A 57671-nucleotide genomic window follows, 5' to 3' on the forward strand; every position below is an offset into this window, starting at 1 on the left:
GGTCTGAAGTGTCATCCGGTATTAGCTCCGGTTTCCCGGAGTTATCCCCGACTTACAGGCAGGTTGCCCACGTGTTACTCACCCGTCCGCCGCTCGTTCCACAGTCTTCACCCCGAAGGGATCAGCCTGCTTCCCGCGCTCGACTTGCATGTATTAGGCACGCCGCCAGCGTTCGTCCTGAGCCAGGATCAAACTCTCCAATAAAAGTTTTCCTGTTGCTCATTCATCAATGCTATCAAAATAGCGAATTGACGTACTGGTTGTTTTGTTCAGTTTTCAAGGTTCGAAGTCCGTCACTCTCAAAGCGACTTAAATATTATATCAAGTTACCAACCGGATGTCAATAACATTTTATATTGTTTTACGCTCTATTTAAAGCGACAATTAATAATCTAACATGCTTGCCGATTGATTTCAACAATTAATTTAACGCAAAAATCAAAAATGTGTTTTTTGCTTAGCAAGCAACAATTAATAATTTACCATGAATCGCCCCAACTTTTCAACAACAAATTATTTCCAATTCTTACAATCTTTTTTAGTGACAAATACATCAGAACATTCATTTTCAATAATTAGATGAATATCATTTATTAGTTAACTGGTTTGCTAGTCATGTTGTTACGAAGACTGCAAATAATATACCATTTCAAATTGAGTAAAACAATACTAAGTTTACCTGTAAATTTTTCCATAGTACCTGTTTATTAAAATGTTGCTTTGCTTAAAGTAAGGTGAGCTAAAGAGAGGAGTATACTCGCTTTCTGCTTTCTGCAGACAACTTGTATTAATCTCCTCATTTATATACTGTAGGAGTCTATACTTCTTCCTTATGCAAATCTCATATAAGTTCTTTATCTGAAGAACAACATCTTTAGATTATACCTCCATAATTAGATGCCTATACCTTTCCTTCTTCTGTATATTATGTATAAGCCTCTAGAATGATGCATCCCCTTTTAAATAAGGAGTCATTCTAACCAAATCACAATTAGCGATTGGATATATACTTGAACCAGAATATAAAACACAATAGCGAAGAAGAGGTTAAACTGGATTCCATTTTTAAATCCACTCATTCCATTTTGCCCACTTAATATAATGATGGGCATTAACAATGGAGAAAGAAGAATGGAAATTACACTCCCTGAAGTTATGGCCATTACAATGAGTTCAGGCGGATATGGAAGGTCTATGTTTTGCAGAATTCCCGCTACTAAAACCATAACGGTTAAAGGTCCTAAACCTAGAAAACCTAATATAATCACGATAAACGGGAGAAAATACAGGAAATTCAGTGAAGGCAATCCTTCCTGTATAATATCCACACCGGAAATAATGACATTAGCAAAACCGGTCTGGTTCAAACTGAAAATCATCATACCAGCACCCAGCATAACACTAAATTGGTACGATTGATTAACCATACCCTTGCGAAAATAGGTTTTCATCTCCTGAACAAGTTTTCCAGTACGCTTTTTCACAATAAAATAGACGAACGTCCAAACCACAACCACTAATGGAACAATAACCATAAGATCAATTGGCCAGAATTCATGAAGAACAAAAATTGTGCCAAAAAGAGTAATAAATAAGAAAAGAAATTCTCCCGCTTTATTCCCTTGCTCAAAATCTGAAGAATCACTTAGAACTTTTTTCATTTCCTGATTAATAATTTGGGTTAAATCCACACCGTACTTCTTCTCTTCAAAATGTGAAAATAAAACTGCGATTACCAATCCACAAACGGAAATGAAAAGGCCTTGTAAAATAGATAACCATAATGAAGCGTCCAATGCTTCAACCGCAAAAATAAAGCTTGGAATCGTTACAACCCAAATCGTAGAAAGAGCAAAAGATCGAACCAGTGCTGTCCCTTTAAAACGTTCCAGCGGTTCTCCGTGCTGATTACCAACCATTTTATTGACAAACTGATACATCATCGGAATTGATCCAAATAACAGAAAGTACGCAATGACTTGCGTAAAAGAAGCGATTCCGATATACATTTTTCTGCTAGTGTTAATAAACCGGTAACTTGAGTACATGATACTCTCAATATAGGGCTCAGTGTTCAGCACCCAGCTAATCATCGGTATAATGACTAAAAGACCAATAATATCCCGCATTAAAATAAGACCATTACGAAATCCCTCAATAATGGATGTGTCAGATAATACGAAAATCAAAATGCCTAAACTTACAAGAAATAATGGTAATTTAAATTTGTTTAAAGAAAGCAAAAAAGCGGCAAATAATAATAAAAAGAATCCACTTAATGCTTCAACATGTAGTAAAAATTCACTTTCATAGAAATATGTAATGAAATGTAATAGTGCATATAAGGATATGGAAATGCTTAATCCCCATTTCATATAGGTAAACATGGTTTAACTCCTAACTTCTATTAAAATAACCTATCCTGCTTCCTTTATAAAATCCTTTTCCACGTACTCCTATTTTGTAAAAGATAAATTTATAAAAATAAATGAACAACACCACTTCCATTACTCCAACTGCATCAAAAGATATTACTATTTTCAACCAATTCCTTATGCTGGTCAACCCACTCTAATCAACGTAGTGGTTTGTACCAGAAACAAAAAATACTCTCGTTTTCCATATTATACAAAATAATTTGCACAATACATGTCGATATATCCGATGTTCCTCTGACGCTATCTAATCCTTATTTTATTTCATATCTATAATGTGATTCTAACATTATAATTTTTTGTAAAAAGGAATTTTGCAGAAAGTAAAGAACAATTAATTAGAGAATATTCGAAAGGAGGCAATCAAACTGACTTCACCAAAGCTGCCTTTACAACCGTATGAAAGAAAATGTCTGAGAAAAGCCCGAATCAAGATCTGTGACATTAAGATTTTTAGTCAACATGAGTTAGCTCCGATTTTAGAGACAACCCAAGAAAGAGCGAAAAAATTAATAGCAATGGCTGTCTTTCAAGAAGCCCCTTCCATAGGACCAAGCCTGGCTGAAAAAATTGTAAATGACCTTGAGATCTACGATTTAAATACAATGAAGAATAAAAAGGGCGGAGAATTATTTGATCAGCTGGAAAAACAATTGGGTGTTTGGACAGATCCATGTGTAGAGGACCAAATTCGCTGCTTAATTTATTATGCGAACAACCCTCAAAGCAGAAAAAGGTGGTTTGACTTTACTCAAGAACGTAAAGCCTATCGAATCAAGTATGGCTACCCTGATTCCAGACCTGCAAAAGCATGGTATGAAATCAATGAAAGTTAGAAGATTTATACATATCATATATTTTCAGTAGCTCGGAATGTCCAAAAGATTACAGAACAAAAACGGAAAGTGCCTGTTTAGCGATATACAGATTGAACTAAGGCTGGAGGAGATTTAGGAAACACAATGTACGGAGGATTCAATGCTGACTTAAAGGAAATCACGCTAGTTATGGCCATTTTATACCACAAAAAAATCCCGTACCCCTTTTTATAAGAGATACGGGATTTCTACTTATGACGAAAAGTCTCATTCCCTGCTTAAATGCTCAAATTCATCTCTTAACGAGCGCTTTAGCACCTTTCCACTAGGATTCTTTGGCAGTTCTTCCTTAAAGGCTACATACTTGGGCACTTTGAAAGTTGACAAATGATCCTTACAAAAATCTACCACCGCCTCTTTTGTAATCTCAGCCCCATATTTAAGTACAATAATTGCCGTTACCGCTTCAATCCAGTAGGCATCTGGAATGCCAATAACAGCTACCTCAGATATACCGTCCATTTGATAAATGGCTTCTTCTACTTCACGACTTGATACATTCACACCGCCTGTTTTAATCATATCTTTTTTGCGATCCACAATGGTTATGTATCCGTCCTCATCCATAATGCCTAAATCACCACTATGGAACCAGCCATTTTTGAAGGCTTCTGACGTCTTTTCCGGATCATAAAGATATCCCTTCATGGCATGCGGGGTTCTGTGTACAATTTCGCCCATTTCTCCCCGCGGGACTTCTTCATCATTCTCATCCACGATTTTAGTTTGCATATTTAAGGATGGTGTTCCAGCCGAGCCTAACTTACGAAGCTGATCCTCTGGGTGTAGAGCTGTGGCAAGAGGTGCTACCTCTGTTTGTCCGTAAAAATTCCAAAAACGGGCATTAGGCAATCGTTCTGAAAGCTCTTTTAAAACTTCCCGAGGCATAATAGCAGCACCATAATAGCATTTTTCTAACGAAGATAAATCACGGTTATCAAAATCCGGATGGCGAAGAAGGGCAATCCAGACAGTTGGCGGACAAAATAATTGTGTAGCCCCCTCTTTTTCCACCGTTTCGAGCACGACTTCCGGATTGGCTCCATCTAATATAATACCACTTGCCCCAAGGTAAATACTTGGGCCTAAAAAACAATGAAGCTGGGCGCTATGATATAGAGGTAAGGCGTGGACAAACACATCTTGTTCTTTCATGTCCCCGTCAACAATACAACTCACATATTCACTTATTATACTTTTATGTGTAAGCATGACACCTTTTGGTCTGGATTCCGTACCACTTGTATAAAGTACATGAGCTAGGTCATCATCTTCAATGTCTATATCTGCAAATTCCGTTGGTTGTTCTTTTCGAGCAATGGATAACGGAGTCCATTCCGAAAGCTCAGGAGAAATTTCACTTAATTCAGGCACATCCATTAGGTAACGGAACTTAATTTCCAAGTACCCTGCCGATTGATCTAAAACGGGAGCATATTCCTCTGAGGCGATAAAACCGCACACACCAGCATGATCCAAAATATATTTTACGTCATTCGTTGTCAGCATATAATTAATCGGAATCATAACAGCCCCAATACGTGCCAATGCAAAATTAGCAATAGCAAAATCCAGACTGTTTCGGGACATGACCGTAATCATATCGCCTTTTTTCATGCCATCTTTTAAAAAACCATGGGCTGTCTGGTTAACTAAATCATCTAGTTCCCGATAATTCAATCGTTGATCCCGATAAGCAAGAGCAAATTTATCCGGCATTCTGTCTCTCGTACGCGCAAGCAAATCTCCTAACGTGTTTCTTCTTGCTCTTTCCAGCACCTTACTTAATCCTTCATTTACATTCGTATTCAACCGCACGCATCTTACACTCCTTCAAAAATTGTTTTGAAGATGTCACTTGCTGAATATTCTGTATTTTTAGTTTATTTTAGTTAAAACGTATAATCAAGTACTAAAATCCGTGATATTTGTCGAAAAGGAAAACCCATTCCTTTAAAGGTTTTGAGAACAGGCTTTCTGGGATAAATGATTTTGTCGAACACTTTTCCAGTTATAGTAAAAAAGCGCAAAAAGCTAGCCTAGCTCCTCGCGCCCTTTTATAAGATCAATTAAAATGTACTAAACCAGTATCCAATAGCAGAGCCAATATAATTTCCAATAATATAACCAAGAGTTCCTACAATTAAAATTGGTGCTACAAGCTTGCTCCACCCTTTTGATATAGCCATTGCAGCAGCTGTTGTCGGGCCGCCAATGTTTGCATTACTAGCCACAATGACATCCTCCAGGTTAAATCGAAACAGCTTTCCAAATGTAAAGGAAAATACCATGTTTAATCCTACCATAATGAACACGAGAACAAACAACAATGGTGCATTTTGCAGGATTAGTGGTAATGATGCAGGAACGCCAATGACAACAAAGAAAATATAAATGAAATAAGTACCGATCTCCTGTGCACCGTTAATATTTTCAAAAAAGCCCGAAAAAAGGGTTACGGCTAGAACGGTAATCGTTGTTAGCATTAAGTAATGATCCCCAAACAAGCCATTAAACATATTTAAGAAAAAGTTGACATTTTCACCTGACGGAATCAGATTTGCAAACATATCGGCCAAAGTAAAGGAAATGGCCACAAGTATAAAAGACGAACCAACGGCTAACCCGATATCCTGCAGGGAGATTTCCTTGCCCTTCCAATAAGAAGCAGCTAAATTTTTCTTTCCATTTGGGTCCTTTTGTTCCACTTCATCAATATGGGGCGTCTTAAAATGCTTTCGAAAAAATGGGAGTGCCGAAATAGATATTAGAATGAGAAAATATAAGGCCATCATCATGTTATCCGCGACAACAACGGATGATACCATCTCTGAAGGGGTTTCAAATCGTGCAGATAAAGCAGCTAAATTCACACTTCCACCAATATACGAGCCTGTCATCATTCCTGTAATCTCATCCAGACCTGGAATAAAATCCTTTAGCAGGTAAAAGCCAACGACAGCACCCGCAACCGTTCCAATGGCACTTAGTAAAAACATCAATAAAAGTCTTCTACTTTCCTTCCAAATTTTTAACAAATTCGATTGAAATAGTAAAAGCGGGATTGCTAATGGAACAACATAATCCCAAACCGTATCATAAACAGGTGATTCTAAAGGTATGACATTTAAATTAGCTAAAAGCATGGCACCAACAAGAGCAATAATAGCCCCGGAAACCTTTGAAGCCCATTCATATTTTTGTTCCAGGTAAATACTAACAGCAGCCCATCCTGCTAAAAACGCCCAAAGAATCCATATGTCATCTGTTTGAATGATTGAATAAGACAATGACTACACCTACTTAATGAAAATTCTATCGCTACTATACCATAATTTGTAGTGTAGTTGGAAAGCTTAGCTGTTAAAAAGCAGTCACCTGCTCCAGGATGACTGCTTACTATCCATATGATATTATGCTGATTGCGCCTCTTGTTCTTCTACTATAGGAGATGACTTTTTAGAAGGAAGCATAAAAAATATGATATTCAAAACAATGGCCGTGACACTACCTGCTACGATTCCATTGCTTGTTAAAATTTGTACACTTTCAGGCAGCCTGGAAAATAGCTCGGGAACAACCGTAACTCCAAGACCCATTCCAACTGAACAAGCAACAATCATTGAATTTTCCGGGGAATCTGTAATTACACGACTTAGCATTTTTATTCCCTGGGAAATCACCATACCGAACATCGCAACCATTGCACCGCCCAATACAGCTGTTGGAATAATGGTTGTAAAGGCTGCAATTTTAGGTATAAAACCGAGAGTAATTAACATGATTCCAGTTACCATAATGACTTTACGGGACTTCACGCCTGTCATTTGTATCAATCCTACATTCTGCGAAAAGGCTGTGTAAGGAAAAGCATTAAAAATACCTCCAAGTAAGATAGCTAAACCTTCTGCTCGATAACCTCTTGATAGATCCTTTTCTTTTAATTTTTGGTTAGTCATATCTCCAAGAGCAAAATAAACCCCAGTTGATTCTACTAAAGAAACCATGGCAACTAATATCATGGTTAATATGGCGGACCATTCAAAGGTCGGTGTGCCAAAATAAAAGGGTTCAACCATGTGAAAAACCGATGCTTCTGTTACAGCCGAAAAATCGACTTTCCCCATTATAGCTCCAGCAATTGTCCCTGAAATTAAACCAATTAAAATAGAAATGGAACGGATAAATCCTTTGGTAAAACGATACATCAAAACAATAAAGAGAAGCGTTCCAAAAGCAAGGGTAATATTAGAAATGGATCCAAAATCGTCAGCACCTTCTCCTCCACCCATATTATAAATAGCTGTAGGAATGAGAGTAATACCAATAATGGTTACCACTGTTCCTGTCACAACTGGTGGGAAAAACCGGACTAACTTTCCAAAATACTTGCTGATGATAATAACAAATAAACCGGAAATTAAAATAGCTCCATAAATGGCAGAAACACCATACTGCCCACCGATTGCGATCATTGGTCCAACCGCCGTAAATGTACAACCAAGAACGACTGGCAGACCTATTCCAAGAAAACGCGTATTTACCACTTGAAGAATGGTTGCCACTCCACACATAAGGATATCAATGGCTACTAAATACGTAAGCTGCTCTGATGTTAATCCTATAGCTTCACCGACAATGAGTGGAACTAAAATCGCCCCAGAATACATGGCTAATAAATGCTGAATGCCCAATGCTGCTGTTTTCATACGGTTACATCCTCCTTTTGAAAGGTTACCTTTTTATTGGTTAAGGATTTTATAATGGCTAATGATTCTAGCTTAATCCCTTGATTTCTAAGCTGCTTTCCACCTTCTTGAAAGCCTTTTTCAATCACGACTCCAGCTCCAACACAAGCAGCTTTCGCCTGTCTAATGACATCCATTAATCCTAACACTGCCTGCCCATTAGCTAAGAAGTCATCAATTAGAAGTACCCTATCATTTTTAGCAAGATAATCCTTCGCCACAGAGATCTGGTTCGTATCTTTCTTTGTGTATGAATAAACTTCTGCAGTATATAAATCATCTGCGAGGGTTAATGACTTTTTCTTCCTTGCGAATACCACCGGAACCCCTAATTCTAACGCTGTCATTGTCGCAGGAGCGATTCCAGAAGACTCCAGGGTTAATACTTTCGTTACTCCATTTCCTAAAAAACGATCCGCAAATTCTTTCCCTATTTCCTGCATTAGGACAGGATCGACTTGATGATTTAAAAATGAATCGACCTTTAAAACTGTGTCGGATAGAATTTTGCCTTCTTGCAAAATCTTTTTCTGTAAATGTTCCATGTGCTGTCTCCTCTCTACTTCTGGAAAATCAGTTAAGTAAAAAATAAAAAGCTCGAAATAATTGCTTTACCATAAACCATGAGAAAGCACATTTCGAGCTTTTCCTACCCAAATGAGACGTCATAGGTACTGAATATCTTTTCAGATTCCCTCGACGGTTTTGCTTTTTCATAGTCAATCTATTTACGGTAGATCGGTAGAAACTGGCGGGCCATATTCCCGCGATTATATGAAAATGCAACAACTATTCAGTTGTAAATTCAGGATAAAAAACTGCCCGGAAACTCCTGCTTTCATCGACATGAAAACAAGGATTCCCCGGACAGTTTCTGTAAATAAAAATCTAACACACCCAACAATCAAATTGGGCGCCTGTTATCGTTCCTTGCTTTCCATAGTCGATTTATTTACGGTAAATCGGTAGAAACTTGCAAGCCATATTCCTGCATTTATATGAAAAGTCTATAATATTGTTAGGTACAGTATAGCACGTTCATTAGCAAAAACAACCCTTCGTATAAATTTCTGATTTTTAAGAACAATATATTAATTATGGGGACAGTCCCTTCTGTACAAAATAATATATGGCTTTGATGGATCGGGCAAGCAGAATAATGAACAGCTGGCTAAAATCATAAGGAAAAACAAAAAATTCCAATTATACAAATTCTTTTATTTTCGATATAATAATAGCAATCTGATACATAGTACTCATCTTGATTTCTCTAGATTATACCCTTCTGACTCCATGCATACATGAAGCTATTCAGAATTCCAGAATGCTAAAGCTACCTTTTTAATAGTTATATTATAAAAGAAGATTGAAAGGGGTACACCTTGATGGACACAATAGAAAGTATTTTAAGCAGTATAGTTGATTTTGGAAACACGATTTTTTGGGATTATATTCTTGTTTATTTATTAATTGGTGCGGGTATCTATTTCACCTTCCGTAGTCGATTTGTTCAATTTCGTTTATTTAAAAATATGTTCGGGGTGCTTGGAGAAGAAGCGGTTGAACAAAGTGGGAAAAAGGGTATTAATGCTTTTCAGGCTTTTAGTATTAGTATTGCATCCCGTGTTGGAACCGGAAACTTAGCAGGTGTAGCATTAGCTGTAGCTATTGGCGGACCTGGAGCAGTTTTCTGGATGTGGGTAGTTGCCTTAATTGGCATGGCTACCGCTTTTATCGAAAGTACACTCGCACAAGTGTATAAAGTTCCTGATAAAGAAGGATTTCACGGAGGTCCAGCCTATTACATTGAGCGGGCATTGGGACAAAAATGGATGGCAGTGCTATTTTCTATTTTAATCACCATCACATTTGGTTTAATCTTTAATGCCGTTCAGGCTAATACCATTTCTATGGCCGTTGAGCAGGCCTTTAACATTGACCGGACCTGGACAGGAATTATTTTAGTTATATTAGCCGGTTTAATTATATTTGGAGGACTTAAAAGAATTGCAATTGTATCAGGTACCATCGTCCCCATTATGGCGATTATTTATATTGCCGTATCCATTATCGTCGTTTTTATGAATTTGTCTGAAATTCCAAGAATTTTTGCGATGATATTCCAGCATGCATTTGGTATTGAACAAGTTTTTGGTGGTGGAATGGGTGTTGCTCTTATGCAAGGAATCAAACGAGGACTATTTTCCAATGAAGCTGGTATGGGAAGTGCGCCAAACGCCGCAGCAACCGCTGGTGTAAGCCACCCGGCAAAACAAGGGCTTGTTCAATCCTTAGCAGTCTTTTTTGATACCATTGTCATTTGCAGCTTTACAGCGTTTATTATTATGCTTTATGAAGATTTTGCAAGTGTAACAGAGGATGGCATTCAATTAACTCAAGTTGCCTTCAGTGCACAGATCGGAAACTGGGCTACAATCTTCATTGCTCTTACCATCTTCTTATTTGCCTTTAGCTCTGTTATTGGAAATTATTATTATGGAGAAACAAATATTGACTTCATGAAAAACGGAGGACCCTTTAGAAATATTTATCGAATCGCTGTATTAGCGATGGTATTCTTAGGCTCTAAAGCCTCCATCGACATTGTATGGAATATGGCTGACTTATTTATGGCAATGATGGCTGTTGTAAACTTGATTGCTATCATACTATTAGGGAAAATTGCCTTTGCTGTATTAAAGGATTACATTAAACAGAAAAAAGCTGGTAAAGATCCTCAGTTCCATATGTCTAACATTCCAGGACTTAAAAATGTAGCATGGTGGGGCGCTCAGGATCAGGAAAATAAAAATTCATAATAAAAAGGGCAAGTGCAAGGTGTTCACCTGCACTTGCTTTTTTTTATTTATCCAAGCCAAATTGAAATACTGTTCGTTTCTCATAATTCTGATGGGGATGCAAAAGCACACTTGGTAATCCAGTTTCGTGTAAGGACGCTGGTGAAGCCTGGGTTTCAAAGCATACGCCCAAATGCTTTTTTGATGTTCCTTCAGCAAGTTGAAGACCCTCAGCTAAATTATTGGATGTATACATCACCATTCCCGGTTGGTCTGTTTGAATGGAAAGCACTCTGCCACTCTGTTCATCTTTTACTTTCACTTTTTGCGCAAGTCCTTTATCATAAATATAATAATGATCATATCCATTTCCGGCTATATCATTTTGAGGGTGTGTACTACTCATGCCATCCTTCAATTTTCGACCACTTCTAAAGTCAAAAGGTGTATTCTCAACATCCAAAATTGTACCGGTCGGAATTAAATCTTCATCAAGCTCCAGAAAGTGATGACTGTCCATTCTCACTTGGTGATTTTCAATCGTTTCCTTCAAATTCCCACTTAAGTTAAAATAGGAGTGATTGGTTAAGGTGAGTGGAGTTGTGTGATTTGTATTTGCCCGGTAGTCGATGATGAACTCATTATTATTGGTTAAGGTGTAGAATAATTCTATTTGAACCTCACCTGGATATCCACCTTCTCCATCCTTACTCATATGATGCAGTTTAACTCCTGCCCCCCCCTCTTCTTCAAACAGTTCAGAATCCCATACCACCTGGTTTAGACCGTAAGAACCCCCATGTAAATGATGAGGTCCGTCATTTGCTTCTAAATCATAAGATTGACCATTTAATTCAAAGCCTGCATGCTTGATTCTTCCAGCAACCCTTCCGATTACAGCACCAAGGAAATTAGTATCTTTTTCGTAATCCTTCACATTTTTATAGCCTAGTACTACATTTTCTAGGTTTCCTTCTCTATCAGGTACCAAAATCTTTGTAATGATTCCTCCATAATTAAGTACATGGACTTCCATGCCAAAATCATTTTTCAGAATATAGCTAGTCCAATTTTCTGCAACCCGATTTGTATAAATCTCCATAAGAAAATCACTACCTCTATAAATAATTTTTACACCACTTGGACCTTTAATGAGTAATCAGAAGGTTGCCCCAGCGTGACAACCTCACGTGATTTACTCTTTTTCTCTGTAAATAAAATAATCAAACTCAGCAGGACAATCCCTTCCAGAAGTATCCTGACATTGCATTCCAACAAATGCTCCTGTAAAGAATCCCCCACCTCGAATGTAATCATCTGATAACTTATACGAATAGAAATCGATTGGAATTAATGTCCAATTTTCGCCATCAAAGGAATAAGAGTAACGATAGATGTTTGTTTCAACCTCAACTCGGAGATAAACATACTTAACAGAATCAGGAATATTGATTTCCTTCCCCTTTAACGGCTGGTCAAACGTAAAGTTATCGCATGTCGTCAGGTTTAGAATTCTTCCCTTTTCTTCATCCCAGGTAATTTGAAGCGCAGTCCAATTTTCCGTATTGTAATAATTTACCAGACCCGCCGCTTGCTGGAACGACTCTGGCTGAAATGACACTTTTGTTTCAGCCATAAAGTTAAAATGCTGCCAGCGTCTTGCTACAAAGGCCTGCTTAAATTTTGAAGTTAATGAATCTTTTCCATATAGGCGAAGATGCCCGGGGTTATCTGTTAAAGATAACGTGTCGTCTTCCAGCGGGATGCGCAAGGTTTGGAAATGAGAATTTAACACCTTTTGATTGAAATCATCTTTTTCCGGGTAATCTCTCTCCCATTTGACTTCTTCAATATTGGGGCCATCTATTTGTTGAGCAGGCTGATTACCACCGACAACATAAGGCCAGCCCTCTTTCCATTCTAATCTTTGAATCGCGGTTTCACGGCCAAGAGGACAATATCCCCGTGGATCAAGTAATGGCTGTCCTTCTTGAGGCAATGGCCGCCCCGTTAAATGAACTAAAAACCATTCATCAGTATGTGTTTTTACAATTGAAGCATGTCCTGCCTTTTGTAATGGGTTTCGCGGATAAGGCCAGGATGTTATTAATGGGTTGTCCGGATGAACCTCATAAGGGCCTTTTAGATGTCTGGACCTTGCTATGGTAGCCGCATGTTCAAATCGAGTTCCTCCTTCTGCTGTTAATAAATAGTAATAGCCATCTATTTTATAGAGATGTGGGGCTTCTGTTAGTTTAATATCTGTACCTTTAAAAATAACTTCAGGTTTTCCTATCAATCTTCCTTGATTATGATTGTATTCCTGTAGGACAATTCCATAAAAATTATGGTTACCTACTCGGGGATCCCAAAGCATATTTACTAAATACTTCCTTCCATCATCATCATGGAACAAAGACGGATCGAAACCGGAACTATTTAAATAAATCGGTTCAGACCATTCTCCGTCGATTTGATCGCATGTTACTAAATAGTTATGGGCATCCTTCCATTGTCCTTCTGTTACTTTTACATCGGTATAAATTAACCAAAATCGTCCATCATGATAGGATAATTGTGGAGCCCAAATTCCACCTGAATCAGGATTACCGCTCATGTTTAATTGACTTAAACGATTTAAAGGTCTTGCAATAAGACGCCAATTTTTTAAATCTTTTGAGTGATAAATCCCCACGCCAGGAAACCATTCAAATGTGGATACAGCTATATAATAATCATCCCCTGCACGACAAATACTTGGATCAGGATTAAAACCCGTTAAAATTGGATTTGTTATTGTTGTCATATCAATCAACCTCCTTACAATTTTGCATACTTTACCCCAATTCTCATAAATCTCATTTTGCAAAATTATCCTTCTATCAATTATTTTAACAAACTCTTAGAACGATCATCACCAATTCTCCCGAGCTGAATTTCATCTTTTATTTGAGGAAGGTACTTTTCATATTTTAATAGGGCCATTGTGATTAACATGAGAATTACCATAGCAAGTGGAAAATAAATCAACATGGTTTTCATAGCAAATATGGCACCACCTGATTGAGAAGATGCGCTAGCCATATATCCGCCAAATTGTAACGACCAGCCAACTAGAGCAGAAGTAATCCCTTGTCCAATTTTCATCCCTGCACTAGTTAAACTAAATACAGAACCTTGAACTGGAACTCCTGTTTTCCAATATACTAAGTCCCCAACATCAGCAACAATAGCACTAAGAGCAGCCTGCAATGGAACTAAACCGATTGCATTAACGACCAAACCAATGATTAATAAAGTCAGGTTTTCAGAAAAAATCGTCATAATCGCATAGGCAACAATCGATATAGCCAAACCTGTATTAACACTCTTTTTTACTCCAAATTTTGCAGCCAATTTTGGAGCTAAGAATAACCCAATTACCATTGGTAACAAGGCTGCCATACTTAACAAGCCCATCACGTCTTCATTTCCAAAAATATATGTAGCATAATAAACACGTATACCGTTTTCTGTCTGTCTTAAGTACCATAGAAGGTATAATACCAACGCTAAAATAAAATACTTATCGGTAAATAGTACTTTCAAAATCGGACCAAAAGACGTTTTTTGTCCCTCGTACTTCTTTTTCGCAATATTTCTTTCCTTAACATACCAGCCTGTAATCATTAATGGAACAGCACATAATAAAGCATAGATAGCAGAAGTAGCTGTCCAGCCTTTTTGGCCACCACCAAAGGCATCTACTATATAAGTTGTAAATGTAGTAATTGATAACACGGCAACGTTAGCAAAAATAAAGCGAATACTACCTAATGAAACACGATCTTTTTTAACATTTGTCATAAATGAAGTGAGCGAGGAATAAGCTACATTATTTGCCGTGTAAAATATAGATGAAATAAGAAAATAAACGAGAAAAATATAGATGATTTTCCCTGTTTGACCTAACGAACTTGGGACATTAAATAGAGCAAACGTTAAAAAACCTAAAATAGGGGCTGTCCAAAAAACCCACGGTCTTGCTTTCCCCATCTTGGAATTGGTATTATCAATAACTGTCCCCATAAATAAATCTGTGAATCCATCTGAGATACGAGCAATTAAAATAATGGTTCCAATAATCCCCGCTGCTATCCCGACTGTATCCGTCATATAAATGGTTATAAAAGATGCAATAAACGTCCAGGAATAGTTCGCACCAAAATCCCCTAAACCAAACGTAAGCTTCTCGCTCATATGTAGTTTTTGATTGGGTATAGTTCTCGTATTATTTACTTCCTGTTGGGCTGTTTCCAACCTCCCCACCTCCTTATTTATCTCACCATCAAGATGAAGCCAATCATATTTATTTATTTTTAACAAAGGATGTAACCCCTTACAATCAAATGAAAAGTTAGCCATTTGTCATTGACTTCCAAATCATAAGTCGAGTCACTCCATTTAAAGCTCGCCTGCTTTATTCTTCCTGAAACATAAGAGAGGATAATAGTATCCTCTCTTCTTTCAGTCAATAATTACTTTACATATTAGAAATATATTGAGTGTCCGAATTTTTGTGATCCTCTTTTTTCCACAAACTCTCTAATTGTTCTAGTGATTTTCCTTTTGTTTCAGGAACCATCTTCCATACAAAGAGTACAGAAATAACACTCATTAAGCCATAAAATCCATAAGTTAATCCCCCACTAATATCAATCATTGCAGGATATGTCGATGAGATAAAAAAGTTTGCTGCCCATTGCGCCGCAACTGCTATGGCCATAGCTTGTCCTCGTATTTTATTTGGGAAGATTTCAGATAGTAATACCCAGCATACGGGACCCCAGGACATCATAAAAGAAGCTGTGTAAAGTACAATGAAAATCAATGTCCATATTCCAAAAATTTCATTCTGAGCTAATATTGCAACACCAAACATTCCAATGGCCATTCCAATTGAACCAATTATTAAAAGTGGTTTACGTCCCCATTTGTCAACTTTCTGAATCGCAATTATGGTAAATCCGACATTTACAACACCCATAATAACCGTTTGAAGCATTGAGGCATTAGCGCCTGCACCCATACTTTCAAAAATGCGTGGTGCATAATATAAGGCTACATTAATACCAACGAATTGTTGGAATACAGATAATAACACACCCACTATAACTACAGTTTTTCCGAAAGCAAATAGTTTTCCACTCGTTTTTTGGGCATTTAATGATGCGGTAATATCAGATAAAACCTCTTTTGCTTTTTCCTTGGATCCATTAATTTTTGCCAGGATATTAAAGGCTTGATCTTTTTTGTTTTTCAATACTAAATATCTTGGTGTTTCAGGAACATAAAATAATAATATAAAAAATAACAATGCTGGTATAGCTTCTGAAGCAAACATAAATCTCCAGCCAAATTGATTAATCCATGTAGGTGGTTGGCCATTTGCTATACCCCAATTCACAAAATAAACGACTAATTGTCCAAAAATGACAGCAAATTGGTACCATGATACTAACTTTCCACGTGTTTCCTGAGGTGAAATTTCACCAATATAAGTTGGTGAAATGGCAGAAGCTATACCGACGCCTACTCCACCTAATATTCTATAAAAGTTAAACATAATCAATAGACCCATTGTTGGTTCATTAAAGTCAAAAAATAGAAATTCTGGATAAGCAGATCCTAAAGCTGAAAGTAAAAATAATAATGCAGCTAATATCAGGGAATTCTTTCGTCCTATGTTGTTTGAAAAGAATCCAGAAATTAAACCTCCTATAATACAGCCTATTAAAGCACTAGAAACTGTTAATCCATGAATAAATGAGCCTAAGCCCAGACTTTCTATTAAGTAAACTTCTACTGATTGCTCGGCACCAGAAATAACAGCTGTATCATAACCAAATAACAATCCTCCTAAAGTTGCAATTAACGCTATAGCAAAGACGTATAAATGATTCTTTTTAGTGTTCATATATTTGGTAAGAGCCTGTCATATTACTTAATAAGCTCCTACTCCCTCCTCCCTTCTGATGAAACGGATACACATTAAAACGCTTTCTTTTTAACAAAAATAAAATCATTATTAATAGGGGTTGTACGAACAGGCATACTGAATGTTACCTGTTCATACTTAAATATAAATTTTAAACCCTGAAATTCATTAAGCTCTTATTTATTGTTGCAGTTGTGTCATAGATTTGTTTATACAACGTAAATAATACTTGATATTTCTTAACATTCTCTTTGATAGGTTCATATATTTTTTCTTTTTGTAAAAAGGCTTCCGTACATTTCTCAAGCGATTCAAACCACCCACAACCATATGCAGCTATCATTGCAGCCCCCATACCAGGACCTTGCTCATTTGATAATTTAATGATTTTAGCATTGAAAATATCAGCTTGCATTTGAAGCCAGGTGTCATTTTTTGCTCCTCCGCCAATCGATATGATACTCTCAATTTGTTTTCCTTGATTACGGAAGATTTCGACAGATTCATTTAATGAAAATGTAATCCCTTCCAAAACAGCACGTACTAAATGCCTTTGTTCGTGGGAACTATCCAATCCGATAAAACTGCCTCGAATCGATGAATCAAAATGCGGAGTTCGCTCCCCTGCAATATAAGGAGTAAATAACAATCCATTTGCTCCTGGTGGAACCGAATCGACCTCTTTTACGAATTGATCAAAAGATTGATCCTTTGCTAAAACATCTTTAAGCCAATTTAGACTGAAACCCGCTCCCAGTGTGACCCCCATCGTATAATAGGCGTTAGGGGCACCATGATTAAAATAATGAACTTTTCCTTGAAACTCTTTATCCCCTCGATTTTCGTAGGCTAGCACAACCCCAGATGTTCCAATACTCGCTAGTGTATGTCCATCTTTTAAAATGCCTGATCCTATCGCGCCACAGGCGTTATCCGCTCCACCCGCAAATACACGGGTGGAAGCAGACAATCCAGTTTCTCTTGCAACTTCAGAAGATAGTGTTCCTACTTCATCATGTGAGGCAACAAGTGGCGGACAGATATCCTCATTAATATCCAGTAAACGACAAATCTCTTTACTCCACTTTTTTTGTGTGACATCCAGCAGGAGTGTTCCAGCGGCATCTGAGTATTCCATATTTAACGATTCCGTTAGCTTTAGGCGAACATAATCTTTCGGTAATAGAAATGTATCTACTTTCTGATAGATATCAGGTTCATGTTTTTTGACCCACAAAAGCTTCGGTAAAGTAAACCCTTCCAAAGCAAGATTTTTCGTAATCTCCAGTAATCGATCTTTTCCGACTTCATCATAAATTTGTTGACACTCTTCTGTTGTTCGTGTGTCATTCCATAAAATAGCGTTACGGAGAACCTTTTGATGTTCATCGAGCAAGACTAAGCTGTGCATTTGACCGGAAAAACTAATTCCTTCTATGTCTTCTGGATCCCCTTCAAATCCATTCATAACGTCTGTTAGCCCTGCTATCGTCTGATGAACCCAGTCTTCTGGATTTTGTTCACTAAAGCCGGTTTTTTCCTGAATTAATGAATATTCTTTTGAAACCTCCTGCGTTACTTGACCTTGTTGATTGATTAACAGGACTTTGACCGCACTTGTTCCTAAATCGACACCGATTACATATTTCATGTGAATTCCTCTCCTAAACTGAAATCTACTTATTTTGAGCATAGGCTGTTAACAAATATTGATTAATCGTAGCTTTAATTTTTTCTAACTGACCTGACTTATGGTGAATTTCTGTTAACCCTAGTGCATGTTCTTCCAGCTTATGAAAGTCTGTCTTTCCTTCCATAATATCCAGACCAATTCCTTCTGTATAGCTGTCATAACGATCTTGAACAACATTTTCCAACACTTGATCATCAAGTAGGTTTTGAGCGACTTTTAAGCCAACAGCAAAACTATCCATTCCGGCTATATGTGCGTGAAATAAGTCCTCTGGCTTAAAGGAGCCTCTTCTTACTTTAGCGTCAAAGTTTAGACCACCTTTTCCAAGTCCGCCATTTTTAACGATTTCATACATAGCGAGAGTAGTCGAATAGAGGTCTGTCGGAAATTCATCCGTATCCCATCCAAGTAACGGATGTCCCTGATTAGCGTCTACTGAACCCAGCATATTTACAGCACGTGCATAATGTAGTTCGTGCTCAAACGTGTGACCTGCTAACGTGGCATGGTTTGCTTCTATATTAAATTTAATATAGTCTTGTAAATCATAATGTTGTAAGAATGCATAACCACTTGCCACATCAAAATCATATTGGTGGCTTGTTGGCTCTTTTGGCTTAGGTTCAATTAAAAACTGACCATCAAAGCCGATTTCTTTGGCATACTCGACCGCCATATGATAGAAGCGACCCAAGTTATCTAATTCCAGTTTCATATCTGTATTAAGAAGGGTTTCATATCCTTCACGTCCACCCCAGAATACGTAATTTTGTCCACCTAACTCTTTACCAATTTCTAACCCTTTTTTTACTTTAGCTGCCGCATTAGCGTAAACATCCGCATTATTGGCCGAAGCTGCGCCATGAAGAAAACGCGGATTGGTAAAGTTATTTGCCGTATTCCAAAGGAGTTTTGTTTTGGAATCTTTCATATAATCTTTGATCATTGCAACAATCGTATCTAAATTTTGATTGGTTTCTCTTAAACTATTTCCTTCAGGTGCAATATCTACATCATGGAAGCAGAAAAACGGTACATTTAGTTTTTCAAAAAATTCAAAAGCTGCCTCAACACGTGCTTTTGCTAAATCCATTCCTTCATATTTATCCCAAGGGCGTTCTGCTGTTCCTGTTCCAAATGGATCGGATAAATCCTCCGTAAAAGTATGCCAATAGGCTACGGCGAAACGTAAATAGTCTTCCATTGTTTTGCCACCAATTTTTTCCTCAGGATTATAAAACTTAAATGCATATGGATTGGTTGACCCAGGTCTTTCATATTTAATGCTTTGAATGTTTGGAAAGAAACTCATCGTTCATATCTCCTCTCTATTTATGAAACTAATAGATCAATCTTTGTTTATCTTTTAAACTAAGTTTAACCGTAACTGAAAACGTTGTCAATCATTCATAGTTAAAAAATTATAAAATTTCCTCATTTCTATCGTTTGTTGACACGTTTTCTGACCTGAAGAACTATATATATAGCTCTATTAATTTATTTATTAAACAAAGTTTTGCTATTTTAGTACAATACAATCAATTTTTTGTGGTAAAATGAAGGAAATACCTACGATTGAGGAGATAAGGCATGCAAAAATTAAAAACCGGTGATCAAAATCTTGTAAAGCAGATGAATAAGTCGATTGTTTTTCATACGATCCAAAAAAAAGGTCCTATTTCACGGGCTCAAATATCAAAATTAACAGGTTTGAATAAAGCAACGGTTTCCACAATGGTCTCAGAAATGATAGATGAATCATTTGTCTATGAAATCGAAGCAACTCAATCGAGTGGAGGCAGAAAACCCGTTATGTTGTACTTTAATAATCATGCCGGCTATTCGATTGGTATCGACTTAGGTGTTAATTATATTTTAGGTCTATTAACAGATTTAAATGGGAATATCATAGAAGAGGTTAGTCAGGATTTAACAACCATTCAATACGGGGATGTGAAACAACAATTATATGCGGTTATTCAAACGTTAATAAACAAAGCTCCAGACAGTCCATATGGGGTTATCGGGATAGGTATTGGTGTTCCAGGTAATATCAATCATGAAGAAACAATCATTCTTGCACCTAATCTCAAGTGGGAACATAAAGACTTAAAAACAGAGGTTCAAAATGAATTCTATATTCCTGTAAAAATTCAAAATGAAGCAAACAGTGGTGCTATTGGAGAGCATATATATGGTGCAGGAAGAAACATTTCAAATTTAATTTACGTTAGTATTGGAATTGGTATTGGTACAGGGATCATTATTCAGGGAAACCTTTATACAGGCACCTCTGGTATATCAGGAGAAATGGGACACTTTACGATTGATGCAAATGGACGGAAATGTCGCTGTGGTAATAATGGCTGCTGGGAATTATATGCATCTGAAAATGCCCTTTTAGAGCACGCAAAAAAACAAAAGGTATTAGAAGAAACCAATGCAATCACGCTAAAACAATTAAGCACAGAAGCTCAAATGGGGAATAAAAAAGTGCTACAGGTTCTACACACGTTAGGAGAGAATATAGGAATTGGCTTAACCAATATCATTAATACGTTCAATCCGCAAATGATTATCATTGGAAATCGACTATCACAATTTAGCAGTTGGATTTCCAACCCTATTCACAATGTTTTAGATGAACGATTGTCTTACTATCATAAGGAAAATACGGATATCAACTTTTCTATACTTGGTAAGCATTCCATTGCACTAGGAGCTGCATCGATTTCCATTTCACATTTTTTCAAGGAAAACAAATTAGAAAACGAATAATATTGTAAAAAAGCCTGTCAACCACAAGGAGAGCATATAAGTCTTATAAACTCACGCTTAGATTAACAGGCTTTTTATCGTTTCTGTCAATTGTTATGTCCACGAAACAATAAATTCAGCATCCCCATTCAATTCATACTCCACAACACCGCTTGGCAGAATAAAATGAGTACCTTTGTTCAATTCATAGGTTTTTCCATTCATCATCATTTCAGCATCTCCTTCAACTACACTGACCTGTAAAAAATCTTTATCCTGTTTTTGCATAGATCTGCCCTTTAACTGCCAATGAGAAACCGTAAAATATTGGGCTTCTACAAGCTTGGTCATCGTTATATCATCAATCAGAGCTTGTTCTGGTGTTGGATTCACAGGTTGATGAGGCACTGTTGTCACTTGTTTAGCTCTGTCTAAATGAAGTTCACGTTTGTTCCCTTGTGCATCTGTTCGATCATAATCATATACACGATAGGTAATATCAGAGCTCTGTTGAGTCTCTAAAATAACAATTCCTTTCCCAATAGCATGAAGAGTGCCGCTTGGAACATAAATAAAATCACCTTTTTTTACTTTAACGCGTTGTAAAAATTCGTCCCACATCCCTTCATCCATCATTTGTTCCATTTGTTCACGAGTTTCTGCATGATGACCAAAAACAATCTCACTTTCCTCTTCAGCGCTTAGAACATACCAGCACTCGGTTTTACCGTAAGGCTGTCCTTCAACTTCACGAGCAAAGTTATCATCAGGATGAACTTGTACAGATAAATCTGCATTTGCATCTAAAATTTTGACTAAGAGAGGATAAGCCTCGTCATTGTCTTCTCTTTTCTGAAAGAGTTCTCCATGCCCCTCCCATGCTTCTTTTAAAGTTTTTCCTTGTAAAGGACCATTTTGAATCACACTAGGGCCGTTTGGATGAGCAGAAATCACCCAGGCCTCACCTGTTTGTTCACTTGGAATATTATAACCATATTCTGTTCTAAGTTTTTGTCCACCCCAGATTCTTTCCTGAAAAACGGGCTGTAAAAAGATAGGTTCCTTGTACATGGCAACTGCCTCCAATATCATTTATAGCATTTTTGTTGATCCTGGAACGGTAAAAAAGAGAGCGAAATCGCTCCCTTTTCGTTACCTTCATTCTAGCATAATCTTCAATTAAATCGTATCCAGTAACTTGTAAACTTCTTCTTTGGAATTGGCGTTTAACAGCTGTTCTCTAAATCCTTCATCCATGAGGCGACGTGAAAGCATCTGAAGGATTTTAAGATGTGCATCTCCGGCACTTTCTTCAGGTACAGCAATCATAAAGATAAGCTTGGCATCTGTACCATCAACACTTTGCCAATCGACACCACTGCGATTGATTCCAAAGACAACAGAAGGCTGTTTGACAGTGGATGATTTGCCATGGGGAATGGCAATATTCATACCAAGACCAGTTGAACCTTCTTCTTCACGTGACTTAATAGCTTGCTTAAACTCACTTGCAGAAGAAATGCGATTTTCTTTATTTAATGTTTGAATGAGTTCATCAATCACTTCATCTTTAGTTGATCCAGTAAGTTCTGGAATAATAAGATCTTGATTCGTAATATCCGTTAGTTTGTTTACCTCGATTTCTTTAGCTTCTTCCTTTGGTACACTTTTCTCTACTTTACTGTCTGCTTTATTTCGATCTACATTTTCAGATTCAGAAACTCCACCTGCAGGCACAGCTGCTGGTGATACGTCCTTTTTCAGAAGGTTAACCAGAAATGCTGTTACGACCGTTCCAACGATGGCAGCGATAAAGAACATTAACACATGATCAACTGCTCCTAAAACGGCAACGATTGGCCCACCGTGTGCCACACGATCTCCTACCTGGCCAATCATGGCAATAACGGCGCCTGTCATAGAACCAACCATGATACTTGGAATCACACGTAAAGGATCCTGAGCTGCGAACGGAATTGCTCCTTCCGTAATTCCAAATAATCCCATCGTAAAGGAAGCTTTTCCCGTTTCACGTTCGGCACGCTGAAATTTTCTCTTATTCATAAAGGTTGCAAGACCCATACCTAGAGGCGGTATACAGATAGCAACCGCAATGGGTCCCATAATTTCATAGTTTCCTTCAGCAATCATAGCTGAGCCAAATAAGAAGGCAACCTTATTAAATGGTCCACCCATATCGACAGCAATCATCGCTCCAAGAATAAGCACTAAAAGAATGGAGCTTGCTCCCTGCATTCCTTCCAGCCATTGCGTTAATCCTTCGAATAGACTTGCAACTGGAGAACCGATAACAAAAATAAATAGCATACCAACAATAAATGTAGCAATAATTGGGATGAAAATAATCGGCATCACAGGCTGAACCGCTTGTGGTACTTTAATTTTCTTAATAGCTTGTGTGATATAACCAGCCAAAAAACCAGCAATGATTCCGCCAATAAAACCAGCGCCTGCTTCACTATCGTAAAAGCTGCCATTATTGGCAATATATCCACCAATCATACCTGGTGCAAGACCAGGACGATGCGCAATACTTACCGAAATAAAACCAGCTAATATTGGAACCATAAAGCTAAAGGCTGCTCCACCAATCGCATTGATTTGAAACCAGAAGGAATCTTCAGGAATGACAATACCGCCTTCCGTTTGCTCTCCCCCAATGGCTAAAGCAATCGCAATTAGTAATCCGCCGATTACGATAAAGGGAATCATGTAAGAAACTCCATTCATCAGATGACGATAGATTGGATTTTCTTTCTCCTTTTTCTTTTGCTTTTCTTCATCTGCCTTAGCTTGTACATCTGGTTTGTAAACCGAGACATTTCCCTTTTGAATGCGGTTAATTAATTGTTCAGGCTCACGAATTCCCTCCTGTACACCTACAACAACTAATTTCTTTCCGGCAAAACGTTCCTTAGATACTTCTTTATCACTTGCAATAATAATACCGTCAGCTTGTTCGATATCCTGTTCTGTTAATTCATTTTCTACACCAATGGATCCCTGTGTCTCAACCTTGATATCAATACCCATTTCTTCTCCGGCTTTTTGTAAGTTTTCTGCAGCCATATACGTATGGGCAATACCAACTGGACAGGCAGTCACCGCTAGTATTTTCATTGGTTTCCCTCCTCATAAGCTTGTTACTTTACTGTCTACATTCATTATAAAGCGCTTTTATATAAAAAAATAATATATTTTTACCAGAGTTCCGGCAAAAATATATTATTTCGAAAATAAATGGATAATGTCTGATTTACTGTGATCTTTTCTCAGCTTTTCTCTTATTTCGGGACTTTCACTAATGCTCGATATGGTTTGCATAAGAGAGCGTAAATGCCTTTGATCCTGTTTCCCTATGGCCATTAAGAAGACTATCGATACCTTTTCTGTTCCCCATTCGATTGGTTCCTTAAGAGTGGCAATGCCTACAACAGATTTTTTTACAAGTTCCGGCTGGGCATGTGGAAGTGCTACTCCTCCTCCAATCGAAGTTGGTGATGTTTTCTCACGTAAAAGAATTTTATGGATAATTTTACGTGCCTTTACGAATAACCATTTGCTGATGTCACTCAACTAATCCTTCCACTTCAAGGAAATCTCTAGCCACACTTTCAGCACTCTCCCCTTCAACATTGACACGATAATTCATTTCACGCATTTGATCATCACTTATCATACCACCGAGTTTATTTAGAGCCTGTTTAATTCCAGGGTACTTTTCAGCCGTTTCTGCCCGCAGTAGTGGTGCTCCCTGATAAGGGGGGAATAAATGCTTATCATCTTCTAAAACCTTCAAATGATATTGCCGAATTTCACTATCAGTAGAATAGGCGTCAACCAATTGTATGTCACCAGATTTAATTGCATTGTAGCGAAGCTTAGGCTCCATTGTGATAACCTCTCCAAAGTCCATTCCATATAACTCCTGGATACCTGCATAACCATCCTGTCGATCATTAAATTCCAGGGTGAATCCGGCTGTAATTTCATCTTCAATCGGTTTTAAATCCGAAATCGTTTCAAGCCCCTTATCCTGTGCCAACTCATCAGGAATAGCCAAAGCATATGTGTTGTTGTAAGCCATAGGCTCAAGAAGGATCATATCAAACTGTTCCTTCAAGCCATCCTTTGCCTGCTCATACACATCACGCTCTTTTGTACTAACCGCCTGTTCATTTAAAAATTGTACAATTGCTGTCCCTGTAAATTCCGGATAAATATCAATTTCACCAGTTTTCAAAGCGTTAAACACAAAAGAGGTTTTGCCTAATCCCGGCTCCAGTTCAACATGTAAATCTGTTTCTTCTTCAATAAGCTGTTTATACATTTGAATTAAAATTTCCGGCTCAGATCCAAGCTTCCCGCCGATAACAATGGTCTCCTGCTCACCCTTTAACATAAACGGTGTCACAATAAACAATACAGCTACAACCACTAATACACCGGTGGTCATGAAAATTTTCCGGAATGATAACTTCTCCATTTTCCGTAATAAAACATCAAATAAAATCGCTAAAAGTGCAGCCGGTATCGCACCTAAAACAATGAGATTGGAATCATTTCGATCAATACCAAGGAGAATAATATCCCCTAATCCGCCTGCACCAATTAATGCAGCAAGTGTAGCGGTTCCCACAATTAAGACCATAGCTGTTCGGATACCTGCCATAATAACAGGCATCGCCAGGGGAAGCTCTACCTTTCGTAATTTTTTTATTGAATTCATGCCCATCGCTGTTGCTGCTTCAACAAGCGAAGGATCAATGTCTTTTATACCTGTAAACGTATTTCGTAATATTGGAAGTAATGCATAGGCGACAAGCGCAATAATCGCAGGAATTTTCCCAATCCCCACAAGAGGAATGAGTAAGCCGAGTAAAGCTAACGAAGGGATCGTCTGTAATACAGCAGTTACCCCAATGATTGATTCTGCTATTCTTTCTTTACGCGTTAAGTATACTCCAAGCGGAACAGCAATGATTACGGCAAAAAATAACGAAATAAAGGATATTTGCAGATGTTCAATAAATGCCCGTATAAGCTCTCCTTGTCTCTCTTGAAAAACATTAATCCATTGCTCCATGCTTTTGCCCTCTTTCTTTACCCTGATTTGCTAAATATCCAAGAACCTGCTCACGATTAATGGTTCCTATGATGTTCCCATCCTTTTCTACCGGCAAGTTATCCTGCTCTGATAAGTGTTCAATGACTTGCTGCAACGTTGTTGAAGCTGGCAAAGGCCGTGTTTTACCCTCAATTTGTTCGGGCTGATTAAGATGTATCAGCTTCTCAAGATCCACCTTCTGATTCTGCAAAGGGTGTTTTGTACCGACAAAATCCTGGACAAATTCGTTAGCTGGACGTTTAAGGAGATCATAAGGTGTACCTATTTGCTCTACTTTCCCATCACGCATCACACAAATACGATCTCCAAGCTTTAAAGCCTCCTGCATATCATGGGTGACAAAAACAACGGTCTTTTTAATGTTTTGCTGAAGGTCCAAAATATCATCCTGCAATTTCTCTCTTGTTATCGGATCAACTGCACTGAAAGGCTCGTCCATCAAAATCAGATCAGGATCTGCTGCTAGTGCCCGAATGACCCCAACTCGCTGCTGTTCACCACCTGAGAGTTCGCTTGGTTTTCGGTTTCGGTAAGTGTCCGGAGCTAACCCTGCCATCTGCAATAATTCATCAATGCGATGCTGAATTTTCTCCTGATCCCATTTTTTCAAATCCGGTACAATGGCAATATTTTCACTAATTGTCATATGAGGAAACAAAGCTATTTGTTGTAAAACATAACCTATATTCCACCGTAATTCATGGATATCATAATCACTTATTTTTTTATCCTGAATGCGTATTGTCCCTTCTGTTAAGGGAATGAGACGATTAATCATTTTAAGGGTTGTGGTCTTGCCTGAACCACTAGGACCGATAATGACAAAAAATTCCCCATCCTCAACGTCTATATTGACATTTTTCACTGCACGTGTCCCATCAGGATAGGTCTTGCTTACATTCTGAAAGGTAATCATGTTTTTACTCCTTACTTCAATAGATTGTTATTGGCTACTTCTATGATGCTAATAAATGCCATTTATATTCATTGTTAACAAGTTCATTGAAGAAGTCAAAAAGAAGGCCTGACTAATGATAAGTCAGACCCTGAATAAGAATATCTATTATTCTCCTGTTTCCGCAAAACGCTTAATTCGTTCTCCTATCTTATCTCTAACACGTTGGAAGACCTGCCACTTCTCCTCTTCTGTTCCTTCTGCTTTTGCTGGATCATCAAATCCCCAATGCTCTCTTTTAACCTGTGGAGGTGTCATTGGACAGCGGTCATTGGCATCTCCACATAGTGTGACGACCATGTCTGCCTTATTTAAAAGCTTAGGATCAATCGTTTCTGATTGTTGACCAGAAATATCAATATCCACTTCCTTCATTGCCTTTACTGCATTAGGATTAAGACCGTGCGCTTCAATCCCCGCACTTTTTACCTTCCATTCATCACCAAGATGCTCCTTAGCCCAGCCTTCAGCCATCTGACTTCTGCAGGAATTCCCCGTACATAAGAAATAAATCGTTTTTTTCGACATAGAGTTCAGCTCCTTTGGGGGTGGTGCCTGTCACCACCCGAATAATCTTGTTTCACAAAATGTTTCACAGAGGTTTAAAAAATCAATAATGTAATGTATAGCCCTAATAACGTAATAAATAAAATAGGAATGGTTAATAGGATTCCTGTTTTAAAATAAGTTCCCCATGATATTTTCACACCTTTTTGCGACAGGACATGAAGCCAAAGTAAGGTGGCCAATGAACCAATAGGGGTAATTTTTGGTCCTAAATCGGAACCAATAACATTAGCATATACGAGGGCTTCTCGCATCACTCCTGATGTACTTGTTTCAGCAATCGCCAATGCGTCAATCATCACAGTTGGCATGTTGTTCATGATGGAAGAAAGAATAGCAGCAAGATATCCCATCACAACCGTTGCAACAAATAATCCCTGTTCAGCGCTCGCCTGAATCAGACTGGCTAACAAATCTGTCAGCCCGGCATTTCGCAGTCCATAAACTACTACATACATTCCTATTGAGAAAAAGACAATATCCCAGGGGGCTCCTTTTACAACAGTTTTTGTATTGACCGCCTGACTATTCTTTGCCATCCATAGAAAGACGATAGCAATGGTACCTGCGACAATGGAGACAGGTAAATGGATAAATTCACTTACAAAATATCCTGCAAGTAGAATGCCCAGGATATACCATGAAATTCGGAATAATTTCTCATCCTGAATCGCTTCCCTTGGTTCTTTTAACTGAGACCAATCATAACCTCTCGGAATACTTTTTCGAAAATAAATAAATAAGACCACTATAGTTGCCACTAATGAGAATAAGTTTGGAATAATCATCCTTGAAGCATACTCAGCAAATCCAATATCAAAAAAGTCTGCGGAAACTATGTTGACAAGGTTACTTACGACTAGTGGCAGTGACGTCGTATCCGCAATAAAACCACTTGCCATAATAAAGGGAAAAATCATTTTCTCTTTAAAATTTAAATTCCTTACCATGGCCAATACTATTGGAGTTAATATGAGTGCTGCACCATCATTGGCAAAAAAGGCCGCAACAAGGGCACCTAAAATACTCACATAAACAAACATCAGGACACCATGACCTTTGGCCGCTCTCGCCATATGTAAGGCTGCCCACTCAAAAAATCCGATTTCATCAAGAATCAATGAAATTAAAATAATAGCTACAAAGGCTAGTGTGGCATTCCAGACAATCTCCGTAACTTCAATCACATCCTGAAAACCAACAACACCAACCAATAACGCAATAATCGCTCCACCAATCGCTGACCAGCCAATGGATAATCCCTTAGGCTGCCATATAACTAAAATTAAAGTTGCCAAAAATATGATAATAGCTAATACTACAGACAATGACAAAACATAATACCTCCCACTAACAACAAGCTATTCTTCCCCCGTTTTTCTCCAGCTCTTTTAATTTTTCGCCTTGATCAGGCAAAGTTTGAAGAATTTGTCTTACAAATGGATAAAGTTCACTTACCTGATTTAAAGAATAAAAAATCCATTGACCTTTTCGTTCTTCTTTCACCACCCCGGCATCTCGTAATTTTCGAAGATGCTGGCTTATTGAAGGCTGACTCATTCTAAAGATTTCTACAAATTCACATACACAACAGTCAGTTTCATCCAGAATTTTGACCATGGTTAAACGAGTTTTGTCTCCCAATAACTTGAAAATCATCGCAGCTTTTTCCATATCCATTGCAACTGCTTCCAAAATAAACACCTCCTTTTTTATCCGGATATTACTATATAATAATTTACTTATATATTCAATTAAAAATGCTTTTAAACTATGACTATATTAAAGCTTATTGCTAATTTTCTACCAAGTTGATTGAAGCGGAAGTGAGCGAGAGTCCTGCGAGAAGAGGGCACTGACCAGACGTATGTCCAGGATGCTCCTGAACCGCCCACACAAAGCGAGTGTAATGGGAGAAGAACAACACCTATGTTTAACAGAAACTTAACTATAAAAGTGGAGTGATGCTGCCCTAAAAGAGATCATATAATGACAAGACCTAATCCTATCGAACGTAAACCTTAAACAAAAGAAACTACCTCATTAATACAGGAGGTAGTAAAGCTAGTTTTAGTAAGCACATATCCGTTTTATACTTTGAATTTTGCTACATGATGTTATCAAGCATTTCGGTGAATACTTTGTAATCTTTTGCCCTTAACAACTGTTGAACCATCCATGCGTTATCAATAATACTGCCTAACAATTTATAAACATCCTCTAAATCCTCAGTACTGCCTTCTTTAACACATAGCAAACAGACAAACTGTACAGATTTATCATGCCAGGTTATAGGCTTCTTTAAAGTACATACAGATACGAATGTTTCCCTTGATTGTGGCTTTATTGGATGTGGAATGGCAACTAAGTTTCCAAAAGAAGTAGGTGCAATATTTTCCCGTTCATAGACCAATTCTAAGAAGTTGTTATCAACCAATCCTCTTTTTTCCAGGTTGCTGGTTAAGTGTTCAAGGGTTTCTTCCTTTGAATTAAATGACTGCTGCAAGAACATCAAATCTTGACGGAATAAAAATGAGATGCTTTTATGATTATCGATTACAAAGCTTCGAATCCTGCCCAAATCATTATCACCTAATATAGCATTCACTTCAATTACTGGAACAGGTAATTGCTCTGATATCGGAATGGAGCTGACAATAAAATCAATATGATTTAAATCAAACTTATTAAGCTTATAATATTCTGTCGTTCCTACCACTTCTACATCTTTGTAAAATTGTGTTTTCAATTTATAGTAAATTAATTGGGCCGTACCATAACCGGATGCACAAACGATTAAACATCGTTTAGGCCCTGATTTTAGTCTTTTCCTTTCCATTGCCGCACCAATATGAAGAGCAATATACCCTACTTCATTTTCATCCATTTTTATATTTATCTCATCCTCAATCGAAAGACTAAAAACTAATCCAGCTTCAAAAGCTAATGGATAATTCTTCTTAATATCCTCCAGCATCGGATTTCGAATATTCATTCCATACTTATATCGATTAATAGCAGGCTTTAAATGCAGTTGCAGGCCCATGAATAACTCTTCATCATTTTGAATACCTAATTTCAATTCTTTTTCAACTTTCTGAAGCGAAATCTTTAATAAACGATACGTATCATTATCTATTACCTCTCTGGCCTTACCCTCTCCATTCCTATTTTTCTCTAATATCATTTTAGTTCCTAGTAAATGCATCGTGATATATGCAACTTCAGGTTGAGGAAATTTTACATCAAACACTTCTTCCACATCATGTACAATTTCCTGTGCGACTTCAAATTCCTTTTTATTTTTTAAATGCTGGATATCTCCCTGATACAGATCCACTTGAAATCCACTGTGAATACGTTTATAAGCAATAGCTATATGAATGAGCAGATTATGGATTGCAATGTCAGATAGTGTGATGTGGTGATTATTCAACTTCTTCAAAATGATTTTTAGAATAGTGTCTAATATTTTTTGTGAAAATGCTGAATCGTAAATCTCATGTAACTCATTCGCTTCATCAGTATGATCAATCAAATATTCTGACATACAAAAACGTAGCTTAAGCTCAGTTCCTCTAATCTTCAAACCATAATTAGGTCGTGCTTCCCATGTAATATCAAATCTGGCTAATCGATTCTTTACTGCTTTTAAATCATTCTGTATGGTTGATTTGCTTACATATATTTCATCAGCTAAATCCTCTAATTTGATGTATCCCTCACTTAATAACAAACGTTTTATTAAAAATGCTACCCTTTCTTCTGGCGATTTTGGTATGGAGTGTTTGTCAAATGCATCTTCATTCAATTCCTCTTCTATAAATTGAAAAAACTCTTTATTATCCTGGATATTTAATTTATAACCTTGTCCCATTACCGAACTAATTTTTGCCCTGTGTGATGATAGAAGGTCATTCATTTTCTTTATATCATCTCTTATCGTACGTGAGGAAACCTGATTGATATTTGCCAGATAATTTCCTGAAAGGGCCGATTGTGAAGCCAATAATTCACGTAATATCCTTTTCATACGGTAGTTCAACAACGCCTTTTCACCTCAATTATTCGAGAATATTCCTATTTCAAAATAAAAGGGCCTGATTCAAGCCAAGAATCAGAACCCATTACTACTCCATGTCATAGTGATAGTATGCTGCCGATTAACCAAAGCATGTAGAATACATCATAATCAAGCTTGTATAAAAACCCTACCAATCTTAAAATCCATTATTTTTTGATACTTCTTTAATCCAATGAGCACTTTTCTTAAGTGTTCTTTTCTTCGATTCAACATCCATTGAAACAAAACCATATCGGTTTTTATACGCGTTCATCCAGGACCAATTATCCATAAATGACCATAAATGATATCCTTTTGTATTGCAGCCTTCTTCAATTGCTTTATGCAGCCATTTCAAATGTTCTTTAATAAATTCTATACGATAATCGTCCTGAATTTCTCCATCTTTTATAAAACGATGCTCATCCTGAACTCCCATTCCATTCTCCGAGACAAACGATTCGATATTCCCATAGTTTTCTTTTAGATTCATCATGATATCGTAAATACCTTTTTCATAGATTTCCCATCCACGATATTTATTCATTTTTCTACCAGGCATTTCATAGTGATCAAAAAACCAGTCTGGCACAAATGGACTATACGGGTTAGGCAAATGTTCTTTCGCCTTGACTCTTCGTGGCTGATAGTAATTAACGCCTAATATATCCGCCGTATTATTAAGAAGTAATTCACGGTCACCTTTTTGTGTAACCGGCAATTGACCGTGTTCTCTTAAAATTTCTACTAATTCCTGTGGATACTTACCTAATACTGCTGGATATAAGAAACTACGATTGAAAAACAAGTCTGCGATACGTGATGCTCTTAAATCGGCCGGATTTTGACTTCTGGGATAAGAAGGTGTGAGATTTAAAATAATCCCAATTTTCCCATCTATAAAATCTAAAGAATGAAACACTTCGACAGCTTTAGCATGAGCAACAATAGTATGATAAGCCACTTGTGCAGCACGTTTTGCATCTACTACATTGGGATAGTGAAAATCGTATAGGTAACCACCTTCAACAGGAACAATAGGCTCATTAAAGGTAAACCACTTTTTAACACGATCACCAAATAAACGGAAGCATTTTTCTGCATATTTCTTATATGCCTCTACAACCTCTCTATTCTCCCATCCACCTTCATTTTGTAATTCCAGTGGCATATCAAAATGAAATAGATTAACGAATGGCTCAATATCTTTAGCAAGAAGCTCATCAATAACATTGTTGTAAAACGTAACAGCTTCAGGGTTCACTTCCCCTCGCCCACCTGGAATAAGCCTTGACCATGAGATAGATAAACGAAACGTGTTATGACCAATTTCCTTCATTAAATGAATGTCCTCTTTATAGTGGTGATAGAAATCAGAGGTAGACTCAGGGCCTACATTGTCAAAAAAACGATTGGGTTCTGTTTTATACCAATAATCCCAAATATTTTGACCTTTCCCCCCTTCATTTGCTGCTCCTTCTATTTGTGTAGCGGATGTGGCACTTCCCCACCAGAATCCTTCTGGAAATTTATATTGCAAAGTCACTTTAAAACCTCCCCTTATTTATTGCGATAAAGTTCAATAAATTCAACTGCTAAATCTTTAACGGTCATAGATGTCATTAAGTGATCCTGAGAGTGAACCAGGATTACGTTCACTGATTCTCCTGTTCCACTTGCTTCATTTTGTAATAATTTAGTTTGATAACTATGAGCTTTACTTAATTCCTCACCTGCTTCTTCTATTAGACGATCCGCTTCATCAAAGGCGCCTTCTTTTGCCAGCTGAATGGCTTCCATAGCATTCGATTTCCCGTTTCCTGCATATAAGATAATTTGAAAAGCGATTTCTGTCATGTTATCCATCTTCATTCACCTCTAATTTAGAAAATCACGAAAGCCCTTGATTCCTGTGATTTCTTCAAAAATTATTTTATCCTTTGAAGTATTCTTTTCATTTTCGTAGTAATTTTTATCCAAAATTTTTAAGAATGGCCACCATATAAGCATGACAACAATGAGATTAAAGGCTTGTAATACGGCGCCTTGCCAAGCATTACCCGTTGCCAGATATCCACTTAAAATGGGTGGAGTAGTCCACGGAACAATGATACCCGCAGGTTTAGGGACCAATCCGGTTGACATTGAAAAATACGTAATAACTGTAACAACGACTGGTGCAAGAATCCACGGAACTAGTACTAACGGGTTCATTACGATTGGAAGACCAAATATAATCGGTTCGTTTACATTAAATATTCCAGGTGGCGTACCTAATTTACCTATTTGTTTAAGCTGTCTACTTCGCCCAATTAGGTAGATTAAAAGAATTACAGCTAGCGTCATTCCCGTTCCACCCATGCCAACAAGGAAAGTGTCAATAAATTGTTTAGTTATTACATTAGGGAGTTCTGTTCCTGCTTGGAATGCCTGTAAATTTTGGTCATTCAACGCATACCAAATAGGATCAAAAACAGAATTCACAATGATTTGGCCGTGCAATCCAAAGAACCAAAAGACTTGAATGAGTACTACAGCTACAATGGTTGCAGGTAAACCACTGCCTAATGCTGTTAAAGGTTGCTGAATAATGGTATAAATAAAATTCTGTACTGTTTCAAAAGGTGTAAAACTAAAGCCTATACGTGTTAACAGGAACACTGTTAATGTTAATGCGATAGGAATTAGCGAGCTAAAAGATTTAGAAACAGCATCCGGTACTCCAGCAGGCATCTTAATTGTCCAATTTTTTTGTACAAAGAATCGATACAATTCTGCCGCAAAAAAAGCTGTGAACAATCCAAGAAACAAACCTTCTGCACCAAGAATAGAGGTTGGAATAACTCCGGTAACATCCTCTAAAACCTGTGGTGTCAAGATCAAAAAGGCTGCTAGTGCTACAACACCACCATAAATAGGACTCTCAAGTTTATACTGCTCCGTTAATTTATAGCCTATACCAATAATAACGAAGGCACCCATAATACTTAATGTTGCATTTGATGCTGGGTTTAAAGCACTTTGATAAGCTGCATAGGCCTCTTTACTTAATAATTCATCCAAAAATGGAAAGTTTGCCAGAACAACAAACATAGACCCAAAAATAATCAATGGTAAGGCAATCATAAATCCGTCACGCAGCGCTGTTAAATAACGATTATTGTTTAACTTATCAGCAATAGGAAGTAAAATATTTTCTAATACTTGCATAAATTTATTGTTTTCCATACCCTTATCCCCCTTTATAAAGGCTTTTTCCCGATTAAATCCAATGCTTTATCTAAAACGGCAGCTCCATCTACGCGCCCATAAGCAACCGGATCAATAGAATCGATTGGTACCCCTAATTCATCAGCTTTTTTGGAGAATTTTCTCTTCATAAATCTCATTTGTGGCCCTAAAAGTAATACATCAGCTTTCTCCATATAGATTTCCGCCTTATCCTGAGAGACAGCCCAAATTTCAGCTTCAATCCCCCTCTCTTTTGCAATATCCTGCATTTTCTTAACTAATAAACTCGTTGACATACCTGATGAACATGCTAATAAAATATTTTTCATCTATGATTCCTCCAAATCTGTAAGTGTTTTTATATCCTTTTCATTCTTCATCTTAAAATAAAAGCGCTTTCAACTACACCTATTGTTTTTCCGTTACGTAAAGGAAATTATTGTACGTTTTCGGATTATACTTTGTTAATAAAAATCATTAAAAAAACCTTCCAGCTTGAGCATGGAAGGTTGACATTAATCATAAACTATTAAAGATAACAATCTAACTGATTAGGCTTTCCTAAAAGATAGCCTTGACCTAAAGTAATTCCCAATGTTTTAGCTGTTTCCAGTTCTTCATGTGTTTCAATCCCCTCTAAAATAAGCTTTATCTCATGTTTGCTACAATAATCTAAGAAAAAACGAATCATATTCTGTTTATTAGGAGACTGATGAAGACCACTGGCAAAATGTTTATCCAGCTTGATAAAATTGGGACTTAGTTGGATAATACGTTCAAACGTTGAGGCTCCTTTTCCAACATCATCTAAGGCAATGTAGAGGCCCAGCGACTGTAATTGAGACAACGTTTTTTTGAATAACGGTACATTATGGATGAGCTCTGATTCATTAATTTCCAGGACCATACGGATATCTGACCCAATTCCATCTGGAAAAGCTTCCTTTAATAAGCTAAAAAAAGTCTGGGACAAAAGGGTTGAAGGATATACATTTAAGAAAACATATACACTGGAATCCATGATTTCCGCTACATCTTCAATGGACTGAATGGCTTTAATAATTGACGCCGTATCCAGCTCAAATAACCGATTTTTCTGGATAGCTGTGTTAAATAAAGTTTCAGGATTTTGTATATAGTGAGATCTTAATAAACCTTCATATCCAATGGTTTGATTTTGATTTTGAATATCTATTATGGGTTGAAAATGATGAAAAAACAATTGCTGATCCAAAATAGATTCAAAATTTTCCCTTTCAAAGTTATCCATGTTTTCTACTCCTATGTTTCATCATTTAGCAATGGGATCATTGGCATCCAACAATCCCACAGCTATATATCATCGTTATAATTTAAAATGACGAATTAATTCATTTAGTTCCTCAGCAAGCTTAGCCAAGTCTTCTGAACTTGAGGCCATTTCTTCCATAGAGCTGCTTGTTTGTTCTGCAGAAGCAGACGTTTGTTCAACTCCAGCTGCAGCTTCCTCTGATATTGAGGCAATTTCCTCGATGGATGAGCTCATTTCCTGGTTCGTTTTGGACATCATGGATAGCTTATCTGTTACAGTTTGAATATTGGTTGTCATTTTGCTAACAGCCTGATTAATTTTATCAAAGGTTTCTCCTGTTGTTTTAATCTGACTGGTTCCCTTTTCAACTTCTGAATACCCATTTTGCAAGGAATCTACGACATTTGTAGATTCTTTCTGGATTTTCCCTACAATCTCTGTAATATCTGTTACAGAGTCCGCTACTTGCTCGGCCAGCTTTCTCACTTCATCGGCTACTACTGCAAATCCCTGTCCATGTTCACCCGCACGAGCAGCCTCAATGGCTGCATTTAAGGCTAATAAGTTGGTCTGTTCAGCTACATCTTTAATGACTACCACGAGCTTGGAAATCTCTTTAGACTGCTTATCCAGTCCTTGCACTTTTTGAACAGCGTCCTGCACAATATGGTCTATCGTCGTCATTTGCTTAACAGACTGTTCCATTAATTGCTGTCCTTCACCAGTCATATTCAAGACTTCTTTTGAAGATTCATAGACGTGCTCACCATTTGCATTGGCTTCTTGTACACTTTTTGTAAATGTTGATGCATTGGATGATAAATCACTAGCATTATTGGCTTGAGACTCAGAACCTGATGCTAACTCCTGCATTGTGGAAGATATTTGTTCAGAACCTGCCTTTACTTCATTAGCAGATTGTGTAAGTTCTTCACTCTGACTGCTTACCGTTTCTGAAATCTCTGTTATTTTTTCTACAATCAATTTTAGATTTCTTCCCATTACATTCGTAGATTCAGCTAATTTCCCAATTTCATCATTGCCATCGTAATCAATCGCATCTACGGCCAGATTACCTTCTGCAACCCTATTATTAACATGAACGACTTTATTTAAGTTACGTGAAACCATTCGACTGATAAAGAAGACAATCAGTCCACCAATAATAATAGCACCAATCATGGCTGCAATAAGAACAATCAATGTTAACTGTGCACTTCCCTTTACTTCCTCCACTGCAGATGCTCGTTCTTTATCCACCATGGTTTTAAGTTCCTGCAAAAGGTCAACCGTTTCTGATCGGATACTATCTGCTTCTCTAGATAAATTTTGAACCTCAACCTGATCATTTTGTCTACTCGCCCTGGTCATTTCTTCAGTGAAAAGCGTATTCAATTCCTTATCGTTCGCAATAATCTCCTCAAAAAGTTCCTTTAGTTCGGGTGTATCCATTTCCGGTTTTAACTCAGCTTCTAAATTGTTAAATTGTTCTCGTTTGTTCTCATATTCCTCCAAATAGGCATCGTCACCAGTTTCTGCAAAATCGAGAACTCGAATTCCCTTCGAACGAGTAAGAGAACTCATTTCAGCTGTAGCTATTGCACGATCGCCTCTTCGTTCTAAGGCATCAATGTTATTATCAATATTGGTTACTAATATTGATACAACACCAGTCATTGCACCGAAAAGGATAAATACAATGATGAGTGCATACCCATATTTCCATCCAATATTTACATTTTTGAACTTGAGCTTTTTTAGCATGTTTGTTTTCCCCCTGGAGTTCAAATGTTCCAAAGTCTATAAAGCTTTGGCTAATGCTTCTTCAATTCGTTCGGAGGTAAAAGGCTTTACAATAAAATCCTTTGCTCCTGCTTGTATAGCTTCAATAACCATACCTTGCTGTCCCATTGCAGAACACATAATAACAGTTGCGTCCGGATTTATCTTTTTAATTTCCTTTACGGCTGCTACACCATCCACTTCCGGCATGGTAATATCCATCGTAACTAATTCAGGTTGCAGCTCACTATACATATCAATCGCTTCCTGACCATTTGAAGCCTCTCCTACTACTTCATGTCCCTGCTTTGTTAATATATCTTTCAGCTGCATACGCATAAAAGCAGCATCATCTGTTACTAAAACGGTTGCCATATTCTTTTCCCCTTTCTTTATGATTCGTTTGTTACTGACTTGATTTCATTTACTTCATCCAGATCCAAAACATGCTCCATGTCTAATAGAATTAATAAGCGTTCCTTTAACTTTGCAACGCCAATAATGAACGTTTCAGAAACACCGCCTATTACTTTAGGTGGCGGATCGATAGAGCCTTCATCAATATCAATTACATCTGAAGCAGAATCAACAATCAATCCTACCTGTACATCATTCATTTGTACAATTAACACACGAGTATCATCCGTATATTCGCTTCTACCAATTTGAAGGCGGTCCTTTAAATCAATGATTGGCGTAATTTCCCCCCGAATATTGATAATACCTTTAATAAAATCAGAGGTCTTGGGTACTTTTGTAATTTCCGTTAATTTTTCAATGGAAATCACCTGTGTTATATCGACACCATATTGCTCCTCATTCAATTGAAAAACGATTACCTTTGATGGTTTATTCATGATAATTCCATCCTCCTTTTACCCCTTCATTAATGCATTGGGATCAATAATTAGCGAAATACTGCCATCCCCAAGTATCGTCGCTCCGGAAATGGCAAACACATCTTTGAAATAATTTCCGAGTGATTTTAAGACGACTTCTTTTTGCCCCATGAAGTTATCAACCACTAAGCCCGTTAACTTATCTCCTTTTTTCACGACTACAACCGCTTCATCCTGCTTATCGTTTTGCTCTATATTTTGTGGTACCTCAAAGATCGTTTGTATAGAAACAAGGGGAACTACTTTTCCTCTAAAGTCCATGACAGCTTGTCCATTTACAAACATCTTTTCATCATTTTTGAGCATGACCGTTTCTTCAATGAAGGAAAGTGGAATGGCATAGGTTTCCTTCTGTACATTTACCAGCATTGCTGAAAGGATGGATAAAGTTAATGGAAGCTGAATCGTAAATTTACTTCCCTGATCAGGTGTAGAGGTTATAAAGATTTGTCCACCCAAAGACTCAATGGTATTTTTCACAACATCTAATCCAACTCCACGCCCCGATATGTCGGAAACCTGCTCTGCTGTACTGAACCCTGATGAAAAGATTAACGGATAAACTTCTTCATCAGTTAGTTTTTCTGCTTCTTCTTCAGTCAGAATACCGTTTTTAATGGCTTTGCTCTCAACCTTCTCCCGGTTAATACCTGCACCATCATCCTCAATTTCTATGTAAACATGATTACCGTTATGGTAGGCCGTCAATTGAAGATGGCCTTCTTCAGGCTTCCCTTTAGCTGAACGTTCCTGAGGAGATTCGATACCATGGTCTACTGAATTTCGAATCAGATGAACAAGTGGATCCCCAATTTCATCGATAACTGTCCGGTCCAGTTCGGTCTCAGCCCCGCTAATTTCAAGTTCAATTTTTTTATCTAAGTCTTTGGCAAGTCCTCTGATCATTCGAGGGAAACGGTTAAACACTTGTTCAATCGGTACCATACGCATGGTAAGCATCATATTTTGCATATCTTTAGATACTCTGGACATATGCTCAACCGTTTCAATCAATTCATTATGACCTATCTTTCTTGAAATATCCTCTAATCGGCCCCGATCGATAACAACTTCCTCAAACAAGTTCATTAAACGATCTATACGTTCTATATTAACTCTGATCGATTTCGATTGCGCCTGTTTTTTCTGTGATTGTTGCTTGTTATTCTCCGATTTTTCCGGCTGCGTTTTTTCTTTTTGAGTCCCTTCTTTTTGATTGTTTTCCTGCTTCTCTATTTTTCTATCAGAAAATGGTGATAAATCTACTTGCTTAATTTCAGATATTTTCATCACTTTGGACCGGATTTCCTCTGCTTCTTCCTTTGTTAATAGTAGTACAGAGAAATGATGGTCAAACTGCTCTTCTTCTAACTCTTCAACAGAAGGTACGGTTTTTATTACTTCACCTAAATCCTCGAGTACCTCAAAAACCATAAAAACGCGAGCCTGTTTTAACATGCAATCTTCATTTAGGGTAACGGTCACTTGAAACGACTGAAAACCTTGTTCTTTCGCCTGATCCATTACTGTCTTCTGATATTCGTCTACTTCCAGGGCAGTTACAGTCTCTACTGTATTAGAAGAGTTTTCACTTTCCTTAGAAGCAGGCTGTTCTCCTTTTTCAATTGCTTCAAGCTGGTTGACTAAATCCGAAACATCTTTTTTTCCATCCCCACCTTCTGCAATGGACTCAACCATTTCTTCTAGTGTTTCCAAGCAGTTAAATGTAATATCAATTAATTCTGTTGTTACAACTAATTGATCATTTCGAATTAAATCCAAAACGTTTTCCATCTTATGGGTTAATGACGAAATATCTTCAAACCCCATAGTAGCGGCCATTCCTTTTAAAGTGTGCGCCGAACGAAAGATTTCACCCACAATGGATGTATCTTCCGGTTGTTTTTCTAGTTCTAGTAGATGATCATTTACTGCCTGTAAGTGTTCCCGACTCTCATCCAAAAATACTTCTATGTATTGATTTGTTTCCATTTTAAGCCTCCTAACAAGGACATGATCACTCTCTTATGAATCTAGCAAAAGATATACGGATAATTCTTCTGCCTCACTTATTATTATCGGAATGTGTAGTCCTTTTTTATAGCCTTTTAGTGAAGTATTTCCTTCCATTATCGTTGGTGAGGTAATATCAGTACGAGTACCCAGTTCTTCAGCTTTTGTGGACATTCCCCCTGCAATCATATTTCCAAGCTCACCACTAAAGGAAGATAACATTTCTCCTTCTAATGACATCCCATACATCTGTTCTCCAATTTTACTAAAGACCGATGAAGAACCAGCTAAAATCAGTGAGCCTCTTGTATCACCAGTTATTCCAATTAGCACCCCAAAATTTAACTCCAAGGTCTGCTGTTGAACTTGGGGTGCTTGAGCCTTTACATCTAATGGAACCATATCATTGAAGGAATCTATTGCACAGTTTAAAATGTTGGTTACCACCTCTGTTTTCACTGTTGTACCATTTGTCATATCTATCCCTGCTTTCTCTTTTAAAAATGTTATTCTATCAGGCATAAAAAAATTGACTATTCAAAATCGTGAATAGCCAAAAAGCTCAACTCATTTTGGTAGCCAGGCTATCATCGTCATATAGGCCTTATGACCTATATAAACATTAGACCCTTTAGCTTTGCGTCCTAACCTTTCGGAAATTTTGCCTTTTTCTACACATGTATACAACTTTAACACTAGTTATATCGTCATATAAAAACCTTTTTTTATACTTTTAAATAAATAATTCTTTAAATATAGTTATTCGTAATATTCAGTCTATTCCTTACTTTTGTGAGACTTCACTAGTTTAAAGAACAAACCATTTATTTTTCAATGCCGTAATAACCGCGTTTGTACGATCCTCAACCTCTAATTTCCTCAGAATAGAACTAACATATTGTTTTACTGTTTTTTCTGTGATAAACAAAAATTCGGCAATATCCTGATTTTTATACCCCTTTGTCAGTAATTCTAAAACGTCCCATTCCCGTTTGGAAAAAACCCCAACAGGACGTTCCTTTGAATGATGATGAACCCGAGCATAATCATTCATTAAAATTCGAGTTAACTCATGATGTACGTAACGTTTTCCCTTTACAATGGATTGGATAGCAAATGCTAACTCCTCTTTCTCCATTCCGTTAAAGAAATAACCATTCAGGTCCAGCTTAAATAAATCAAATAAGTCTGTATTATCCAAAGTAGAAGCCCAAACGGCAATTTTTTTATTGCTTTTTTTATAGGAATCTATTAATGAATAAAAATCAATATCTGTATCTAAATCAATGATCAGGAAGTCCAGGTGTTCTTGTTCCTGAAACAATCTATTAAACTCTTTTGAACTATAAGCTTTAAATTCATAGTTTGAAAATAGATTTTTTAATTCGTTCAGTAGTAAATCTCTTAATAACGAAGGTTTTTTTATTAAAGCTATTTTCATGATGAATCACCCCTGTATTGTCGTGATAAGAGTATATCAAGTTTATTGCACAAAAAATATGGGTGTATTAATGGGAAAATCACCTATTATTACCTATTGAATTAGTATGAAGAAGACCTTTAAGGTATAAGATCTTTTTATGTTAGAAAGTAATAGGTTTAGATAAAATTACTCGTCTTTCTTGTTTGGAAGAATAAGGACTTCGACTCTTCTATTCTTAGCACGATTTTCTTTACTATTATTTGGAACTAGAGGATTATGTTCACCATATCCCTTTGCGCTAAACCGTTTAGGGTTTAACTTATTGTTATCTAAAAGTAATGACATAAAATTTAAAGCTCGTGTGGCACTTAATTCCCAGTTAGATTCAAATTTACTACTATTTACAATAGGAAGATCATCAGTATGACCACTGACAACAATCTGATGAGGGGGATCAGTATTTAAAAACTCTGATATCTCTCTGGCTATTTTTTCACCCTCCCCATTAACACGTGCACTTCCTATATCAAAGTATAAATCATTATATATTGAAACTAACAAACCTTCTCCGGTTAGTTTGGTTTGTAGTTCATCAGAGAGATTATTAGCTTTTATATATTGATTAATTTCCTTATGTACTTCTTCCAAAGAAGTCATTTCATTCTTATTATTTGCATCTTTCTTACTATCCGGCAATGTTTTTGGTTCTGGTGCTTCAACTGGACTGGATTGATGTTCTAAAACTCCTCGCCCACCCGTGAATTCACTTTTGAATACCATTGATAACTGTTCATACTTTTTAGCATCTATTTCACTCATTGCGAATAAAACAATAAATAAAGCTAAAAGTAATGTAAGCAAATCTGAATAAGGTAATAACCAGGATTCATCAACGTGACTCTCTTCTTTCATTTTTTTCTTCTTACGCATTGTCCTCCTCCTGTCCATAGTCTTCTGCATTCTTTAATTCAGAAGGTGATAGATAAGAGTTTAACTTATCACGTAATGTATTAGGGGATTCACCATTTGTTATCGATAAAATGCCTTCAATCATAATTTGTTTTTCTTTTACTTCATTTTTTGATTTTTCTTTTAATTTATTCGAGAACGGATGCCATAAAACATAACCTGTTAAGATTCCAAATAGAGTCGCAATAAAAGCAGCTGAAATGGCTTTACCTAATGCTTCTATATCATTCAAATCACCTAGTGCGGCAATGAGACCCACAACCGCTCCCAAAACCCCTAAAGAAGGCGCATATGTACCAGCTTGACTAAAGACCAAAGCACCTTTTTGATGTCTTTGTTCCATGGCTTCAATCTTCTCTAATAGTACATCCCTTATAAATTCAGGAGATTGTCCATCAATCACATATTGCAGTCCAGCTTTTAGAAATTGGTCATCAACAACAGAAATTTTATTTTCCAGAGATAACAACCCTTCTTTTCTTGCCAGGTCCGCCCATTCAGCAAACATATTAATCAATTCATCAATGTCTAGTGTTTCTTCTTTTTTAAACACAATTTTAAATAAAGTGGGAACCTTTTTAATGGTACTCATTGGAAATGCGATAAGAACTGCTCCTATAGTCCCAAAAAAGATAATTAAAATAGCTGCGGGATTAAATAGAGCTAATAAGTTTACCCCTTTAAAAATCATTCCAAGACAAATAGCTATTAAAGCTATGAAAATACCAAATATAGTTGCTTTATCCATCTTTCATCCTCCATTTTATCTTGCTGTACTTTTTAAACTGTTTTCTCATTAGTGCATTTAAAACTATGAACCATTCTTCAAAAGAAAACGTGATAGGAATTTTATCATAATAGATTTCAAAATTCTATAATAGCTGGATAATTTATGAAAACACTAAACATCATCTAATATAGGATAAGATACCTTTAGTTGTCTAAAGATTCCATCTTTTATTTTTATACTAGTCTTATATAGAATAATCTTTTATAATCATCAAATGTGACTATTTATTCATTTCCGTATTTTATAATAGGAATTTTGTATGATGATAAGGGGGGGTCCATCAATCAGTAAGAGGAAAATTACCTAAGCAAATCATTAGAAATATTCACACTAGGAAAAGAGGTAACACTATATGAAAAAACGATCAAGTATGAAAACAAAAATGATTGTATCCTTTGTCTTCATTACAATCATTCCTCTTATCATTGTTGGAATGATACTTAGCCAGCAAATGGAGAACAAATTAAAAACAAAATTTGAACAATCCACAAAAGGAGAAATCAAGCAGGTTGATCAAGCCATACAGTTATATTTTGAGTCCATAGATGAGAATGCTAAATTACTAGCAGAAAATCCCAAGGTTAAACAAGCAGACCATACGATTACTACATATACGGATAAAACAGATGAAAGTGGACAATTAGCGATGACTCCTTCTGAAAATGGAGGTATTGAAGAGGAAATCTATCAAATTTATGAAAATTTTGCGGATTCTCATCCTAACTCAGCTTATGTCTATATGGCAACAACTGAAGGTGCTTACATTCAGTGGCCAGAGGGAAATATAAGAAACAATTATGATCCAAGAGAAAGACCTTATTACAAACAAGCCATGAATAACAAAGAGGAAATGACTAGAACTGATGCTTATTATTTTGAAGAAGATCAATCCTCCATTATCAGTACAATCACAAAGATTACCAACGATCAGGGTGAAGTGATTGGGGTTCAAGGTTTAGATGTAAGTTTAAAAGGTCTTACAGACATGGTTAGTGAAATAAATGTAGGCGAAAATGGCTATGTCATGCTTACCCAACAAGATGGTACTATTCTCACTAATCCTAACAATCCTGATACAAATTTTGAGAATATCAAGAATTTAGATATTCCTCAACTTAACAATATAGATAACCTTAACGATGAATTAATTGAGGGAAATATTGATGGTAAACCCTATTTTATGAACATTTATACCTCACCAAATACAGGATGGAAATTTATTGCCGTTCAGGAGAAGTCCGAGCTTATATCTCAGTTGGATGAAATTAACAATACCATTGTAATTATCTCTATCATTTTTGCTATTTTGGCTATTATATTTGCATTTTTCCTATCTAGTCGTTTTTCTTCGCCAATATTAAAAACCGTTAATCATTTTAAAAAGTTAGCAGATGGTGATTTTTCACAGGGAGTTCCAGATCATCTTAAAAATCGCAAAGATGAAATAGGCATATTAACAAACGAACTTCAAACTATGCAGGATAGTATCAAAGGCTTAGTGGAAAAAGTTAAAGCAGCAGCGCAGACCGTGATTGATTCCTCCAAAACTTTAGCCAAAAGTACAAATCAAACAAGTGAATCATCCACTGAAATTGCAGAAGCCATCAATCAAGTTGCAATAAGTGCGAATGAGCAGGCGGAAAACCTTGAAAATGGAGAAAATCAACTGCAACAGTTAAATGAACAAATTGACAAAGTTTCAACTGAGAACCAGATTATTAATAATGAAACACATAAAATGAATGAGTTAAAAGACAAGGGACTTACAACTGTTGAAAATCTGATAAAAAATAGTGCAAATAACCGGGAGTCTACAGAAGAAGTGAATCAGGTTATAGGGGAAATGGACACCTTGTCAGAAGAAATAGGTAACTTTACAAACATGATTATTCAAATTACTGAGCAAACAAACTTACTCGCCTTAAATGCATCGATTGAAGCAGCAAGAGCAGGAGAGCATGGTAATGGATTTGCGGTAGTTGCTGAAGAGATTAGAAAATTGGCTGATCAATCAGCTAATGCAGCCGATGAAATTAAAGAAATCATTAATAAAGTTCAAAATCACTCGAAAAAAGCTGTAAATACAATTGAGAAAACAAAAGAATTTAGTCAGGAAAATGAACAAGTCGTTACAGAGACCAAAGACTTATTTAATGAATTATCCTCCATTGTTCAAGTATTAACAACAAATACGGATAAAGTATCAGTCTATTCCAACAATATGATTGAAGGAAAAGACGAGCTAATGGACGTTATCCAAACATTATCCTCATCAAGCCAGGAAACAGCTTCAAGTTCAGAAGAGGTTTCTGCTTCTACAGAGGAACAACAATCCGTTGTAGAAGAACTGAACACACAAACACAACATGTGAAACAGTTAGCTGAAGAATTGCAAGAAGAGATTGAACGTTTCAACGTTTAAAGTGAACATAAACCCAGAGTTATATAATGAAAATGATAACAAAAAAAGAGGCTCCAAAAGCTGGTTTCCCGCTTTTGGAGCTTCTATGATATTTATGCTGTTTCCAATACTTTAAGAGACTCACGATTAAAGGCTGGAATATCGTCCGGCTGACGGCTGGTAACGAGCTGATTACAGCATACAACTACTTCCTCATCTACAAAGTTTACACCTGCATTTTCAAGGTCTACTTGAATGGACTTAAATCCCGTAGCTTTTCGTCCATCAAGGGCTTTTGCTGTAATCAACAGTTGCGGACCATGGCAAATCGCGAATACTGGTTTTTTCTCATCCATAAAGTGTTTACTGAATACAACAAACCGATTATCCGCACGTAAAAGATCGGGTGAAAAACCACCAGGTATTAATAAAGCATCAAAGTCCTCTGGTTTAACTTCATCAATAGAAGCGTCTACCTCAACCTTAGCTTCTCCTTGTTTGCCTGTAACCGTTGTTCCTTTTTCCTTTTCAATGACAGTTAGTTCATGACCTGCTTCCTTTAGAGCTTTTGCAGGCTCCGTATATTCAACATCTTCAAACAAATTTGTAAGTACCACAGCAACCTTTTTTCCCATTTGTAAACTACTCCTTTACTATATTGATAAATGAGATACACATGTGCTGCATATGCTCTCACTATATATTGTAAAATTCTCGTTCTTCCCATTCAATTAAACTGCTTAGAGGCAGTTCTTCCAATCCTTTCAGATATATGGCTTTTTTCCTTTCAAATAGTAAAATAATGCGCTTTCCATGTTCAAAAAATTGTCACTTTATCTTATAATAAGACGTGGTAACAAAATATTTTTTAGGAGGTGATGTTCATTGACATCGTCTGAAAGGAAGTGGGCACTTGTTATCCTCGTTATCGTTTTATCAGCCTATATACTTCCTTATACAATCCTTACAAATGAAGCAACTTGGTATGGAAGCTTTTTGCTTTGGACAGTGCTTACCCTGATTATTATTGGTGTAAATTACTTTATTACTAGAGATTGGAGTAAATAATATGACAACTACTTTTGTATGGTTAGCCATTGTAATTTATATAGTCATTGCCCTATTTATTGCTTTCTTATCAAGGCACGGTAGTCATACGAACATGGATGGTTATTTTCTCGGGAATCGGAAACTGAATGGATTTGTTTCAGCACTCAGTTATAGTGCCACAACCTACAGTGCCTTTATGCTGGTCGGGCTGGCAGGTCTTACTTATAGTGGAGGAGTTGGAGCATTAGGCTTTGAACTCATTTATTTAATTGGTGTATCTTTAGTTGCCTTTTTCGGGCCCCGATTCTGGTTGGCCGGGAAAAAGTACGGGTATGTTACACCATCAGAAATGCTGGGAGATCGATATCAAAATAAAATGGTGGCCATTGTTGTGTCCTTGACCAGCTGTCTGTTTTTAATTCCATATAGCGCCGTACAGCTTTCAGGTGTGGGATACTTGCTCCAAGGAGTTACAGACAATGCGATTCCGTTTACAACGGGAGTGCTCCTTGCAACGATATTAGCTATCATCTATTCGTATATTGCAGGTATTCGGTCTGTGGCCTGGACAGATTCTTTACAAGCTTTATTTATGGTGGTCACATCAACCATAGTTGTGTTCATCATCATTAATCGACTAGGAGGTTTTGATGGGTTTTTCCATACCCTTGAAACCGAACGTTCAGAATTATTAACCGTACCAGGAAATGGGTATTTTAGTTTTACAACCTTTTTAGGATTAACGATTCCATGGTTTTTCTTTAGTTTATCGAATCCACAAGTGAGTCAACGATTATTTATGCCAGCTTCCTTAAAAAGCTTACGTACCATGTTAATGGGCTTTTTAGCATTTGGCTTTATATACACATTAGTTTCCGTCATCTGGGGATTTACAGCAAGCCTGCAATTTCCTGATTTAGCAAACGCAGATCTTGCAACACCGACCCTTTTATCATCTGATTTTGTACCGCCAATTTTAGGCGTAATTGTAATGGTCGGAATTATGGCTGCAGCCATTTCAACCATTGATTCCATTCTCCTCACATTATCGTCTTTATTCGCTCGAGATGTGTATAGAAATGTGAAGAATAACACAAGTGATCAAATGCAGCTGCGTGTTGGGAAACTTGTTATTCCCGTTATCGCCCTCCTTGCTTTCTTATTTGCACAATTAGAGTTAAACCTTATTGCTGTATTATCCGTAGCTTCTTCAGCTGGATTATTAGTAGTAGTTCCCGCCATTATTGGAACTTTCTTCTGGAAAGGAGGAACGGCAGCAGGAGTCTTAACAAGCGTTATCGTTGGTGCTTTTTTAGTGATTATGCTCGAAATTTCACAAGTGAAGCCTCTTGGTTTAGCCTCAGGGATTTGGGGACTTCTCGTTTCAACTATTTTGTTTGTGTTTGTGAGTTTATTCACAAAAGCTCCCGAAGAAAAAGCATCAGAATTTTTAGGTTATATTAAAGAATTATTGAAAAGGAAACCATAGATAAGAAAATGCGTGGATAAATGTTATCCACGCATTTTTATCCAATCTTTCCTTAAATTAAATCAGAGTGAAAAAAACCCATTCCTCTTCTTCATAACCTATATTTATAGTTTTGAATTATCCGAACGTTTCAGAATGAATAAAATACCAGCTAAATCCTTCCTATTTCTTCTTCAAATAATCCACAATCCCCATCGAACAAACCTGCATGTCCATGTTTAAGTATTGATACACATCATGATCCCTGGATACACCTTTGTTTTCAAGGTGTTTACGAATTTTCTTCAACAAGGCTTCAGAAATTGCGTCCGCTTGTTCCTTGCTTGATGCGTCTGAATGAATCGTAAATTCCTTTTCCCCAATTTCCATAAACACCGGCAACCAATACCTCATTTGTTCATAAACCTGTTCAGGATTACGAGATTGTCCATAATGACCGAAATTAATAGAATCAACTTCTAGCTGTTCAATACGGTCTAAAGATTCTAGCATGGCATCAGGATCAAATTGATTTGGTGATGTCGTTGGAAGGATAAATTCAAATGGGGTTTTGGGATAGAGAATGCCAATCGTATCCCCTGTGAATATGCCATTACTGTAGGAATCATGGACTGAAAAATGGTGCTTGGCATGGCCTGGTGTATCATAGAAGGTTAGTGTTCGATTCGCTCCAATTTGTAGGCTTTCCCCATCATTTTTTGAAATTAATCGTTCTTCCGGTACAGGAACAATCGGATTAAATAACTGATCAAATAATTCACCATACACCATTTTTGCTCCCGCTATGAGCTTTGATGGATTCGCTAAATGGCGTTTTCCTTTTGGATGAACCACGACTTTGGCATTTGGACATTTTTCCAAAAAGACTCCTACACCACCTGCGTGGTCAAGATGAATATGGGTCAAAATAATATACTTCACATCGACTGGATCAATATCCAGCTTTTCCAAACCTTTTAATAAATGTGGGATTGAAGGACTTGCACTCGTTTCAATAATAGTCGGTTCTTCTTCGTGAAGTACATAGGAGCCAGTGCGCTTTTCCATACTTAAATCATACAAATCGATTAATGAAGTCCGCTGATCTAAATCCGTTGGGTTAACCATTCATAACACCTCATTCTACAGTCTCTATCATAATTATTTCAACATAAAGGGTGATATACCTGCTTTTAAAGAAGTATCATTCCAAAAACATAATGGCTCACTGCTAACAGGCTGACGTGACCATTATTGTTTTTATCCACAGAGCTACAGCTACCTACGATTGCATCATTCCCAATGCCACAAAAAAAGAGTGTGCGTTTGTCTTGAGGCACACTCTTTGTAAATATATATTAAAAATTACCGGTTGGCAAAAAAATCCTCTGCCTTCTTCAAATACACCTCTTCATCAGGTGTCATATCAAATTCCTCTACAATGGCATCTACAGGACAAACGGAAACACAAGCTCCGCAGTCTATACAAATATCCGGGTCTATGTAAAATTGATCCTTTCCTTCTTCAATACATTCTACCGGACAAACCTCCACACATTCTCCGGCTTTTTCCCCCTGGCATGGGCTTGTAATAACAAAAGCCATCGTTAAAACCTCCTCTATTGCTGTTAAAAATACTGTTTCCTTTTATTCTAGTATACGCTTTATCTTCACGTAAATCTAATAATGTGACATATCTATCTGTCTTAAAATTTCTTCATGAGGGAGTGTAAATTGAACTTACTAGGCTTTTTTGGCAGTTGAATTGGCTACGACAAATCGTTTTTAATGTTATAAGCATTAAATTCTCTTAATAAAGCCGGAATATACAAGCTTAATACCCCTGTTATATTCCGGCTTAACGGCATTATGATTAAATATATCGACTGAATCTCTTTTCCAGACGGTCTTGAAAAGCTGAAATCACAATACATAATGTCCAGTAAATGAGAGCAATTAAAACATACATCGTCATATGGTCATAGGTTCTTCCACCGACAATTTGAGCCTTTTGGAACAACTCAGGAACCGTAATTACTGCGGCTAATGAACTTGCCTTCACTAAATCTAAAAAGACGTTCGTTAATGGAGGAAGCGCAATCCTTGCAGCTTGAGGTAGGATGATTGACCATAGTGTTTTCCATTTTTTAAAACCTAGTGCCCGGGCAGATTCCCATTGGCCTCCAGGTACACTATTTAAAGATGCTCGATTAATTTCTGCTATGTAAGCTGCGCTATTTAAACCAAAACCAATAATCGCTGCTGTATAAGCAGATAATTCAATTCCTGCATAAGGTAATCCGTTATATAAAATAAACAAAAATACGATGATTGGAGTTCCTCGCATAAACGAAATATACAGACGGGATGGCCATCTTAATAGAATGGTTTGTGAGCTTCTCCCTAACGCAAGAAATAAACCAAGTATTAAACCAATTCCCATGGCTACAAAGGAAACTGCGATAGTCATAGGCAGACCACCTAAGATAAACGGAAAACTTTCAATGGCTAATTCCAAGTCAAAAATATTACGTAGATCGAAGTCATTCATATTGATTTCTATCATGGTAAACCACCTATAGCTCCAGCCCTTCAATTTTCTGTACATCTTCTTCCGGAGGATTAGAGGCATCTTTTCCTCCAAAGAATTCCTTGGAAAGATCCGTTAACGTCCCATCTTCACGCATTTCAGCTAATACTTGATTCACTATTTTCGTCAATATTTCTGCATCCTTTGGCATGACAAAAGCCTGTTCCGTTGGATGAAAAAGAAGATCAGGATGCAGTGTCACTTCAATTTCCGGCAATGCTTTTAATGCAAGACTTTGCAAGTAATAATCATTTATCACCAAATCTGTGCGCCCTTTTTCAACATCACGTAAATAAACATCGTTGGTGGCATTTGTATAGGTGACAACCTCTGCACCAAAATGTCTGGCAATATCACTAAAGACGGTTGTCGCTCCTCCGCCAGCCTTTTTCCCCTCTAAGTCTTCCAGAGAGTGAATATCAGATAGGTCCTCTTCTCTAACAATCATCGTTGAAAAAGAATATTTGTAAGGTTTACTAAAAGCGAAATTCTTTTGACGTTCTTTCGTAATTTCGATGTCATTGGCAACTAAATCAATTCGACCGCTATCTAACGAGGAAAGCATGGAATCAATCCCCATGATTTCAAAAGAAACATCTAAGTCAAGACGTTTAGCTATTTCCTTTATAATTTCCACATCATAACCTGTAATCTTATCAGACTCTTCGGGATAATAAGATGCCGGATATAAAGTCCCAGATGTACCAACAACAATTTCACCGGCTTTCTGAATCTCCTCCCATCTATTAGAAGATTCATCTTTTGTTGTTTGTCCCCCTTCTCTTTCACCTTCATTACTTCCACATGCAGTAAAAAGTACCAGAATAATCAACAACATAAACGTTAACATTTTACGACTCATAAAACTCCACCCCTTCATTTGTTATATATATTCAACTTTTAAAAATATAACAGATATTCATTATTTATTCAATGTTCAATTATTCTGTAATAGCATAATTTTATATCTGTTATACAATAGTTGATTTAAAAATCAGAATTTTATTACGAGCGAGTTATCCATCTGACTAGCAGTCTCTTTAACGATCGTATTTCTGCAAGAGAGCATTATGAATTGTTCAAACAAGTAACATTCGGTTCAAATCTTTGATTATTCTTATAAGCATAAGATAGGATAGAAATACGAAAAATAACATTAGTTTTCTTATACATTGTTTAAAACAGGCAGAAACAGGAGGTTATCATCATGAAAGCAGTTGTCATTGAAGAATATGGTGGAATTGAACAATTAAAGGAGAAAGAACTTCCTAAGCCAGAAATCGGAGAACACCAGGTGTTAGTAGAGATTTATGCTACTTCCATTAACCCTATCGATTGGAAGGTTAGAGAAGGATACTTAAAAGAAGGACTTCCATTTCAATTTCCTATTATATTAGGCTGGGATGCAGCAGGGGTTATTACAAAAACAGGATCCAAGGTAACCGATTTTAAAATTGGAGATGAAGTATATGCCCGTCCTGCTACAACAGAAAGAGGTACATATGCCGAGTATGTAGTGGTAGATGATCATTTACTTGCACAGAAGCCCAACAATTTAGACTTTAAAGAAGCAGCATCTGTACCTTTAACAGCCCTTACCGCTTGGCAATGTCTTGTTGACTTCTCTCACATTAAAGAAGGAGACAAAGTACTTATTCATGCAGGCTCTGGGGGAGTAGGAAGCTTCGCGATTCAAATCGCTAAACATTTTGGTGCCTATGTTGCATCTACCGCAAGTGAGAAAAATGAGGCATTACTAAAAGAGTTAGGCGTTGATGAATTCATCAATTATAAGGAGCAAAAGTTTGAGGAAATCCTCCATGACTACGACATTATTGTAGATACTCTGGGCGGTGATATCTTAGATAAGAGTTTTCAAGTGTTAAAGGATGGAGGAAAACTTGTCTCTATCGCCGGCAATCCCGATAAGGAAAAAGCAACGGCCCGCAACATTGAAACTTCCTTCCTATGGTTAGAGCCAAATGGGGAACAGCTGGATAAATTAAGAAAATTAATTGAAGCAGGGAAAGTAAAGCCTATTGTAGGACATGAACTTCCATTTTCGGAAGAAGGAATTAAAAAGGCCCATCAGTTAAGTGAAACCCATCATGCCCAAGGAAAAATTGTGATTTACATGAAGTAAACAGGAAGGGTTAACTCTAATTTAGAGTTAACCCTTTTAGCGTGAAGCATGATAAACAGGAAACAAGTTGAGCATCCTGTTGCTTTTTCATTTATTCATGTCTGTTGATCAAATAATTCTGTCTATCCTTGGATTATTCTTGCCCTGCATTCTCTGATTCTGTCCCTTCTACTTCTATTTCTATCTCACCAATAAACCCCAGTCATCTCCTGCTTTAATTCTGTCAACATGCATTTTTTGTCTCCAAGTAGTAAATTCCTGTCAGAATTTGAGTCAGACCACATGGAAGTACCTGCTCATGTCTATAAAAAGGCCCCGCATTCGTTACGTTTTAGCGAATACAGGGACATTCCTCAGTCCTGTTCTAAGATAAACTTTCACAAGCTAAATCATTGCCGTCTCGATCTAGGCGGTGCGGGTCATTGTCTGGTCCGCCGGCTGCTTCAAAAAAGCTTTGTGCTTGTTTGTGAGTGTCAAAATCTCCGCAGTCCCGGTCTGGACCATTCGGATCATAAATAACCTCACCTGAACCTGTATTTCCAGAACCACCAGATTCTGAATGACCACTTGACTGACCAGAGTTCTCCGACGAAGCAGAGTCATTAAACCCATCTTCTGTTACATAACCATCAATACTCCATATTCCTTTTTTCGCATTAACGGCCTGAGTCTGCGCTTTCACATAGGCATCATAATGAGTATAAGGCGGATCGTATACATATGCTAATCGCGTCAGTCCTTCTTCTAACAGGACTTGATTAAACATTTTTCCATCTACCCAAATATAAGCAAGGAGACGGTCATAATGATCCCGCTTCGGACCATCAAATTCAACCTTTACTTGTCTACCTGATAAATTCTCTTTAGCAAACGCACTAGCCTCGGGTCCAAACGGCTGCACCGGTTTGCTTGGATGAACGGTTTCCGGTGTATCCACTAATAGGAGACGGACATCCTCTGTTTTACCCTTATATTGAATTTCAATCGTATCGCCATCCACTACTCTCGATACGCGAGCTGCTTCCAAACCTGATGTAGAAGGATTGGACTTCTGGGTATCAGTCTTTTCCTGTTTCGAATCAGAATTAGAACCCTGCTCGTCAGCTTGGCTTTTATCCTTATTGTCATCAGAAGAAGTCTGTTCTTCAGCTGTTGATTCATCATCTGTTTGTTCCTTGGATGACTGTTTTCCAGACGTCTCTTCATTTGAATCTTCCGTTCTGTTCTTTTCATCCTGCTCTTTATCCGATGTACGTTCGACCTCATCGGTTTCTTCCTTCTGTTCTATATTTTCCTTTTCGGAATCCTTATCAGGGGAGGTAGATTCCTCACTTGGACCCGGTAAAAACAAGCTGAAAATAAATAATGCCACACCCGTTAAGAAAAGGTGCTTAACGCTTTTTAGCGATTTCCTTTTAAATAAAAAAATAATCAACATGATAATAGCTACAAGAAAAACCAGTAAACTAATTCCAAAAACGGCCGGTCCCACATTTTCTCTCCTTCCATTTTCTCAGGATGAATATACTATAAAAGAATATTAAAATCAGAAAAAGAGCATTCCAATAAACAGCAAACTCCTAAATTAAAATTTTATAAAAGGTAATATGGATTTTCAAGGTAATTGTGCCCTCCTTATTCTACAATTTGTAAAAGAGAAATTAAAAAACCCAGCCTGCATACACAAGCTGGGTAAGGATATCTTACTGATTAATATACTTTTCAAAAATATCCCCGAAGTCTTTTTGATGATATTGTTCATAGTTTGATTGTAGCCAGGAAAAACCATACTCGGTCATTTGCTTAAATTGATCAGCTAAGTCCGTGTCATGTGTTCGGGAGTTTTGTAATACGGTAACAGCATTTTCGAGACTCTGTTCCCCCATTTTCTTCATTACCTTATTTTCTTGTGTAATTTCAGAAATATAGACGAGAGCCTTGTAAAGATCGTTCAGTTGCTCCAATTGATTTTTATCAACATCAATTGTGAATTCCTGGTTACCAAGCGTAAATTTAATTTCAATATCAAAATCGACACGTCCGGCTGTTTCTAATAGTACATCTGAGATTTGATATTGTGAATATGGATAACGTCGTAATGTCCGTTTGGAGGATACGGCATTTTCGCCATCTACATGAATAAACGCTAAATTGGTAAAGCAATATTCATCAGCTTTGGTTTTAATTAAAAAATAGATCTTTTCTTCATCCTCATGTCGAACATAATCATCTGCATCTGTTTTGTCAAAATCGTTGGGATCAATAATTTTTCCAATATCCGATAATCCTAAAGCATCCGAAGCAAACTTTTTTAACATTTCTCTCTCTCCTTATATCATTTCCTATTATCATTTTACCAACCTCTTCAACCTCTACATTCTCTACCATTGTCGGAGGGGACAATGTTCAAGTCCCTCTTCCCATTCATTCTGAGTCTATTTCCATTGTACTCATAATTTCTATATTATTTAATGCCTGAGTTGCCAGGTGATCAGCTTCCCGATTTCTTTTCCTTGAAATCACCCGATAATCAGGTTGAAGACCTAATTCATTAAGCTTATTTTCAATGCGTTCCATCCATTTTAGAAGCTCCTCTTCATAGCACGGCCACTCATCTTTTAACTGATTGATTACCACTTGCGAATCCCCGATACATGTAATAGGTAAATGATGAACACCTAAAAATTCCACTTCCTGTAGAGCTAAATGTAACGCTGCATATTCTGCTTCATTATTCGTATTCAGCTCGTCAACAGTCGCATTTTTCCGTAATCGATAGGATTTCCCGTTTTGATCAAAATAAATTGCACAGCCTAAACCAGACGTTTTCGTTTTCCGGTCAAATCCTCCATCAAAATAGATTATTACATTATGCGGTTCCGTCTGAATGCCTTCGATATATTTATTTAAATCCTTCCTTTTCCAGGTACTGTCCTGATTATCAATAAACTGAAGATGTTTGATTCGTCCCGTCTTTTCCATATCCTCTGCCACAAGAAGAGCCTTTTCGACTGACATTTCTTCTGATTCAAAAATTGCTTCCGTACCTTTAGGGGTTCTATAAGTCCAATGCAATTTCATTTGCATGACTAAATCATCCTTTTTCATTGTTCAATGGATTCTTTAATTATCTTCTAACGGAAGGCTAAAGATATTCTGATTGATTTCGCCTCTACAAAATATTTATGCAGCTCTTATTATCCACCAATTAGGGCTAAAATAATCCGCTTTCTCTTATTCTTGAAACCGCACGTAACAAGGTATTCTCATCTTGAGTCATAGCTATTCTGACATAACCTTCCCCTTCATCTCCAAAAGCATTTCCAGGGGTCACTACGATACCAGTTTCATCCATTAACTGATAAGCAAAGGATTTGGAGCTAATCCCTTTTGGAACCCTTGCCCAAACGAACATAGAAGCTTTGGGAATATCGACCTTCCAGCCTGCTTCATTCAAACCATTTACAAAACAATCTCTACGCCTTTGATAGATTTCCCTTAATTCACGACTAAACTGGCCTGATTCCCGCAACGCCTGGACTGCTGCCTTTTGTATGGGCAAAAACACCCCATAATCTAAATTTGACTTCAGCCGGCTTAA

Annotated in this window: 49 protein-coding genes, 1 rRNA gene and 3 riboswitches (1 of these 53 running past the window's edge); of the genes, 7 read left to right on the forward strand and 43 right to left on the reverse strand. The window is 37.1% G+C overall.

What is annotated here, in order from left to right:
- A 16S ribosomal RNA gene (locus BMX63_RS08340) occupies window positions 1–204 on the reverse strand; the annotation flags it as partial.
- Between the two features lie 767 nt (window positions 205–971).
- A complete protein-coding gene (locus BMX63_RS08345) occupies window positions 972–2387 on the reverse strand; it encodes a hypothetical protein (protein WP_093134106.1) in 1416 nt (471 codons plus the stop codon).
- Window positions 2388–2953: 566 nt separating this feature from the next.
- Between BMX63_RS08345 and BMX63_RS08350 the strand changes: the two genes are divergently transcribed.
- Window positions 2954–3271 (forward strand): helix-hairpin-helix domain-containing protein, encoded by a 318-nt coding sequence (locus BMX63_RS08350; protein ID WP_245732778.1) that lies wholly within the window; start codon window positions 2954–2956, stop codon window positions 3269–3271.
- Between the two features lie 249 nt (window positions 3272–3520).
- On the opposite strand, the gene BMX63_RS08355 is transcribed toward BMX63_RS08350, so the two are convergent.
- From BMX63_RS08355 to BMX63_RS08370, 4 genes are all read right to left on the reverse strand, one after another.
- Window positions 3521–5125, reverse strand: a complete 1605-nt coding sequence (locus BMX63_RS08355; protein WP_177167257.1) for an acyl-CoA synthetase — start codon at window positions 5123–5125, stop codon at window positions 3521–3523.
- 257 nt (window positions 5126–5382) lie between these two features.
- Window positions 5383–6603, reverse strand: coding sequence for a DUF819 family protein (locus tag BMX63_RS08360; protein WP_093134110.1), 1221 nt, complete (start codon window positions 6601–6603; stop codon window positions 5383–5385).
- 123 nt (window positions 6604–6726) lie between these two features.
- Window positions 6727–8022, reverse strand: a complete 1296-nt coding sequence (locus BMX63_RS08365; RefSeq protein WP_093134113.1) for a nucleobase:cation symporter-2 family protein — start codon at window positions 8020–8022, stop codon at window positions 6727–6729.
- Window positions 8019–8606 carry a xanthine phosphoribosyltransferase gene (locus BMX63_RS08370; protein ID WP_093134116.1) on the reverse strand — a complete coding sequence of 196 codons (588 nt, stop codon included), beginning with the start codon at window positions 8604–8606 and terminating at the stop codon, window positions 8019–8021. The genes BMX63_RS08365 and BMX63_RS08370 overlap by 4 nt, the downstream gene beginning before the upstream one ends.
- Window positions 8607–8757: 151 nt before the next feature.
- Window positions 8758–8859: riboswitch (purine riboswitch) on the reverse strand.
- Window positions 8860–8981: 122 nt separating this feature from the next.
- A riboswitch (purine riboswitch) is annotated at window positions 8982–9083 on the reverse strand.
- A gap of 363 nt (window positions 9084–9446) precedes the next feature.
- Between BMX63_RS08370 and BMX63_RS08375 the strand changes: the two genes are divergently transcribed.
- Window positions 9447–10880: an alanine/glycine:cation symporter family protein gene (locus BMX63_RS08375; protein WP_093134118.1), complete on the forward strand. Its 1434-nt coding sequence runs from the start codon at window positions 9447–9449 to the stop codon at window positions 10878–10880.
- A 43-nt stretch (window positions 10881–10923) separates the two neighbouring features.
- On the opposite strand, the gene BMX63_RS08380 is transcribed toward BMX63_RS08375, so the two are convergent.
- From BMX63_RS08380 to xylA, 6 genes are all read right to left on the reverse strand, one after another.
- Complete coding sequence (locus BMX63_RS08380; RefSeq protein WP_093134121.1) at window positions 10924–11961, reverse strand: aldose epimerase family protein; 1038 nt, start codon at window positions 11959–11961, stop codon at window positions 10924–10926.
- 93 nt (window positions 11962–12054) lie between these two features.
- Window positions 12055–13665: a glycoside hydrolase family 43 protein gene (locus BMX63_RS08385; protein ID WP_093134123.1), complete on the reverse strand. Its 1611-nt coding sequence runs from the start codon at window positions 13663–13665 to the stop codon at window positions 12055–12057.
- Window positions 13666–13745: 80 nt separating this feature from the next.
- Complete coding sequence (locus BMX63_RS08390; protein ID WP_425441466.1) at window positions 13746–15167, reverse strand: MFS transporter; 1422 nt, start codon at window positions 15165–15167, stop codon at window positions 13746–13748.
- Window positions 15168–15381: 214 nt separating this feature from the next.
- A complete protein-coding gene (gene xylE, locus BMX63_RS08395) occupies window positions 15382–16815 on the reverse strand; it encodes a D-xylose transporter XylE (RefSeq protein WP_093134129.1) in 1434 nt (477 codons plus the stop codon).
- 172 nt (window positions 16816–16987) lie between these two features.
- Window positions 16988–18487, reverse strand: coding sequence for a xylulokinase (xylB, locus tag BMX63_RS08400; RefSeq protein WP_093134132.1), 1500 nt, complete (start codon window positions 18485–18487; stop codon window positions 16988–16990).
- 25 nt (window positions 18488–18512) lie between these two features.
- Window positions 18513–19841 (reverse strand): xylose isomerase, encoded by a 1329-nt coding sequence (gene xylA / locus BMX63_RS08405; RefSeq protein ID WP_093134134.1) that lies wholly within the window; start codon window positions 19839–19841, stop codon window positions 18513–18515.
- A gap of 278 nt (window positions 19842–20119) precedes the next feature.
- Between xylA and BMX63_RS08410 the strand changes: the two genes are divergently transcribed.
- Window positions 20120–21307 (forward strand): ROK family transcriptional regulator, encoded by a 1188-nt coding sequence (locus BMX63_RS08410; RefSeq protein ID WP_093134137.1) that lies wholly within the window; start codon window positions 20120–20122, stop codon window positions 21305–21307.
- A 93-nt stretch (window positions 21308–21400) separates the two neighbouring features.
- On the opposite strand, the gene manA is transcribed toward BMX63_RS08410, so the two are convergent.
- The 22 genes from manA to motA all read right to left on the reverse strand — a co-directional run bounded on the left by manA (window position 21401) and on the right by motA (window position 44376).
- Window positions 21401–22357 (reverse strand): mannose-6-phosphate isomerase, class I, encoded by a 957-nt coding sequence (gene manA / locus BMX63_RS08415; protein ID WP_093134140.1) that lies wholly within the window; start codon window positions 22355–22357, stop codon window positions 21401–21403.
- Window positions 22358–22465: 108 nt separating this feature from the next.
- Window positions 22466–24427: a PTS fructose transporter subunit IIABC gene (locus BMX63_RS08420; protein WP_093134142.1), complete on the reverse strand. Its 1962-nt coding sequence runs from the start codon at window positions 24425–24427 to the stop codon at window positions 22466–22468.
- A 105-nt stretch (window positions 24428–24532) separates the two neighbouring features.
- Window positions 24533–24883 carry a PTS sugar transporter subunit IIA gene (locus tag BMX63_RS08425; protein WP_093134145.1) on the reverse strand — a complete coding sequence of 117 codons (351 nt, stop codon included), beginning with the start codon at window positions 24881–24883 and terminating at the stop codon, window positions 24533–24535.
- Window positions 24876–26393, reverse strand: a complete 1518-nt coding sequence (gene opuFB, locus BMX63_RS08430; RefSeq protein WP_093134148.1) for an osmoprotectant update ABC transporter permease/substrate-binding subunit OpuFB — start codon at window positions 26391–26393, stop codon at window positions 24876–24878. Before opuFB ends, BMX63_RS08425 begins: the two co-directional genes overlap by 8 nt.
- Complete coding sequence (locus BMX63_RS08435) at window positions 26377–27351, reverse strand: ABC transporter ATP-binding protein (RefSeq protein WP_093134150.1); 975 nt, start codon at window positions 27349–27351, stop codon at window positions 26377–26379. Before BMX63_RS08435 ends, opuFB begins: the two co-directional genes overlap by 17 nt.
- A gap of 147 nt (window positions 27352–27498) precedes the next feature.
- A complete protein-coding gene (gene arsC / locus BMX63_RS08440) occupies window positions 27499–27918 on the reverse strand; it encodes an arsenate reductase (thioredoxin) (protein ID WP_093134153.1) in 420 nt (139 codons plus the stop codon).
- 74 nt (window positions 27919–27992) lie between these two features.
- Window positions 27993–29291, reverse strand: a complete 1299-nt coding sequence (locus BMX63_RS08445) for an arsenic transporter (RefSeq protein ID WP_093134156.1) — start codon at window positions 29289–29291, stop codon at window positions 27993–27995.
- A 16-nt stretch (window positions 29292–29307) separates the two neighbouring features.
- Window positions 29308–29637: an ArsR/SmtB family transcription factor gene (locus tag BMX63_RS08450; RefSeq protein ID WP_425441467.1), complete on the reverse strand. Its 330-nt coding sequence runs from the start codon at window positions 29635–29637 to the stop codon at window positions 29308–29310.
- Between the two features lie 427 nt (window positions 29638–30064).
- Window positions 30065–31990: a BglG family transcription antiterminator gene (locus tag BMX63_RS08455; protein ID WP_245732780.1), complete on the reverse strand. Its 1926-nt coding sequence runs from the start codon at window positions 31988–31990 to the stop codon at window positions 30065–30067.
- Between the two features lie 187 nt (window positions 31991–32177).
- Window positions 32178–33566, reverse strand: a complete 1389-nt coding sequence (locus tag BMX63_RS08460; RefSeq protein ID WP_093134164.1) for a glycoside hydrolase family 1 protein — start codon at window positions 33564–33566, stop codon at window positions 32178–32180.
- A gap of 14 nt (window positions 33567–33580) precedes the next feature.
- Window positions 33581–33886 (reverse strand): PTS sugar transporter subunit IIA, encoded by a 306-nt coding sequence (locus tag BMX63_RS08465; protein ID WP_093134167.1) that lies wholly within the window; start codon window positions 33884–33886, stop codon window positions 33581–33583.
- A 12-nt stretch (window positions 33887–33898) separates the two neighbouring features.
- The gene (gene celB, locus BMX63_RS08470; RefSeq protein ID WP_093134169.1) at window positions 33899–35248 is read right to left on the reverse strand and encodes a PTS cellobiose transporter subunit IIC; all 1350 of its coding nucleotides are present in this window, start codon (window positions 35246–35248) and stop codon (window positions 33899–33901) included.
- Between the two features lie 14 nt (window positions 35249–35262).
- Window positions 35263–35580, reverse strand: coding sequence for a PTS sugar transporter subunit IIB (locus BMX63_RS08475; protein WP_093134172.1), 318 nt, complete (start codon window positions 35578–35580; stop codon window positions 35263–35265).
- A gap of 200 nt (window positions 35581–35780) precedes the next feature.
- Window positions 35781–36521 carry an EAL domain-containing protein gene (locus tag BMX63_RS08480; RefSeq protein WP_093134174.1) on the reverse strand — a complete coding sequence of 247 codons (741 nt, stop codon included), beginning with the start codon at window positions 36519–36521 and terminating at the stop codon, window positions 35781–35783.
- Window positions 36522–36596: 75 nt separating this feature from the next.
- A complete protein-coding gene (locus BMX63_RS08485) occupies window positions 36597–38306 on the reverse strand; it encodes a methyl-accepting chemotaxis protein (RefSeq protein WP_093134177.1) in 1710 nt (569 codons plus the stop codon).
- Between the two features lie 36 nt (window positions 38307–38342).
- Window positions 38343–38699, reverse strand: a complete 357-nt coding sequence (locus BMX63_RS08490) for a response regulator (protein WP_093134180.1) — start codon at window positions 38697–38699, stop codon at window positions 38343–38345.
- A gap of 17 nt (window positions 38700–38716) precedes the next feature.
- The gene (locus tag BMX63_RS08495; protein WP_093134183.1) at window positions 38717–39181 is read right to left on the reverse strand and encodes a chemotaxis protein CheW; all 465 of its coding nucleotides are present in this window, start codon (window positions 39179–39181) and stop codon (window positions 38717–38719) included.
- 18 nt (window positions 39182–39199) lie between these two features.
- Entirely contained in the window at window positions 39200–41215 is a 2016-nt protein-coding gene (locus BMX63_RS08500) for a chemotaxis protein CheA (protein WP_093134186.1), read from the reverse strand.
- Window positions 41216–41248: 33 nt separating this feature from the next.
- Window positions 41249–41713 carry a chemotaxis protein CheX gene (locus BMX63_RS08505; protein WP_093134189.1) on the reverse strand — a complete coding sequence of 155 codons (465 nt, stop codon included), beginning with the start codon at window positions 41711–41713 and terminating at the stop codon, window positions 41249–41251.
- Between the two features lie 94 nt (window positions 41714–41807).
- A riboswitch (cyclic di-GMP riboswitch) is annotated at window positions 41808–41912 on the reverse strand.
- A 132-nt stretch (window positions 41913–42044) separates the two neighbouring features.
- On the reverse strand, window positions 42045–42677 hold the full coding sequence (locus BMX63_RS08510) for a response regulator transcription factor (protein ID WP_093134192.1): 633 nt from the start codon (window positions 42675–42677) through the stop codon (window positions 42045–42047).
- A gap of 168 nt (window positions 42678–42845) precedes the next feature.
- Complete coding sequence (gene motB, locus BMX63_RS08515) at window positions 42846–43589, reverse strand: flagellar motor protein MotB (protein WP_093134195.1); 744 nt, start codon at window positions 43587–43589, stop codon at window positions 42846–42848.
- A complete protein-coding gene (gene motA, locus BMX63_RS08520) occupies window positions 43582–44376 on the reverse strand; it encodes a flagellar motor stator protein MotA (protein ID WP_093134198.1) in 795 nt (264 codons plus the stop codon). Before motA ends, motB begins: the two co-directional genes overlap by 8 nt.
- A gap of 394 nt (window positions 44377–44770) precedes the next feature.
- Here motA and BMX63_RS08525 point away from each other — a divergent pair, with 394 nt between their 5' ends.
- Window positions 44771–46840 carry a methyl-accepting chemotaxis protein gene (locus BMX63_RS08525; RefSeq protein ID WP_093134201.1) on the forward strand — a complete coding sequence of 690 codons (2070 nt, stop codon included), beginning with the start codon at window positions 44771–44773 and terminating at the stop codon, window positions 46838–46840.
- Window positions 46841–46932: 92 nt separating this feature from the next.
- On the opposite strand, the gene BMX63_RS08530 is transcribed toward BMX63_RS08525, so the two are convergent.
- Window positions 46933–47454 carry a type 1 glutamine amidotransferase domain-containing protein gene (locus BMX63_RS08530; RefSeq protein WP_093134204.1) on the reverse strand — a complete coding sequence of 174 codons (522 nt, stop codon included), beginning with the start codon at window positions 47452–47454 and terminating at the stop codon, window positions 46933–46935.
- A 250-nt stretch (window positions 47455–47704) separates the two neighbouring features.
- Between BMX63_RS08530 and BMX63_RS08535 the strand changes: the two genes are divergently transcribed.
- Complete coding sequence (locus BMX63_RS08535; protein ID WP_093134207.1) at window positions 47705–47887, forward strand: hypothetical protein; 183 nt, start codon at window positions 47705–47707, stop codon at window positions 47885–47887.
- 1 nt (window position 47888) lies between these two features.
- Window positions 47889–49358 (forward strand): sodium:solute symporter family protein, encoded by a 1470-nt coding sequence (locus tag BMX63_RS08540; protein ID WP_093134210.1) that lies wholly within the window; start codon window positions 47889–47891, stop codon window positions 49356–49358.
- A gap of 162 nt (window positions 49359–49520) precedes the next feature.
- Here BMX63_RS08540 and BMX63_RS08545 read toward each other — a convergent pair whose 3' ends face one another.
- The 4 genes from BMX63_RS08545 to BMX63_RS08560 all read right to left on the reverse strand — a co-directional run bounded on the left by BMX63_RS08545 (window position 49521) and on the right by BMX63_RS08560 (window position 52789).
- Window positions 49521–50465, reverse strand: coding sequence for an MBL fold metallo-hydrolase (locus BMX63_RS08545; RefSeq protein WP_093134213.1), 945 nt, complete (start codon window positions 50463–50465; stop codon window positions 49521–49523).
- Between the two features lie 237 nt (window positions 50466–50702).
- Window positions 50703–50942 (reverse strand): ferredoxin family protein, encoded by a 240-nt coding sequence (locus BMX63_RS08550; protein ID WP_093134216.1) that lies wholly within the window; start codon window positions 50940–50942, stop codon window positions 50703–50705.
- 268 nt (window positions 50943–51210) lie between these two features.
- Window positions 51211–51903: an amino acid ABC transporter permease gene (locus BMX63_RS08555; protein WP_093134218.1), complete on the reverse strand. Its 693-nt coding sequence runs from the start codon at window positions 51901–51903 to the stop codon at window positions 51211–51213.
- A 10-nt stretch (window positions 51904–51913) separates the two neighbouring features.
- Window positions 51914–52789 (reverse strand): transporter substrate-binding domain-containing protein, encoded by an 876-nt coding sequence (locus tag BMX63_RS08560; protein WP_093134221.1) that lies wholly within the window; start codon window positions 52787–52789, stop codon window positions 51914–51916.
- A 345-nt stretch (window positions 52790–53134) separates the two neighbouring features.
- On the opposite strand from BMX63_RS08560, the gene BMX63_RS08565 reads away from it, so the two are divergent.
- Window positions 53135–54070 carry an NADP-dependent oxidoreductase gene (locus BMX63_RS08565; RefSeq protein ID WP_093134224.1) on the forward strand — a complete coding sequence of 312 codons (936 nt, stop codon included), beginning with the start codon at window positions 53135–53137 and terminating at the stop codon, window positions 54068–54070.
- 364 nt (window positions 54071–54434) lie between these two features.
- Here BMX63_RS08565 and BMX63_RS08570 read toward each other — a convergent pair whose 3' ends face one another.
- The 4 genes from BMX63_RS08570 to BMX63_RS08585 all read right to left on the reverse strand — a co-directional run.
- Window positions 54435–55562: a thermonuclease family protein gene (locus BMX63_RS08570; protein WP_245732781.1), complete on the reverse strand. Its 1128-nt coding sequence runs from the start codon at window positions 55560–55562 to the stop codon at window positions 54435–54437.
- A 211-nt stretch (window positions 55563–55773) separates the two neighbouring features.
- Entirely contained in the window at window positions 55774–56388 is a 615-nt protein-coding gene (locus BMX63_RS08575) for a PH domain-containing protein (RefSeq protein WP_093134227.1), read from the reverse strand.
- Window positions 56389–56494: 106 nt separating this feature from the next.
- Window positions 56495–57157 carry a ribonuclease H family protein gene (locus BMX63_RS08580; RefSeq protein WP_093134230.1) on the reverse strand — a complete coding sequence of 221 codons (663 nt, stop codon included), beginning with the start codon at window positions 57155–57157 and terminating at the stop codon, window positions 56495–56497.
- A 127-nt stretch (window positions 57158–57284) separates the two neighbouring features.
- Window positions 57285–57671 carry the end of an LL-diaminopimelate aminotransferase gene (locus BMX63_RS08585; protein ID WP_143060131.1) on the reverse strand. 777 nt of this gene lie beyond the right edge of the window, so the window shows 387 of its 1164 coding nt (coding positions 778–1164); its start codon lies off the right edge, out of view — the gene reads right to left on this strand; the stop codon is at window positions 57285–57287.

The organism is Salinibacillus kushneri (assembly GCF_900111405.1).
Classification (GTDB): Bacteria; Bacillota; Bacilli; order Bacillales; family Alkalibacillaceae; genus Salinibacillus; species Salinibacillus kushneri.

Excerpts from the sequence above, each read along its gene's own strand:
- BMX63_RS08410 (WP_093134137.1), top strand. The coding sequence starts at position 20,120 with ATGCAAAAATTAAAAACCGGTGATCAAAATCTTGTAAAGCAGATGAAT.
- BMX63_RS08475 (WP_093134172.1), bottom strand. The coding sequence starts at position 35,580 with ATGAAAAATATTTTATTAGCATGTTCATCAGGTATGTCAACGAGTTTA.
- BMX63_RS08365 (WP_093134113.1), bottom strand. The coding sequence starts at position 8,022 with ATGAAAACAGCAGCATTGGGCATTCAGCATTTATTAGCCATGTATTCT.
- BMX63_RS08350 (WP_245732778.1), top strand. The coding sequence starts at position 2,954 with ATGGCTGTCTTTCAAGAAGCCCCTTCCATAGGACCAAGCCTGGCTGAA.
- BMX63_RS08575 (WP_093134227.1), bottom strand. The coding sequence starts at position 56,388 with ATGTTAAAAAAGTTTGCTTCGGATGCTTTAGGATTATCGGATATTGGA.
- BMX63_RS08435 (WP_093134150.1), bottom strand. The coding sequence starts at position 27,351 with ATGATTACCTTTCAGAATGTAAGCAAGACCTATCCTGATGGGACACGT.
- BMX63_RS08465 (WP_093134167.1), bottom strand. The coding sequence starts at position 33,886 with ATGGATAACATGACAGAAATCGCTTTTCAAATTATCTTATATGCAGGA.
- BMX63_RS08540 (WP_093134210.1), top strand. The coding sequence starts at position 47,889 with ATGACAACTACTTTTGTATGGTTAGCCATTGTAATTTATATAGTCATT.
- xylE (WP_093134129.1), bottom strand. The coding sequence starts at position 16,815 with ATGAACACTAAAAAGAATCATTTATACGTCTTTGCTATAGCGTTAATT.
- BMX63_RS08560 (WP_093134221.1), bottom strand. The coding sequence starts at position 52,789 with ATGAGTCGTAAAATGTTAACGTTTATGTTGTTGATTATTCTGGTACTT.
- BMX63_RS08500 (WP_093134186.1), bottom strand. The coding sequence starts at position 41,215 with ATGGAAACAAATCAATACATAGAAGTATTTTTGGATGAGAGTCGGGAA.
- arsC (WP_093134153.1), bottom strand. The coding sequence starts at position 27,918 with ATGTCGAAAAAAACGATTTATTTCTTATGTACGGGGAATTCCTGCAGA.
- BMX63_RS08550 (WP_093134216.1), bottom strand. The coding sequence starts at position 50,942 with ATGGCTTTTGTTATTACAAGCCCATGCCAGGGGGAAAAAGCCGGAGAA.
- BMX63_RS08505 (WP_093134189.1), bottom strand. The coding sequence starts at position 41,713 with ATGACAAATGGTACAACAGTGAAAACAGAGGTGGTAACCAACATTTTA.
- BMX63_RS08345 (WP_093134106.1), bottom strand. The coding sequence starts at position 2,387 with ATGTTTACCTATATGAAATGGGGATTAAGCATTTCCATATCCTTATAT.
- BMX63_RS08510 (WP_093134192.1), bottom strand. The coding sequence starts at position 42,677 with ATGAAAATAGCTTTAATAAAAAAACCTTCGTTATTAAGAGATTTACTA.
- BMX63_RS08495 (WP_093134183.1), bottom strand. The coding sequence starts at position 39,181 with ATGAATAAACCATCAAAGGTAATCGTTTTTCAATTGAATGAGGAGCAA.
- BMX63_RS08580 (WP_093134230.1), bottom strand. The coding sequence starts at position 57,157 with ATGCAAATGAAATTGCATTGGACTTATAGAACCCCTAAAGGTACGGAA.
- BMX63_RS08525 (WP_093134201.1), top strand. The coding sequence starts at position 44,771 with ATGAAAAAACGATCAAGTATGAAAACAAAAATGATTGTATCCTTTGTC.
- BMX63_RS08490 (WP_093134180.1), bottom strand. The coding sequence starts at position 38,699 with ATGGCAACCGTTTTAGTAACAGATGATGCTGCTTTTATGCGTATGCAG.
- celB (WP_093134169.1), bottom strand. The coding sequence starts at position 35,248 with ATGGAAAACAATAAATTTATGCAAGTATTAGAAAATATTTTACTTCCT.
- BMX63_RS08450 (WP_425441467.1), bottom strand. The coding sequence starts at position 29,637 with ATGGATATGGAAAAAGCTGCGATGATTTTCAAGTTATTGGGAGACAAA.
- BMX63_RS08455 (WP_245732780.1), bottom strand. The coding sequence starts at position 31,990 with ATGAAAAGGATATTACGTGAATTATTGGCTTCACAATCGGCCCTTTCA.
- motB (WP_093134195.1), bottom strand. The coding sequence starts at position 43,589 with ATGCGTAAGAAGAAAAAAATGAAAGAAGAGAGTCACGTTGATGAATCC.
- BMX63_RS08530 (WP_093134204.1), bottom strand. The coding sequence starts at position 47,454 with ATGGGAAAAAAGGTTGCTGTGGTACTTACAAATTTGTTTGAAGATGTT.
- xylA (WP_093134134.1), bottom strand. The coding sequence starts at position 19,841 with ATGAGTTTCTTTCCAAACATTCAAAGCATTAAATATGAAAGACCTGGG.
- BMX63_RS08545 (WP_093134213.1), bottom strand. The coding sequence starts at position 50,465 with ATGGTTAACCCAACGGATTTAGATCAGCGGACTTCATTAATCGATTTG.
- BMX63_RS08565 (WP_093134224.1), top strand. The coding sequence starts at position 53,135 with ATGAAAGCAGTTGTCATTGAAGAATATGGTGGAATTGAACAATTAAAG.
- BMX63_RS08420 (WP_093134142.1), bottom strand. The coding sequence starts at position 24,427 with ATGAAAATACTAGCGGTGACTGCCTGTCCAGTTGGTATTGCCCATACG.
- manA (WP_093134140.1), bottom strand. The coding sequence starts at position 22,357 with ATGTACAAGGAACCTATCTTTTTACAGCCCGTTTTTCAGGAAAGAATC.
- BMX63_RS08485 (WP_093134177.1), bottom strand. The coding sequence starts at position 38,306 with ATGCTAAAAAAGCTCAAGTTCAAAAATGTAAATATTGGATGGAAATAT.
- BMX63_RS08385 (WP_093134123.1), bottom strand. The coding sequence starts at position 13,665 with ATGACAACAATAACAAATCCAATTTTAACGGGTTTTAATCCTGATCCA.
- xylB (WP_093134132.1), bottom strand. The coding sequence starts at position 18,487 with ATGAAATATGTAATCGGTGTCGATTTAGGAACAAGTGCGGTCAAAGTC.
- BMX63_RS08375 (WP_093134118.1), top strand. The coding sequence starts at position 9,447 with ATGGACACAATAGAAAGTATTTTAAGCAGTATAGTTGATTTTGGAAAC.
- BMX63_RS08380 (WP_093134121.1), bottom strand. The coding sequence starts at position 11,961 with ATGGAGATTTATACAAATCGGGTTGCAGAAAATTGGACTAGCTATATT.
- BMX63_RS08555 (WP_093134218.1), bottom strand. The coding sequence starts at position 51,903 with ATGATAGAAATCAATATGAATGACTTCGATCTACGTAATATTTTTGAC.
- BMX63_RS08480 (WP_093134174.1), bottom strand. The coding sequence starts at position 36,521 with ATGGATAACTTTGAAAGGGAAAATTTTGAATCTATTTTGGATCAGCAA.
- BMX63_RS08370 (WP_093134116.1), bottom strand. The coding sequence starts at position 8,606 with ATGGAACATTTACAGAAAAAGATTTTGCAAGAAGGCAAAATTCTATCC.
- motA (WP_093134198.1), bottom strand. The coding sequence starts at position 44,376 with ATGGATAAAGCAACTATATTTGGTATTTTCATAGCTTTAATAGCTATT.
- opuFB (WP_093134148.1), bottom strand. The coding sequence starts at position 26,393 with ATGGAGCAATGGATTAATGTTTTTCAAGAGAGACAAGGAGAGCTTATA.